We start from the raw sequence: 55643 nt of genomic DNA on the forward strand, positions 1-55643 counted from the left end.
GTCAGTTGAAGACGCCAGGCGCCGGTCGCGGTGGGCTGACGCCCGACGGCGCGCGCCGCCAACCGCGCCAGCAAGCCGCCGGACGCTGCCAGACTGACGTCGACGCGCGCCTCGAACATGCCCAGCGACACATTGCCGTAATAAGCCTCCAGACTCATGCGCCCGGCCGGGGTCACAAACAGCGCGACCTGGGGAATCTTGCGCAGGCGGGCGTTGAGCGCGCGCGCGGTGGTCTTGCCCAGGGTGATGCCGAACACGCGCGAGGCGCCGTCGGGCAGGACGTCCACCTGCCAGGGCAGATTCGTCGCCCGCTCGCCACCACCGCGCGCAAACCAGCTTGCAAGGCCGAGCGCGGCCACCAGCAGCAACGACACCAGCAGCAAACTGTTACGCAGCATGTCCCCCCCCAAAGCCTCTGCGGCATTGTAGCACCCGCCCGGCGACCGACCGGCTGATATACTGCGGCCCACCCGAGCCTGTGGAGATGCCCCGACATGCTGCCCGATTATCAGCCGGACACCACCTTGTGCGAGCGGTTCGCCGACTTTCGCGAACGCGACCACTGGGTCTTCTACGCGCCCAACACCAGCGAGGGCGAGGAGGCCAGAGCCTATGGCGTGCTCTTCGACATCCTGCGCAAGCAGACCGCGATCATGATGATTTCGCCCGCCGACCCCGCACGCTACGAGCCGGTTTATTACGACGCGCTCAAGTACAGCCTGCCCACGATCCGCCACAGCCGGCTGTTCACCTCCAAGGTGCCCCGCAACAGCCGCGTCTACTTCATCGAAGAGCCCGAGCCGGTCGCCGACTTCTACGCCTGCGCCGACGTGGTGCTGCTCGGCGGCACGCTCACCGATGAGGCGACCTCCATCCCCGACCTGACCACCCCGATCCTGGCCGGCAAGCCGGTGATCGCCGGCCCTGGACAAAGCCGCCCGGAAGTCGCCGCCGCGGTCGCCGCCGGCGCGATCCTCAGTGCCGGGGCGGTCGAGGACATGGCCGAGGCAATCCGCACGCTCAAGGCCGACGCCGAAGCGGCGAAGGCGCTGACCGAACGGGCGCGCGAGTGGCTGCAGATACGCGAGGGCGACGCATCGTGAACGGGCGCGCGGACGAGGCGCCGCGCGCGGCGCTGGACGCCTTGTATGCGGGCTGCCGCTCGCTGATTCTCGCCACGCTGGACGACGACGGCGTGCCGCACGCCAGCCCCGCGCCCTTCGTCCGCGACGACGCGCACGGCGATTATTACGTCTACGTCAGCGGCCTTTCCGCACATACCCGGCACCTCGCGACCGGACGCCCGGCCTCGGTCCTGCTGATCGAGGACGAGGCCGCCACGGCGCAGATTTTCGCCCGTGTCCGCCTCAGCCAGACATGCGCCGTGGACGAGATCGCCCAGGCGTCGCCGGCATGGGGGCATCGGCTCGAAGCCTTCTCGGAACGATTCGGCCAGGTGATCGAGGTGCTGCGCTCGCTGCCCGATTTTCGCCTGTTCCGCCTGCGGCCACGGGATGGCGGGCGCTTCGTGACCGGCTTCGGCCGCGCTTTCGATCTGCGCGGCGACGAGCTCGTTGCCGTCGGCCCGCCCGCCGCGCCGCCCGAGGGCTGACGGCGCCGCGCCGCTCAGCCCTTGCGCGCGCGGAAGTCCCGCAGCCAGGCCTGGGCGGCCTCGCCGGCGCGCAGCCGATCCGCGGCCGACAGCTCCCGCGCGACGCGTTCGCGATAGCGCGCCGCATTGGCCACACCCAGTTCGGCGGCGATGAAAAACCACTTGTAGGCGTCGACGTCGCTGCGCGGCACACCCTCGCCCATGGCGAAGCAGCGCCCGAGATTGCTGGCGGCATGCGCCTCGCCCGCCTCGGCCGCGCGGTAATACCACTGCGCCGCCTGTTCGGCATCCTGCGGCAGCCCTTCGCCCGTGTCGTATTTGAGGCCCAGCCGAAACTGCGCCTGCGGGTTGCCGGCCTCCGCGGCCACCCAGTACCAGCGCGCCGCCTCGTTGACATCGGCCGGGATGCCGTCGCCATCATCGAGCATCAGCGCCAGATTGAAGGCCGCCTCGGCATATCCCTGCTCGGCCGCGGCACGGTAGTAGGCGGCGGCGCGTGGCTTGTCTTCGGGCATGCCGTCGCCCTGGTCGTGAATCACGCCCAGATTGAACTGCGAACGCGCATCGCCCTGCTCGGCCAGCAGACGCCACAAATGCAGCGCGCCGACACGGTCGCCATGCAGGTAGAGGTCGAGTGCGGTGTTGAAATCCGTCATACTGTCGATTCGATTGCCGTGATTGATGGGTCGTGAGTGATTAGAAGCCAAACCCGGACGCCTGCCATGCATCTGTCCGACATCACCATGTTCTACGCGCCGGAAAGCGGAGGCGTGCGCCGTTATCTCGACGCCAAGCGGCAATGGCTCGCGCATAATACCGTGTGCCGCCACAGCCTGCTGGCGCCCGGCACGCGCGACACCCAGGACACGCCGGGCGTCTTCACCCTGCCCGCGCCGCCGCTGCCATTCTCCAACGGCTATCGCTTCCCGCTGCGCCGTCGCCCCTGGACGCGCAAGCTGATCGAACTCGCGCCCGACCTGATCGAGGCCGGCGACCCCTATCGGCTGGCGGGCGCCGCGCTGGCGGCCGGGCGGGCACTGGATGTGCCCGTGATCGGATTCTACCATTCCGACCTGCCCAGACTGATCGCCAAACGGCTGGGCGATCGCTCGCTACCCATCGTCCAGGCCTACGTCCGCCGCCTCTATCGCGCGTTTGATCAGGTGCTCACACCAAGCCGGACCATGTGCGAACACCTGCTGGAGCTGGGCGTGGAACGCGTGGCCGTGCAACCCCTCGGCGTCGACGCCGAAGGCTTCCACCCGCGCAACCGCGACCCGCACCTGCGCCGGCAATTGGGCATCGGCCCGCAGACCCATCTGCTGATCTTCGCGGGCCGCTATGCGCGCGAGAAGAATCTGGAGCAGTTGGTACAGGCCTTCACGCGCCTCGGCCCACGCTATCACCTGCTGCTCGTCGGCCCCGACATGCCCTTCGCGTCGACCGGCAACGTGAGCTGCTTTTCGCATTTCTTTTCCGCACCGGAACTGGCGCGCATGCTCGCCTCCGCCGACGCGCTCGCGCACGCCGGCGACAACGAAACCTTCGGCCTCATCGTGCTTGAGGCCATGGCCAGCGGCATCCCCGTGGTCGGCGTCGAGGCCGGCGCAATCCCCGAGCTGGTGAATCCGGCCGTCGGGGCTTTGGCGCGCAGCAGCGCCCCGCATCATCTGGCCGAGGCCGTCGAGGCCCTGTTCACGCGCGACGTGGCCGCCATGGGCCGCGAGGCTCGCCGGCAGGTCGAGGCGCACTGGACCTGGGACCGCGCCTTCAGCCAGCTTTTCCAAACCTATTGCCGGCTGATCGACCCGCATCAGCCCGGCCACGAGACCTCGCGACGTGTCAGTGCCTGAACCCGTCCACCCTCGCGCCGTCAGCGTCGTGCTTCACGACGTCGCCCCCGCCACCTGGCCCGCCTGCGAAGCCCTGCTGCGCATGATCGACGGCTGCGGCCAGGTGCCCGTCACCCTGTTGGTCGTGCCCGACTACCACCATCGCGGCGGCATCGAGGCGGATGCGCGGTTCCGCCGCGCGATCGAGGCCCGGCTGGCACGCGGCGACGAGCTCGCCCTGCACGGCTTCCACCACATCGATGATACGGCAGCCGCACCGCGCGGGCCGCTGCAGTGGCTGACACGTCGCGTGTACACCGCCTCCGAGGGCGAGTTCGCGGCGCTGGAAGAAAACGCTGCCGAAGCCCTGCTCGGCCGCGGGCTGGCGATTTTCGATGCGCTGGGCTGGCCGGTCGCGGGTTTCGTGGCGCCGGCCTGGCTGATGAGCGACGGCACCCGTGCCGCACTGACACGCTCGGGTCTGCAATACACCTCGACGCGGACCGCCCTCTACCGCCTGCCCGACTGGCGCCAGACCGGGCATCCGAGCCTGGTGTGGAGCGTGCGCTCGGCCTGGCGCCGCGCGGCCTCGCGCGTGGTCAACGACATCCAGCACCGGCGGCTGCGCCACGCCCCGCTGCTGCGTCTGGGCCTGCACCCGGCCGACGCGCCGCACCCGGCGGCCGTGGTCTACTGGCAGCGCACGCTGCAACAGGCCCTCGTGGACCGCCGGCCCATGACCAAATCCGCCTGGCTGGCGGCGGGCGCATGAAACGCGCCCTGCTGATCGGACTTGCCACCCTATTGTTGAGTCTCGCCATCCCGCTGAGCTACGGCGGTTTCGGCGTTCTGGCGCAACTGCCAGAGGTGGCCCACTGGCTGATCCCCACCACCCTCGGCATGGTGCTGCTCGGCTGGCTGTTCAACGCGGCGCGGCTGCGGCTGCTGGTCGGAGGCGTCGAGGGCCGCGTCGACCGCAGGCAGGCACTGGCCACCGTGGTATCGACGGAATTTGCCGGAGCCGCCTCCCCGGCCGGAGTGGGCGGCCCGCTCACCTACGTCTACCTGTTGCGTCAGCACGGCGTCAAAACCGGCCACGCCGCTGCCCTGTATGCGGTCGACCACATCATGGATCTGGCCTTTTTCGCCACGGCGCTACCGCTGGCGCTGGCCGTGTTTACCTTCGACCGCGAACTCGACCACCCGGTTTGGCTGCTCGGCCTGCTGCTCGGCCTGCTGGCCGCTGGCCTCGGCTTCATGTGGCTGATGCTGCACCGCTATCGCACGGTCCTGCGCCTGTTCGGACGCCTGCTCCGGCGCCTGCGCGTGAGCGCGCTGCGCAGACGCCGGCTGGCGCGCTGGGTCATCCAGTTCCGCCATGCCGTCAAGCTGCTGCTCGGCATGCCCCGACATCGGCTGGTGCTGCTGTACATCTATTGCATGAGTCATTGGCTGCTGCGCTACAGCATCCTGCCGGTCGTGCTCTACGGCCTGCACCATCCCGTCCCCTGGTCCTATCTTTTCATCGTCCAGGGCATGCTCCTGTTCGCCGGGCAGCTTAGCTTCCTGCCCGGCGGCACCGGCAGCGTGGAACTCGGGTTCTCCGCGCTGCTCGCGGCCTGGCTGTCTTCCGACACACTGGCGCTGGCACTGATCCTGTGGCGTTTCGCAACCTTCTACTGGTACCTGCTCGCCGGCGCGCCGGTATTCGCGGCCACCGCCGGAGCGGCGACCGGACGCTTGCTGACGGCACGACGGGAACGCGAGTCGGCGGGCTGAGGCGGGCGCCGAAGGACCGGACGTCGGCTACAGGCGATCAACCCAGGCCTCCAGCCGGGCCACCTCCCGTTCGAGAAAGTCCGGATCGGCGTAAACACTGCCAAGCAGCGTCACGCCCTGACTCACCGCGAGCAGATGCATGGCCATGCCGGCCGGATCGGACACGCCGAGCAGCCCCATCTGGGTTTCGATCCACTCGCGAAGCACCTCGAACAACGCAACGGCCTCCGCCTGCAGCCTGCGCTGGGTCTTGCTCAGTTCCTGGGTCAGCGAACCGACCGGGCAGCCATACCGCAACAGCTCGCCGCGATTGTCCTGCATCATGCCGACGAAGCGGCGCAGGCGCTCATGCGGATCGGGCGACGCCTGCGTCCAGGCTTCCAGCCGCGCACGCAGCTGATCGCGGCGGCGGGCGATCACGGCCGAGAGGATTTCGTCCTTGCTCTTGAAGTAGTAATAGAAGTTGCCGCGCGAGAGCTCGGCGGCCTGGGCGATGTCGCTGAACGAGGTCTGGTTATAGCCTCGTTGATAGAACAGCTGGTCGGCCGCCTCCACGATCCGCTGGCGATTGTGGTCGCCCTTGCTGCCCATTGCGCCTCCTCGTTTCTCAAGCACGGAAACCAGTATACGACCTTCCCGCTCGGACCCATCCGCCCTTGCCAGCACGGCCGCCCACCGGCAATACTGCCACCCCGGGCGGAGGCCCGGCAGCAACCGGACAGCGCACGCCTCATCCGAGGGCGCCAAGCCACCACAAGCCAGGAGAACCCTCATCGTGACCGAAGGCGTGCCTTGCAGCCCGCTGCTGACGGATTACTATCAGCTCACCATGATGGAGGCCTACCTCCGGCACGACATGACGCAGACAGCCGTCTTCGAGTTCTTCGTACGCAAACTGCCCGATCAACGCCGGTTTCTCATGGCAGCCGGGCTGGAGCAGGTACTCGAATTCCTCGAGCAGCTGCGCTTCTCGTCGGAAACCCTCGACTGGCTCGAACGCCATGGGCACGCCAGCCGGACGCTCATCGATTACCTCGCCGGCCTGCGTTTCACCGGCGACGTCGATGCGATGGCCGAGGGCACCGTGTTCTTTGCCGATGAGCCGGTACTGCGTATCACGGCGCCGCTGCCGGTGGCGCAGCTGGTCGAAAGCCGGGTCATGAATCTGCTCCATTTCCAGTGCATGATCGCATCCAAGGCGGCGCGCATGGTACTCGCCGCACCCGGCAAACGCCTGGTCGACTTCGGTCTGCGCCGCGCGCACGGCGCGGAGGCCGGGCTGCTCGCGGCGCGGGCGGCCTATGTGGCCGGTTTCGACGGCACGGCAACCGTGCTCGCCGGGCAAGCCTTCGGCATCCCGCTCTACGGCACCATGGCGCATTCCTTCATCCTCGCCCACGGCGACGAACTCGCCGCCTTCGAGGACTTCGTGCGCATCCATCCCGACAACACGATCCTGCTGATCGACACCTACGACACCCGCCGCGGTGCGCAGCGGGTGGTCGAACTCGCCGAGCGGCTGCGCGGCACCGATATCCGCATCCGCGGCGTGCGCATCGACAGCGGCGATCTCGATACCGCCTCACGCGAGGTGCGCGCGATCCTCGATGCCGCCGGGCTGCACGAGGTCACGATCTTCGCCAGCGGCAATCTCGACGAATCGCGTCTCGCCCGTCTGCAGCGCGACGGCGCGCCCATCGACGGCTTCGGCGTCGGCACGCGCATGGACGTCTCGGATGACGCGCCCTACCTCGAATGCGCCTACAAGCTGCAGGAATACGCCGGCCAGCCGCGCCGCAAACGCTCCGAAGGCAAGGCCACCTGGCCGGGCAGCAAACAGGTCTACCGCCGCCATGACGAACACGGGCAGCTACGCGGGGACCTCATCGCCCTGGCATCCGAACGCGCCGAGGGCGAACCGCTGCTGCAACCGGTCATGCGCGGCGGCCAACGCGTGGCCCCGGCACCGGGTCTTGCGGCGGCACGGGCACATGGCGAACGGCAACTGGCCGGCCTGCCGGCAATGCTACGCGACCTGGCCCCCGGCCCGGCGGACGGCCCGGCGGTCTCGGACGCGCTGCGCGCGCTCGCCCGGCAGCTCGACGCCACCGGGTAAGCGCGTCTCCGCTAGCTGGCCAGCGCCAGCATCAGCTGGTTGAGCCGGGCGACGAAACCCGCCGGATCCTCCAGCTGACCGCCCTCCGCCAGCACGGCCTGATCGAGCAGCAGCATCGACCACTCCTTGAAGCGCGTCTCATCGGATTCGGTATCCAACCGCGCGACCATCGGGTGACCGGGATTGATCTCCAGTACCGGCTTGCTGCCCTGCATCTCGTGCCCGGCCTGCTTGAGCAGCTGCTGCATGTACAGCGCCATGTCGTGCTCTCCTAGCACGATGCACGCCGGCGAACTGGTCAGCCGATGCGATACCCGAACCGACTCGACCTTGTCGCCCAAGGCCTCCTTGATGCGTTCCACCAGTGCCTTGGCTTCGTTCTCGACCGCCTCCTGCGCCTTGCGCTCCTCCTCTGACTCGACCGCGCCGAGATCGAGATCGCCCTTGGCGACCGACTGGAACTGCTTGCCGTCGAACTCATTCAGGTTGCCCATCAGCCACTCGTCGACGCGGTCGTACATGAGCAGCACCTCGATGCCCTTCTTGCGCAGCAGCTCGAGATGCGGGCTGTTTTTCGCCGCCATGAAGGAATCGGCGGTGATGTAGTAGATCTTGTCCTGCCCTTCGGGCATGCGCGCAATGTAGTCGTGCAGCGAAACCGTCTGTGTCTCGGTATCGGTGTGCGTGCTGGCAAAGCGCAGCAGTCCGGCAATGGTTTCACGGTTGGCGAAATCCTCCGCCGGACCTTCCTTGAGCACGCGGCCGAATTCGTTCCAGAATTTCTGGTAATCCTCGGGGCGCTTCTCCGCCATGTCCTCGAGCATGCCCAGCAGCTTCTTCACCGAGCCGGCGCGGATCTGTTCGATCACCCGGCTGTCCTGCAGAATCTCGCGCGACACGTTCAGCGGCAGATCGGCCGAATCCACCACGCCGCGCACGAAACGCAGATAGCGCGGCATCAGGTGTTCCGCGTCGTCCATGATGAACACGCGCTGCACGTAGAGCTTGAGGCCATGGGTGTGATCGCGGTCCCACAGGTCGAACGGCGCCTTGGCCGGCACATACAGCAGGCTGGTGTATTCGAGCCTGCCCTCGACGCGGTTGTGGGTCCAGGCCAGGGGTTCGCCAAAGTCGTGGGCCACATGTTTGTAGAAGGCCTTGTACTCGTCCTCGCTGATTTCCGACTTGGAACGCTGCCAAAGCGCGGAGGCCTTGTTCACGGTCTCCCATTCCTCGCCGGGCTTGCCGTCGTCGTCGCGCTTGCGCATGCGGATCGGCAGCGGGACGTGGTCGGAGTACTTGGTGACGATGCTGCGCAGGCGCCAGTCGTTGAGCAGATCCTCGCGCTCATCCTCGCGCAGATGCAACACGATCTCGGTGCCACGCGGCGCAACTTCAAGCGTTTCCAGCGTATAGCTGCCGCTGCCATCCGACTCCCAGCGCACGCCGTGCTCGGCCCCCATGCCGGCACGGCGCGTGGTCAGCACCACGTGCTCGGCCACGATGAAGGCGGAATAGAAGCCGACGCCGAACTGGCCGATCAGCCGTGCATCCTTGGCCTGATCGCCGGTCAAACGTTCGAAGAACTCCCGCGTACCGGACTTGGCGATGGTGCCGATGTTGCCGATCACCTCCTCTCGACTCATGCCGATGCCGTTGTCGCGCACCGTCAGCGTGCCGGCCTCACGATCGAATTCGACATCGACCACCAGGCAGTCATCGCCTTCATAAAGCGCGTCGTCGGTCAATGCCTCGAAACGCAGCTTGTCGCAGGCATCTGAGGCATTCGAAATCAGTTCGCGCAGGAATATTTCCTTATTCGAATACAACGAATGGATCATCAGCTTCAGTAGCTGGTTGACCTCGGTTTCGAATGTCAGCGTTTCCTTGGTTGAGCTGTTCATGCCTTCTCCCGTGTCAAAACGTTCCGCCACGCCGGCGCGCGCGGCAGGGCGATTATGCGATCAGTGCGTTTTATGGGGCTCCACCCCCGATTTTCAAGCACGGACGATGCACGGACGCCGAAAATGTGACATATTCCGGGCCAAGCGCGGAATAAATGCACAAGAACTGGAGATCCGCATGGCAGACGGGGGTGCCCCGCTTGCTGGTAGTCGACACCGGAGCGAAACGCCTACCGACGACTTCGAGCGCATCAAGCGCCGAATGGCGCTGTTGGGCCTTTCCAGCGGCGCCCTCGCCAGCCTGGTCGCGGCGGCGTTCGCTTCGCGGGTCGGCCTGCCCAACCCCGTCGACGCCCATGTCCTGCCCTTTCTCGGCGCGGGCCTGCTGGCATTGAGCATCGCCCTTTGGCGATCTCCAAGACTGCTACCCTGGATCGAGCGTACCGGCTGGAGCCTGCTCACGGCCTACCTGCTCGCGGCGCTCGCCTACAAAGTCATCCACTTCCCGTTCGAGCACGTGCCGCTCGGCGCCCGCAGCTACTGGTTTTTCTTCAGCTATCTGCTGGCCTTTCTGATCTGGTCGCCGCGAGGCGCGCTCACCGTCAGCCTGAGCGTGATCGCCTGCCTGACGGGACTGGCCGCATGGATATCGGTCGAAACGCACGCCGGGAATGCCACCCTGCTCGCCTCGCTCATACAGCTGGTCATTGCCAGCATCGCGTATGTCTTCGTGCACTACAGCTTCGCGCAGCTGCGGCCGCAGTACGCGCGCATGCGAACGCTGGCCTTTTCCGATCCGCTCACGGGCTGCGCCAACCGCCGCAGGGCCGAAGAGCTGCTCGCGCTGGAGGTTTCACGTGCCGGCCGTTACGCCCGCCCGCTTTCGCTGATCCTGTTCGACCTCGATCACTTCAAGCAGATCAACGACCAGCACGGACACGCCATCGGCGATGCGGTGCTGCGCACCGTCACCAACGCCGTGCGCAGCGATCTGCGCGGTCTCGATCACCTGGCGCGCTGGGGTGGCGAGGAATTCGTGATCATCGCACCGGAGCTGTCGCAGGCGCGCGCGATGCAGTTCGGGGAACGGCTGCGCAAACGCATTGCGGCCTTGCGCATCGGCAGCAGCATCCAGCCCACCGCCAGTTTCGGCATCGCCAGTTTTCGTCTGGGGGAAACCGTCGACTCGATGGTGTTGCGCGCCGACCGGGCGATGTATCGCGCCAAGGCCCAGGGACGCAACCGCGTGGAACTCGAACGCCCGCAAACCGCGGCGGCCGAGGCGCCGGAAACCGTGCCGCCGCTAGAAGAAACGGCGGCAACCGCGGCCGCCCCGTCGCAACCCGATTAGGCCAGGGAGGTCACGCCTTCGTGCGTCAGCAGCCCGCGCTTGATATCCATCAGGCGGCCGTCAACCGCCCCCGCATACCCACCCCAGCCATCGGCGGCCACTACCCGATGGCACGGCACTACGAGCGCCCATGGATTGGCGCGGCAGGCTTGCGCGACCGCCCGCGGCGCACTCTCCAGCGCCCGCGCGAGCGCGCCATACGTGCGCGTTTCGCCGGCCGGAATCTCGCATAGCGCGCGCCAGACGCGACGCTGGAATACCGTACCGCATTCAGGCAGCGGCAGCGCGAAACGATGATCGGGATCGCGCAGATAGGCGTCGATTTCCGTCCGGCATCGCTCAAACATTTCAGATGCGCCCAGGCCGGCCATCTCATTCCCCATGGCCAGCCAGTCGCTGCCGATCAGCAAGCCATCGTGGATGTAAATTCCCAATCGCCCCCAGGGCAGCAGCAAGCTGCCTGCCGGCACGGACACCGTTGATCCATTTGTTTTGCGGGTACTCATCGGCTTGGATAGAATACGCCCCCTTCGGGCTTACCATAAATCAAGGCAACACAATGAATAAGGCATCGTTATGCGCGGCTGGCTGAGGTTCGCGCGAATCATCGATGCGCTGAACGAGCGCGTCGGCCAACTGATGTACTGGCTGGCCTTCGCCATGATACTGCTCGGCGCCTACAATGCCACGGTTCGCTATCTCGGCCAGTACATCGGCGCGAACCTGTCGTCGAATGCCTATCTCGAAGCACAATGGTACCTGTTCGGCGCCATGTTCATGCTCGGTGCGGCCTACACCCTCAAACACAACGCCCATGTACGGGTCGATATCATGTACGGGCGCCTCTCTCCCAAGGGGCAGGCCTGGATCGAGCTCGTCGGCACATTGGTGTTCCTGCTCCCCTTCAGCCTGTTGGTGCTTTGGCTGTCGCTGTCCTGGGTCGAGTTTTCCTGGAAATTTCACGAGATGTCGCCGAATCCCGGCGGTCTTGCCCGCTACCCGATCAAGACGGTGGTGCCCATCGCCTTCGTGCTGCTGATCCTGCAGGGGCTGGCGCAGGCCATCAAGGCCGTTGCCGTGATCCGCGGCCACCGCGCCGCCGTTTATGAATCCACACAGGAAGACGCGGTGCTATGAGCATGGACTGGATGGGCGGGGTCATGCTGCTGACCCTGCTGTTTATGATTTTCTCCGGCTACCCCGTCGCCTTCGCGCTGGGCGGCACGGCCATGCTGTTCGTACCGCTCGGCATCGGCCTGGGCTTTTTCGATCTCAACCTGATGCAGGCGCTACCGCAGCGCGTGTTCGGGGTGATGGACAACTACACCCTGCTGGCGGTTCCCTTCTTCATCTTCATGGGCACCATGCTGGAAAAATCGGGACTCGCCGAAGATCTGCTCAAAACCATGGGGCAGTTGTTCGGACCGCTGCGCGGTGGCCTGGCGCTCTCCGTCGTAGTGGTCGGCACGCTTCTGGCTGCGGCCACCGGCGTAGTCGGGGCGACCGTGGTGTCCATGGGCATGATCGCGCTACCGGTGATGATGCGCTATGGCTACTCCGGTTCGTTGTCGACGGGCATCATCGCCGCCTCGGGCACCCTCGGGCAGATCATCCCGCCCAGCGTGGTGCTGATCGTGCTCGGCGACCAGCTCGGCGTGCCGGTCGGCAGCCTTTTCGTCGGTTCTCTGATCCCCGGATTGATGCTCGCCGGCATGTATGCGCTCTACGCGGCTGGCGTAGCCGTATTCAAGCCCGCCGCCGCGCCGGCACTGCCTCCCGAGGATCGCCCCAAGGACTTCACCCGCCTGATGCTGCGGGTGGCGCTGGTGATGATTCCGCCGCTGGCGCTGATCTTCGTGGTGCTGGGCTCGATCTTCGCGGGCGTGGCCACACCCACCGAGGCCGGCGCCTTCGGATCGATCGGCGCCATACTGCTGGCGGTGTTCAGTGGGCGATTCAAGTTCGGTCAGATCACCAGCAGCCTGCAGGTCACCGTCAAACTCAGCTCGATGGTGCTGTTCATCCTGGTCGGCTCGCGCTTCTTCAGCCTGGTCTTCCGGGGGTTCGACGGCGACGTCTGGGTGGACAGCTTCCTGACCAGCCTGCCCGGCGGCCAGCTCGGCTTCCTGCTGGCAGCCAACCTCGTGATCTTCATTCTCGGTTTCTTCATCGATTTCTTCGAGATCGCCTTCATCGTGCTGCCGCTGCTGGCGCCGGCCGCGATGCACCTGGGCATCGACATGGTCTGGTTCGGCATCATGATCGGCATGAACTTGCAGACCTCCTTCCTGACGCCGCCCTTCGGCTTCTCGCTGTTCTATCTGCGCGGCGTGGCGCCGGCTGGCATCACCACGACGCAGATTTACAAGGGGGTCATTCCGTTCATCCTGATCCAGCTGGTCGGGCTGACGATACTCATCAGCTACCCCAATATCGTGCATCTCCTGCCGGGCGGATGAGCGTTCGTCGGCAAGCTGGTCGACCGACGGTATCGGTACTACAGTCAAACGATCAATCAAACAACAAAGGGAGAAGACCATGAAACGTCGCGACTTCATCAAGGGTGGCACAGTGGGACTGGCGGCCGGGGCGGCCGCGCTCGCGGCCCCCGCCGCCTTCGCCGAAAAAACCTCGCCGCGTCTGCGCTGGCGGCTGGCGGCAAGCTGGCCAATCAGCCTGGACACCGTGTACGGCGGCGCCGAGTTCTTCGCCAAGCGCGTAGGCGAACTGACCGGCGGGCGCTTCAGCATCCGCGTCTATGCCGGTGGCGAGATCGTTGGCGGCCTGCAGGTGCTCGACGCCGTGCAGCAGGGCACCGTGGAAATGGGGCATACGGCTTCTTACTACTACATCGGCAAAATGCCGTCCCTGGCGTTCGACACCACGCTCCCCTTCGGCATGAACTATCGCCAGCAGAACTCCTGGCAAAGCTTCGGCGGCGGCAACGACCTGCTCAACAAGGAGGTCTTCTCCCAGTTCAACATCGTCTCCCTACCCGCCGGCAACACCGGCACGCAGATGGGCGGGTGGTTCCGCAAACCGCTGGAAGGCCTCGGCTCCCTGAAGGGCCTCAAGATGCGCATCCCAGGTTTCGGCGGCAAGGTCATGGCCCGTCTGGGTGTCAATGTGCAGACCCTGGCTGGCGCCGAAATCTACCCCGCGCTCGAGCGCGGCGTAATCGACGCCACCGAGTGGGTCGGCCCGTATGACGACCAGAAGCTCGGCTTCTACCGAGTCGCCAAGAACTACTACTACCCGAGCTGGTGGGAGCCCTCCACCCAGTTCTCGCTGTACGTCAACAAGACGGCCTGGGACAAGCTACCCAAGGAATACCAGGCCGCCGTGCGCGCGGCGGCGGCCGAGGCCAATGTTCGCGTCATGGCACATTACGACGCGGTCAACCCGCCGGCACTCAAGCAGCTCATCGACAAGGGCGTTACCCTGCGGCCGTTCAGCAAGGACATCATGGCGGCGGCGCAGAAGAACGCCTTCGAGCTCTACGAAGAGCTGGCGAGCAAGGATCCGACCTGGCGCAAGATCTACGCGGAATGGAAGAAATACCGCGACATGGAATACGCCTGGTTCAACGTGGCCGAACAGGGTTTTGCGGACTTCGCGTTCCCGCAGGTGCAGCGCACCGAACTCTGATCGCCGCAAGCGATGGCAAAACCCAAAAGGGGCGCCCCGATGGGCGCCCCTTTTTCATGTCCATTCGGCGCGCGGTTGCACGCTAGCGGGGGCGTGCGCCGGTGACAGCCGCGTCTCCGATCGACACGTGGCTGTGGGCCAGCTCGGCCAGTTTCTGCTTGAGGAAGGTCACGCGTTCCGGCGACTGCGTCCGAGCCAGGAGATCGCCCAGTATTCGGCGGGCATCGCCATCCATACCGGCCTTGGCCAAGGCTTGCGCGGCATTGTAACGGGCGGTTTGTCCCCATTGATCGTAGCCCTGCGCCGCACCAGCCAGCATCGCGGAATCGAGGTAACGCCTGGCTGCCTCTCGGTCCTTGCCCATCGCCTTGTAGGAGTCGCCTTCCCAGTACAGGACCTCGCGTTTGAGCTGGACATCGCTCAGATGCGGCAGCATGGCCTGGAACAAGACAACGGCCTGCTGATCGAGCTTGAGTGACTGCAAGTTGAACAATACCTGCATCAAGCGATCCGCCTGCGTCTTGTCCAGGGTTTTGCTGTCGTCGATCAGTGTCTGCAGTTGCGCGACACCTTGCTTCGGTTTGCCGCCGAGGATCAGCACGCGCGCGACGCGCAACGTCCAGTCGAAAGGGTTTTCGCCTGACGGCACGTGATCCACGCCGACCATGAGACGCGCCGCCAGTGGAAGATCATGTCGATCGACGGCATCGTTCGCGAGCACGAGGCGGACCGGTACCGGCAAGGCCGACAGATGCGGAAACGTCTTCGGCGCGGTCAGAAACAGACGGTCGACCAGCGTCGTGCCCCCAGGTTCGGCCAATAATGCAGTCAACAGCCAGCGGTACCCCGTCATGCGTCCCGCTGGCGCCTGCCCGGTAAGCGCCAGCATGGCGTTGTAGGCCCGTGCCTGCACGGCATGATGGGCCGCACCAGCGCGCTTGGCTGCGGTTTCCCAGGCCGAATCGTCGCCCAGCAGCAGTTGGTGGCGGTTGCCGAGCTGCTCGCCGAGGCGGCGGTAGGTCTGCCACAGGGTATCGCCGTCGTAAGGCAGCAAGGGATTCAGCGGCAACTCCGGCGCCAACGCCAGGAAACGCTCCAGCGCGCTCACTGCCACCGGCCAGTTGCGGCGTTGCAGCGCCGCGGTCGTCACTACGCCCCACAGCCGCGCGGCATCCGCTGGGGCAGCGCCTTTCGCGCCAGCAGCATGCGCCGCATCCCGCTCCACCGCAGCTGCGGGGCGATCTCCCGCACGCAGGCTCGCCAGCAAATAAAGCCAGTTGCCTTTATGGGCATCGGCCTTGAGCAGTCTGAGGGCGTAGCGGGGTTCTCCGACGCGCAACCAGACGCGTGCGAAAACGTCGCGTTCGCGCGCATCTTCGATAGGGTAGTCGCTTTGGTATTCCAACAACGCAAGCCGGGCGTCGTCGGTGAGATTGTCTTCCAGGTAGGCTTCGATCAACAGACGGCGCCAGATGCGCACCGACGCGGCGGGCGGCGACGCGGCCCCGGACCATAGCAGCCCCAGCAGCAACTTGCGGGCCTCGCTCCCGCGATGCAGCCGCAACCATGCCCTCGCCCCATCGGTTTCGAATATTCGGCGGTCGTTCGCGGGCAGTGTGGCCGGCAGACTCGATGCCGCGTCGGCCACATCCTGCCAGCGTGACGCGCGCTGCAACAACCGAAACTTCAGGCGCTCCCATCCCAGCCAGGCCTGTGGGTGCTGGGCGTAGTCCGGCTGGCCGTGCGCGATCGAGGCCAAGGCCAGATCGAGTGCGCCGGCTTCGGCAAAGGCGCGAATCCGGGACAACGACAACGCCCCGTCTGCCCCGGAAGCTGCGGAGGGGGCGGACGAGGCGTGCGCTGTGTTCTGGGCGGCGCAGGCCACCGCCGGCGCCAGCGATACCAGCATCAAGGCGCCAACCAACGCCGGATGGCCTCCAGGCCGCCGGCGCACTCGACGAAACATCACATCCCAGCCAGCGGGACGTGCGCGCATCGGGTCAGAGCTTTTCCTTGATGCGGGCGGCCTTGCCGGTGCGACCGCGCAGGTAGTACAGCTTCGCACGACGGATATCGCCGCGTCGCTTCACGCTGATCTCGGCCACGCTGGGGCTGTGCGTCTGGAACACACGCTCGACGCCTTCGCCGTGCGAAATCTTGCGCACCGTAAAGGCCGAATTGAGCCCCCGGTTACGCTTGGCGATAACCACGCCCTCGAAGGCCTGCAGACGCTCGCGATTGCCTTCCTTGACCTTGACCTGCACGACAACGGTGTCGCCTGGGCCAAAGCTCGGGATGGCCGTCTTCAACTGCTCGGCTTCCAGCGCCCTGATAATCTCGTTCATGCTCTCGATCCTCTACGATAGACCTAACGCTTCGACCGACCGGCCTCGCGCTCGGCCAAATATTCATCCAGTAAGGCCCGATCTTCAGCTGCAAGCGTCACGCTCGACAGCAGATCGGGCCGGCGCTCCCAGGTACGCCCCAGCGACTGCTTGCGCCGCCATTTTGCGATCTGCGCATGATTCCCTTCCAGCAGCACCGCAGGCACGGAAAGGTCGCCCATGCGCTCCGGCCGCGTGTAATGGGGGCAATCCAACAGGCCGTCCTGGAACGAGTCCTGCTCGGCCGACTCCGCGGCACCCAATACACCCGGCAAAACCCGGGTAATCGCATCGATCATGACCATTGCCGGCAACTCGCCACCACTCAGGACGTAATCGCCGATCGACCATTCCTCGTCCACTTCCAACTCGACCAAGCGCTCGTCGATGCCTTCGTAGCGCCCCGCCAGCAGCGTCAGGTTGCCATCGGCGAAACGCCTGACGGCTGCCTGGTCCAGGCGACGACCTTGCGGGCTGAGATAAACCACCCGCCCGGCGCCGTCATGCCGCGCCGCCTCGAGGGCCCGCCTGAGCGGCGCCACCTTCAACAACATGCCCGGCCCGCCGCCATAGGGGCGGTCGTCAACGGTGCGATGCCGGTCCGTGGTGTAGTCGCGCGGGTTCCAGGTGCGCAAACTCAGCAAGCCGCGTTCGACCGCGCGCCCCACGACGCCATAACGGGCCACCTCGGCCACGAAGTCCGGAAACAGGGTGACGACGTCGATGCGCATGCGCTGCCTCAGAAATCCGCATCCCAATCCACCTGCAGCTCACCGGCTTCCAGGTCGATGGCCCGCACCACGTGGGGACGAATGAACGGAATCAGACGCTCTCGGTCACCCCGCACCACCAGCACATCGTTCGCGCCGGTTTCCATCAAACGCTCGACCGCGCCAAGGCGGGAGCCATCCGCATTCACCACCGTCAGTCCGATCAGATCGGCCCAGTAGTACTCGCCTTCCGGCAGATCGGCCAGAGCCTCGCGCGCTATCGCCACCTCCAAACCACGCAAAAGCGCCGCCTGATCTCGATCTTCAACATCTTCGAAGCGCACTGCCAGCACCGGGCCGGACTGGGCACGCCCTTCGATCACGCGCCGCTCATGCCACTCACCTGCACGCCCCAACTGCCAAACCGGGAAGTCCAGCAGCGCCTCGGGCGGCTCGGCGTAGGAATGGACCTTGACCCACCCCTTGACGCCAAATGGCGCGGACACGCGCGCCATGCTCACCCGCCGCGTCATGCCAGACGGCGCCTCAGGCTGCCGACTTGCGCGCTTCCTTGATCAGTTGCGCAACACGCTCGCTGGGCGCGGCGCCCTGTGTCAGCCAGTGCTCGATACGCGCGGCATCCATGTGCAGGCGCTGCTCCTGACCACGCGCGACCGGGTTGAAGAAACCCAGACGCTCAATGTAGCCGGAGTCGCGACGACCGCGTGAGTCGGTCACAACGATGTGATAAAAGGGACGCTTCTTGGCGCCGCCTCTGGCCAGTCGAATCGTTACCATTTAGTCCTAGTCCTGATGCAAATGCATGAGGTATGCGCAAACGGCCGGAGCCGCTCTGCTACCGGGCCGGCAATTTTACGCGATTTGACACAAAAGTGAAGCGTCGGGCGCACGATACATCAAAAAGGCATCCCACCGCCGGGAATACGCCCCTTCATCGCACGCATCATCTTCGCCATGCCGCCTCCCTTCGAGAACTTTTTCATCGCCTTGCGCATCTGCAGATGCTGTTTGAGCAAACGATTCACGTCCTGCACCTCGGTGCCCGAACCGCCTGCAATACGGCGCTTGCGCGAACCCTTGATGATGTCGGGGAAACGGCGCTCCTCCAGGGTCATCGAATCGATGATGGCCATCATCCGCTTGACCTGGATGTCATTGGCCTGGCTCTTCACCGCCGCCGGCAACTGGCCCGCGCCGGGCAGCTTGTCCAACAGGCCTGCGACCCCGCCCATCTTGAGCATCTGTTCGAGCTGGTCGCGCAAATCGCCAAGATCGAAACCCTGCCCCTTCTGCACCTTGCGCGCCAGCTTGGCCGCCTTATCCTGATCGAAGCTGCGCTGCGCCTCCTCGACCAGCGTCACCACGTCGCCCATGCCGAGGATGCGCGAGGCGATGCGATCGGGATGGAAGGGCTCCAGTGCCTTGGTCTTTTCACCGACCCCAAGGAACTTGATGGGCTTGCCGGTAATCGCGCGCACCGACAACGCCGCGCCGCCCCGCGCATCGCCGTCGGCCTTGGTCAGCACCACGCCGGTCAACGGCAGGGCCTCGCCGAAGGCCCGGGCGGTATTGGCGGCATCCTGGCCGGTCATCGCGTCGACCACAAACAGGGTCTCGACCGGATCAAGGGCTTCGTGCAGGCGGCGGATCTCCGCCATCATCTCGGCATCGATGTGCAGACGACCGGCGGTATCGACCAGCAGGACGTCCTTGTGCTGGCGGCGCGCATGATCGACCGCATCCCGCGCGATGGCCACCGGATCCTGATCCGACCGACTGGGGAAGAAATCGACCTCGACCTCACGCGCAAGTGTTTCCAACTGCTGGATCGCGGCCGGGCGGTAGACGTCGCAGCTGACCACCATCACCGACTTGCCGCGCTCCTGCCTCAGCCAGCGTGCCAGCTTGCCCACGGTGGTGGTTTTGCCTGCACCCTGCAGACCGGCCATGAGCACGATCGCCGGCGGTTGCGCATTAAGATCGAGACGCTCGTTGGCGGTGCCCATCGCGGCCACCAGTTCGTCATTCACGATTTTGATGAACGCCTGGCCGGGCGTCAGGCTGCGAATGACTTCCTGGCCGATCGCGCGCGCCCGCACCGCCTCGATAAACGACTTGACGACAGGCAACGCGACGTCGGCCTCCAGCAACGCCATGCGCACCTCGCGCAGGGCATCCTGTATATTGTCCTCGGTCAATCGCGCCTGGCCCTTGAGTCGCTTGATCGTACCTGACAGGCGTTCGCTCAGACTTTCAAACATGTCGCGTTCCCGGATTCGTTGGACTGCGCATTATACGGGCTGTAGGCACACAGGGCACGGACGGCGGCCTCAGCTTCACCTCGTGACCGAAGATATGTAACTATGCTGACTATTTCAGCATCGACTGACGTTCATCTATGCAACTCGCACTCGCACTGCCGGCCATTCTGCTCTATCTGATCTGCACGCAGCAGATATGGAGGCGCCTGCGGCGGCGCGCGGCCGGCGCGGACATTCCCTGCGGGCGCGACATTGCCCTGTTGTGGATCGGCGCCCTGGTGCTGCACGGCCTTGCCATCTATACCGGTATCGCCAGCCCGGACGGGCTGACCCTGGGCATCACCCATGCGCTTTCACTGGTGGGCTGGCTTGTGGCGCTGCTGGTGCTAATTGCACTGCATTCCCGTCCGGTCGAGAATCTCGGCTTGATACTCCTGCCCTTCGCCGCGCTGACCCTGGCCGCCGAAACGATCTTCCCCGGCTCGCACGTGCTCGATCGCGCGGGCGATCTGTTGCTCGCGGTCCACATCTTCATCTCGCTGCTTGCCTACAGCCTGTTCGTCATCGCCGCGCTGCAATCGGGCGTCCTGTGGCTGCAGGACCGGCAGCTGCGCAACCATCGCCCCGGCGCCCTGCTGCGCGCCCTGCCTCCGCTAGAACACACCGAAACCGTACTGTTCCAGATCATCGGCCTGGGCTTTCTGCTTTTGACCGTGGCCATCGTCAGCGGGTTCGTGTACATCAGCGAATTTCCAGACGCCATCCAGCCTCAACAGATCATCCTGTTCACCATCTTTCTGTGTTCCTGGGTCATCTTCGCCACGTTGCTGCTGGGTCGCTGGCGCTTCGGCTGGCGCGGGCGCATCGCTATACGCTGGACCCTCAGCGGCTTCCTCATCCTGCTGCTCGCCTATTTCGGCACCGAAGTCGCGGTGACCCTGCTGACCTGAAGCCGCGCCGCGCAGGTGCTTGACAGTCCCGCGCGACGCCCCGTGTAATGGCGACATATCAACACTCTTAATCGATCCGCTTGGACCACTCCGATCTAGGCCTGCTGGGCCTCCTGCTGCTCGCGTTGGTGATGCTCTCCGCCTTTTTCTCCGGCTCGGAGACCGCACTGATGTCGCTCAACCGCTACCGGCTGAGGCACCTCGCCGAAAGCGGGCACCCCGGCGCCATGCGCGCACAAAAGCTGCTTGCCAAGCCGGACCGGCTGATCGGCCTGATCCTGCTCGGCAACAACTTCACCAACATCGTCATCACGCAGCTGGCCACCTATATCGGCTACGCCCTCTTCAACGAGGCTGGCGTGGCCATCGCCACCGGCGTCCTGACGCTGGCATTGCTGATCTTCGCCGAGGTTGCACCGAAAACGCTGGCGGTCCTGCACTCGGAACGCATCGCCTTCCCGGCTGCGTTTCTCTACGTGCCGCTGCTCACCCTGAGCTACCCGCTGGTCTGGCTGGTCAACCTGATGGCCAATTCGATCCTGCGCCTGATCGGCGTTTCGGCCGACGATGCGGATGCCCAGCCGATGAGCCGCGAGGAACTGCGCAGTGTGGTGAATCAGGCCAGCGGCCTGATTCCACGGCGACACCAGAAAATGCTGCTCAGCCTGCTCGATCTCGACAAGGCCACGGTCGAGGACATCATGGTCCCACGTAACGAAGTCATCGGGCTGGACCTGGACGATGACTGGGACAAGATCGTCGACCAGCTCGCGCACACACCGTATACCCGACTACCGGTATTCCGCGGCGACATCGACCGTGTCGCCGGCATCATCCACATCCGCCGCGTGTTTCAGCTCGAACAGCAAGGCTGCCTCGACCGCGACCATCTGCTCGCCAACCTGCGCGAACCCTACTTCATTCCCGAAGGCACCACGCTCAACCAGCAGCTGCTGCGTTTCCAGACCGAGCAGCGCCGCATCGGGCTGGTGGTCGACGAGTACGGCGATATCCAGGGCCTGGTGACGCTCGAAGATCTCCTCGAGGAGGTCGTGGGCGAATTCACCACCGACCCGACCGCCCACAGCCGCGATATCCTGCCCCAAGCCGACGGCAGCTTCATCATCGACGGCGCAACCCACATCCGCGAGATCAACCGCACGCTGGGCTGGCGACTGCCGACGAGAGGGCCGCGCACCCTCAATGGACTGATCCTCGAACATCTGGAAATGATCCCCGAACCTGGCACGACCGTCCTGATCGAAGGCCACCCCATCGAGGTCGTCCAACTCAAGAACAACGCCATACGAACCGCGCGCGCGCGCCCGAAACTGGCGCGCTTCCGCCCCCGCCAGGAACACTGAGACCATGGCCAAGCCCCGCATCGTGTATCAATGCAGCGCCTGCGGCGGGCAGTCGCCCAAATGGGGCGGGCAATGCCCCGACTGCGGCGCATGGAACACCCTGGTGGAGACTCGACAGACGGCTTCGCCCAGCCCATCCGGCCCGCCGCGCCATGTCGGCTATGCCGGCGCGCCCACGGTGCAATCGATGGACGATGTCGAACTGCGCGAAGAGCCGCGCACCTCGACCGGACTCGATGAGCTCGACCGCGTGCTCGGTGGCGGTCTCGTACACGGCTCCGTGGTGCTCATCGGCGGCGACCCCGGCATCGGCAAGTCGACCCTGCTGCTGCAGACCCTCGCCTTGCTGCCCGATCTCCCGTCGCTGTACGTCACCGGCGAGGAGTCCCTGCAGCAGGTAAGTCTGCGCGCACACCGGCTCGGGCTGCCGACCGTCGGCCTGCGCCTGCTCACCGAAACCTGCGTCGAGCGTCTGCTGGACACCGCATCCACCGAACGCCCGCGCGTGCTGGTGGTGGATTCGATCCAGACGCTCTATTCGGAATCGCTGCAGTCGGTGCCGGGCTCGGTCGGACAGATCAGGGAAAGCGCCGCGCAGCTGGTGCGCTACGCCAAACAAACGGACACCGCGGTCTTCATCATCGGACACGTCACCAAGGAAGGCGCGCTGGCCGGCCCCCGGGTGCTCGAACACATGGTCGATACCGTACTGTACTTCGAAGGCGATCCTGGCAGCCGTTACCGCGTCATGAGGGCGGTCAAGAATCGTTTCGGCGCCGTCAACGAACTCGGCGTGTTCGCCATGACCGAAGCCGGGCTCAAACCGGTTGCCAACCCCTCGGCCATCTTCCTCTCAAGACACCCCGAACCGGTCCCCGGCAGCGTGGTGATGGTGACGCGCGAGGGGACTCGACCCTTGCTGGTCGAGGTGCAGGCGCTGGTCGACGAAAGTCGCCAAGCCAGTCCTCGACGGGTAGCCGTGGGGCTCGAACAAAACCGGCTGGCCATGTTGCTGGCGGTCATGCACCGCCACGGCGGCCTCGCACTGTTCGATCAGGATGTCTTCATCAACGTGGTCGGCGGCGTGCGCGTCAGCGAAACCGCCGCCGACTTGGCCGTGCTGAGTGCGGCGCTGTCGAGTTTCCGCGACCGCCCCCTGGCCAGCGACCTGGTGATCTTCGGCGAGGTCGGACTGGCCGGCGAGATCCGCCCGGTACCCAATGGCGAGGAGCGGCTGCGCGAAGCCGCCAAACACGGCTACGCGCGCGCCATCGTGCCCAAGGCCAACGCACCCCGCCACGAGGTGGCGGGGATGCATGTCCAGGCCGTGCATCGCCTGGCGCAAGCCATCGAACTACTCTGAACAGCAGAGCCGGCCTTCAGGCCAGGTCCGCCGCCAGCGAACGCGCCGTGTCCTCCGGCAGCGGATCGCACACGAACTCGAAGCCGGCATAATCGATCCCCGCAGCGAGGGCCGCCCCGCTCTTGGCGGCGACGACCATCTCCGGAGCGAGCTCGAAACGCATGAAGTGCACGGAAGAGGTCTTTTCCTCGGTCTCGCGCTCCAAATCCTCGTCTGCGACGGCATAAACCTTGGCGTGCCCCTGAACACGAACCCACACCTTGTCCTCGACGTTGATCAGGCGCTTGAGCGCCTCGTCGCGCTCGAACTCGTCGGCATATTCGATCATGAAGGTGGCCTTCCAGTTACTGCCGTCGGGGATCAGCGGATTGTACGCCTCCAGTTCCTCCTCGATACCGGCGGCCTCGAAGATACGCTCCGCGCGCAGTATTTCCTGGATCTGGTACTGCATGGTCAGGCGATCCTCGAAATACAACGCGGCATGCTCGCCCAGCGCGACGCGACGGGGGCGCTTGTGCTGCATTACCCGGGCGCGAAACTCGGGGCGCACTTCGGCATAGCGCTCGAGCGTGTAAAGGTCGGAACGGTTCAATTTTTCCATGGCAGGGTCTCCTTGCAAACGGTGAACAGCGCCTTACGGCCCGCAAGACGCCAGGCAATACCATGCCGTCGCCCGTGTTGCACACGGGCCGGGTCGTGACGTGAACGGCCGGCCCGGCTGTCGCGGACCGGCGGGAAACTAGCGGCTACAAACCATAGGCCAGCCGCAGCAGCGTCAACGGATGCTCCGGCGGACGCTCGTCGTCGAGGCCGTTTTCGATCTGGTGGCCCGCCATCGGGCAATCGCTCGAATAGTGGGCGGCTTCGGCTTTCTGTACCCGGCTGACAACCGGGCGGCAGATCTTCATCGAAATCTCGTGAAACTCGCTCTTGACCGCATACGTGCCGTCATGACCCGAGCAGCGCTCGATCAGATCGATCTGCGTGTCCGGTACCATTTCAAGCAGCTCGCGCGTCTTCATGCCGATGTTCTGCACGCGCAGATGGCAGGCGGCATGGTAGGCAATCTTGCCCAGCGAGGTCTTGAAGTCGGTATTCAGCTTGCCGTCGCGATGACGCAGCATGAGGTACTCGAACGGATCGAAGATATGATCGCGCACCTTGGCGACCTCGGGATCGTTCGGGAACATCAGCGGCAGCTCCTGTTTGAACATGAGCACGCAGGACGGAATCGGCGCGACGATATCCCAGCCGGCGTCGATCATCCGCGCCAGCACCGGAATATTGGCTTCCTTGGCACGTTCAACGGCCTCGAGATCGCCCAGCTCGAGCTTGGGCATGCCGCAGCACTGCTCCTTTTCGGCCAGCGTCAACTCGATGCCGTTATGCGCGAAGACCTTGTAAAGGTCCTCGGCCAGATGGGGTTCGTTGTAGTTGCCGTAGCAGGTGGCGAACAGGGCAACGCGTCCCGTGGTGCGGCCAGCGGGTTCTGCCCGTACAACCTGATTGGTGAAGGACTCGACACGCTTGCGCCCAGTCTTGCTGTGATATTCGGGCAGCGCGGCGTGAGGGTGGATGCCCATCGACTTGTCCAGCATCTGCCGGAACGCCGGATTGCGGTTGGCGCTGTTGACCATGTCGGCGACCACCGGGATGCCGGCCAGTTTGCCGACCGCATCGGTCGAGCTGATCAGCTTGTCGCGCGGCTTGACCTTGCCTTCACGGTACTTCACGGCCTTTGCGCGCAACATGAGGTGAGGGAAATCCACGTTCCACTCGTGCGGCGGCACGTAGGGGCACTTGGTCATGTAGCAGAGGTCGCACAGGTAGCAATGGTCGACGACCTGCCAATAGTCGGCCTTGTCGACACCGTCGACCTCCATGGTCGACGATTCGTCCACCAGATCGAACAGGGTGGGGAAGGAGTGGCAGAGGCTGACGCAGCGCCGGCAGCCATGGCAGATATCAAAGACACGCTCCAGCTCGCCGAAAAGCGCCTCCTGATCGTAGAAGGACGGCGACTGCCAATCCACAGGATGACGGGTCGGCGCCTCCAGACTGCCTTCCTTACGCCCTTCCGCTGGTGTCGACATCGATGATCTCCTCAAAAAGCTTTGGTTCCGCCACGCGACCTCGAGCGTGGCCCCGACAGAATCGGGGTCGCCGCAGCCGGCGACCCCGCAGGTATCACGCCATTTCGTCCAGCGCCTTCTGGAAACGGTTGGCGTGCGAACGCTCGGCCTTGGCCAGCGTCTCGAACCAGTCGGCGATTTCGTCGAAGCCTTCTTCGCGCGCCGTCTTGCCCATGCCCGGGTACATGTCGGTGTACTCGTGGGTCTCACCGGCGATCGCGGTCTTCAGGTTCAGGTCCGTGGAGCCGAACGGGAGGCCGGTGGCGGGATCGCCGCACTGCTCGAGGTATTCAAGGTGACCGTGCGCATGGCCGGTTTCGCCCTCGGCGGTCGAACGGAAAACGGCGGCCACGTCGTTCTGACCCTCCACATCCGCCTTGGCGGCGAAGTACAGGTAACGGCGATTGGCCATCGATTCGCCCGCGAAGGCGTCCTTGAGGCTCTGCTCGGTCTTGCTGCCTTTCAGTTCCATATGCATCAACCTCCAGTTAGGATTGACTAAGGGCTCACGTACCGGAGGGACCCTCCGGTGGACGCACGAGAAACTTAGACTAAGTCTAAAATAGAGTCAAGCCCACCGTCTTCGATTATGAACCCGATTGCCCTCTTCCGCGCACTGGAGTAGTTTAGCCCGTTTGATTTGGCGCACGTAAAACCACCCGTCACGATGAGCCCCAAGACCAAGAAGATCGATTTCGAAAAAACCCTTGCCGAATTGGAGGCGGTGGTTTCGCGGATGGAGCACGGCGAACTGTCGCTGGAAGAGTCGCTCAAGGAATTTGAACGCGGCATCACGCTGACGCGCGCCTGTCAGCAGGCACTCGCTGACGCTGAACAGCGCGTCGCACAGCTGACCGCGGACGGCCAGGAAACCGCGCTGGCCCCGTTGAGCGAGGACGCGAACGATGCCGGTCGATGAGGGACTACTGATCGAGCAGTGGCGCGCGCGCGCCGAAACGGCGCTGGCACGCTGGCTACCCTCCGCAGCCACCCTGCCGGACCGGTTGCACGAGGCCATGCGCTACTCGACGTTGGGTGGCGGCAAGCGAATACGTCCGCTCCTGGTATATGCGGCAGGACATGCCCTGGATGTTGCCGCCGAGCAGCTGGACGGGGCTGCCGCCGCGGTCGAACTCATCCATGTCTACTCACTGATCCACGACGATCTGCCCGCCATGGACGATGACGAACTGCGGCGCGGCAAGCCGACCTGCCATCGAGCATTCGACGAAGCTACAGCAATTCTCGCGGGCGACGCGATGCAGGCCCTGGCCTTCCATATCATTGCCGCCGACCCCACTCTGGCCGGTAGCGCGGATGCGCGCCTGCGCATGATCGATACGCTCGCACAGGCCGCAGGCTCGCGCGGCATGGCCGGCGGCCAGGCCATCGATCTCGATGCCGTCGGCCGCGAGCTCAGCCTCGCCGAGCTTGAGAACATGCACATCCACAAGACCGGCGCACTGATCCGGGCCAGCGTACGCATGGGTGCCTTGGGTGCAGGCGACGCGGCCGCGCCGGAAGCGATCGAGCGACTCGACCACTACGCGAAGTGCATCGGACTGGCTTTCCAGATTCGCGACGACATCCTGGATGTGGAAGGCGAAACCGAGACGCTAGGCAAGACCCGCGGCGCCGACCTCGCACGCGGCAAACCGACCTTTCCCAGTCTGCTGGGCCTGTCAGAAGCGAAGGAACGCGCACATGGACTGTACCAGGATGCGCTCGATGCCCTTGCACCATTGCCCGCCTCCGCCGAGCCGTTGCGCTGGATCGCCGGATTCATCGTCAATCGTATCCACTAGCCCCGTCTTGGGTGCAAACTAGGCCCTACGGACCCGCCCGAACGCTCACATGCCCCACACCCTACTCGATCGCATCGCCTCTCCCGCCGACCTCCGGGCACTCGATCCCGGGCAACTCGATCGGCTGGCCGCGGAACTACGCGATTTCCTTCTGCACAGCATTTCGAGCACCGGCGGGCACCTGGCGGCCAACCTCGGTACGGTAGAACTGACCATCGCCTTGCACCGGGTATTCAACACACCCGATGATCGCCTGGTATGGGACGTCGGACATCAGGCCTATGCGCACAAGATACTTACCGGGCGTCGCGAAGCAATGCCGAGCCTGCGCCGGCGCGGCGGACTCGCCGGCTTTCCGCGCCGCAGCGAAAGCGCATACGACACCTTCGGCACCGGCCATTCCAGCACATCGATCAGCGCCGCGCTCGGCATGGCGCTCGCCGCGCAGCGTCAGCAGTCCGAACGCAAAGCGGTCGCCATCATCGGCGACGGCGCCCTCACGGCCGGCATGGCCTACGAGGCGCTCAATCATGCCGGAGGTCTCGGCGCGGATATCCTGGTCGTCCTCAACGACAATGAGATGTCGATCTCGCCCAATGTCGGCGCCATGTCCAACTATCTCACGCGGCTGCTGTCATCGCCGCTGTATTCGACGCTACGGCAGGGCGGCAAGGAAATCCTCAAGCACCTGCCGCCGGTCTGGGAGATGGCGCAGCGCACGCGCGAGCACCTGCGCGGCATGATCATGCCAGGCACGCTGTTCGAAGAAATGGGCTTCCGCTATTTCGGGCCGGTCGACGGGCACGACCTCGGCGCCATGGTCAAGACGCTGGAGAATCTGCGTCAGATCAGGGGACCGCGGCTGCTGCACGTGGTCACCCGCAAGGGCCAGGGTTATCGGCCTGCCGAGGAAGACCCAGTGAGCTACCATGGCGTTGGCCGGTTCAACCCCGACGAAGGCCTGCGCAAACCCGTTGCCGCCAAAACCACGCCCAGCTACACACAGGTCTTCGGTCAATGGCTGTGCGACATGGCCGCGCAGGACGAGCGCCTCGTGGCGATCACACCAGCCATGCGCGAGGGCTCCGGCCTGGTCGCCTTTTCGGAACGCTATCCCGAGCGCTATTACGACGTCGCCATCGCCGAGCAGCACGCCCTTACCCTTGCCGCCGGCATGGCCTGCGACGGCCTCAAGCCGGTGGTCGCGATCTATTCGACCTTCCTGCAGCGCGGCTACGACCAGTTCATCCACGACATCGCGCTGCAGAACCTGCCGGTACTGTTCGCCATCGACCGCGCCGGCTTCGTCGGCCCTGACGGCCCGACTCATGCGGGCAGCTTCGACCTCAGCTATCTGCGCTGCATCCCCAATCTGCTGATCATGGCGCCGAGCGACGAGAACGAATGTCGGCAGATGCTCTACACCGGTTTCTGCCACGATGGCCCGGCTGCCGTGCGCTATCCGCGCGGACAAGGCCCCGGCGCCGTGATCGAGCCCACACTGACCGCGTTGCCCGTCGGGCGCGGCGAGATCGTGCGCGAGGGTCGCGACGTGGCACTGCTATGCTTCGGCAGCCCGCTGACTGCCGCCAGGGAAGCCGCCGAACGCCTCGACGCGGGCGTCGTCAACATGCGCTTCGTCAAGCCGCTGGATACCCGACTGCTGGACGATCTGGCTCAGCGCTACTCACTGCTGGTCACCGTCGAGGACAACGCGATTGCCGGTGGCGCCGGCAGCGCCGTCAACGAATATCTCGCCACGCAGGACTTGCGCGTTCCCTGCCTCAATCTCGGGCACCAGGACCGCTTTCTGGAGCATGCATCGCGCGAGGAACTGCTCGTCGAAAGCGGATTGGACGCCACCGGCATCGAAGCCCAGGTCAAGACTCGCCTTGGCCGGATGCGGCCCGGCAAGGTTGCCCGTCACGGGGTCATCCGGTAATATCCTAGTGATTTGATCAGGTAAAAGCATGCCCGCCAAATACACGCTTACCGTGTTGACCGATTTCGCCTCCGCGCACACCCTGCGCGACTACCCTGGCGACTGCAGCCGGCTGCATGGGCACAACTGGAAGCTTGAGGCCGAGGTGCAGGCCACCGCGCTCGACAAGGTCGGCATGGCGGTCGACTTCAAGGTCATCAAGCGCGCCGCCCGCGAGATCGCCGGCGAACTCGACCACCGCTATCTGAACGAACTCGAACCCTTCACCCGGCTCAACCCGACGGCGGAACACATCGCGGCCTACCTGTTCGCGCGCCTGGCGGAACGCCTCAATACCGAGTCCGTACGCGTCAGCGCCGTCACCCTGTGGGAGACCGAGCGCGCCTGCGTGCGCTACAGCGAGGAAGCATGAACCACATGAGCCAGCCTCCGGCACGTGACGCCCGGCCCATGCCGGATGTACAGGGCGCTCCCGACGATCGCCGCCTCCGCATCGATCAGGTTGGCATCCGCGGCCTGCGGCATCCCGTACTGATCGACCATGGCGCCAGCGAACCGCCCCAGGCAACGGTCGCCAGCGTGGACATGCTGGTCGACTTGCCAGCCGAGCGCAAGGGCACGCATATGTCACGCTTCGTGGCGTTGCTGAACGAATACACCGGTGCGCTCGACACGGCCGCGTTCGAAGCGCTGCTGCATGAAATGAGCCGACGCCTGGATGCCGACAGCGGCCGGATCGAGATGCGTTTTCCCTACTTCGTGCGCAAGTCGGCGCCGATCTCGGGCGTAGCCAGCCTGATGGATTACGACGTCAGCCTGATCGGCGAGTTGGAGGCCGGCAAAACCACCGTGACCCTGCGGGTCGTGGTGCCGGTCACCAGCCTGTGCCCGTGTTCGCGCGACATCTCGGAATACGGCGCGCACAACCAGCGCTCGCACATCACCCTGACCGCGCGCCTGGCCGGCTCGCTTTCGATACGCACATTGATCACCATCGCGGAAGAAGAGGCCTCCTGCGAACTGTTCGGACTGCTCAAGCGTCCGGACGAGAAATTCGTCACCGAACGCGCCTACGACAACCCGAAGTTCGTCGAGGACGCCGTGCGCGACGTGGCAGCCCGCCTTGACGCCGAACCCGCCATCGCCGCCTATACCGCTGAATGCGAGAATTTCGAGTCGATCCACAATCACTCGGCCTATGCGCGCATCAGCCGCGACAAGACAACGCGCTGAGCCACACCACGGGCGCACTAACCAGGTCGCCCTCCGCCGCGGTCGCGCTGCCGACGCGTGGCCGCTCTCAGCCGAGCTTGGGTTCGATCGCCTTGAGTACGCCGCGCGCGCCGTGCGCGGGCATTGGCAGACCCATGGGATTCTGCGCGTGCACCCAGATATCGTGCTTGTCGACCTGCTGCACATAGATTCGGAAGCGCACACCCTTGATCAGCACCGGCCCGCCATCGAACAGATTACTCACGAAATTGCCGCCGCCACCCTGGCTCTTGCCGTTGTAGACGACCTCGTAGGTACCTTTGGCAGAATCCTTCGATTCGATCACGAAATCGCTGTGCAGCAGCGCCAGCCCGACCTGGGGCCAGACCAGGCCATAGGGCGCATGGGTTTCGAGTACCGGCTCGCCGCTCTCGCTGGCGAGCCGGTAGGTGGCGCGCTTGCCGCCTGCGCTGGCCTCCGCCTGCTGCAGTGCCTGCTGCGCCTCGGCCGTTTCGGCCCGCTGTTTGGCGCTTACCGCCTCCGCAGCGGCCGCGCGCCGATGCGGACCCACCATACCGCCGCGGATGAGCTCGAGAATACCCTGCGCCCCATCGGTTTCGACCGGCAGCATCATCGGATTGTCCACCTCGACCTGAACGCCCTTGTCGTGGTGACGCACCGCGATGATGAATTTGTTACCCATGCTCATGACCGCATCGGCGCCCAGCAGATTGCCTAGCGCACTGCCATGATCCTGGCCCTGATAGGTGACATGGTATAGCCCTTTGGCCTCGTCGGCCTGGGTGATCTTGAAGTCGGCACGGCCAAGCGCGGTGCCAATCTGCGGCCAGGCGGTCGCGTAAGGCAAGGCGCTGCGCATCACTGGTTGCTGGTTGACGTTCATGATGCGGTAATCGAACGGCTGCGTATGCGACACCGTGGTGGCGCCAGCCGTCTTCGCCATGGGGGCCGCCGTAACAGCGGGCATGATGGGCGCCACCGTGGATTCGGGTGCAACCTCGTCCGGCCGCGCGGCCGAGAGCTGCCCGGCCGGAATATGCGCAGCAAGATAGTTCTTCAGGGCCTGCAGAGCGGTGGCCTCCTTGCCCGGATCGGGCTTGGCCCACTGCCAGTGCATCGCGCCCGAGCCGATATTCTCTTCGATGGCCCCCTGATAGCTCAGATACACCAGTGTACCCGCACCGTCCTGGTGGCTGACCAGACGCGCCACGAAACGCTCGCGCTTGCCAGAGTCATACAGGCTGTTGAACAGCCGCGCGGTCAAGCCCTTGGGCAGTCCGGCCCTGTCGCCCTTCCAGTCCGTGCGGATCACGCCGGTCTTGGCATCGGCCTCCTCCAGCTTGAAACCCTGCGCCTTGAAATAGGCCACGACATGTGGCCAGACCACCCCAGGAGCTGCCTGCACGCTCAGCCACTGATGGCCGCCCTGACTGACAAGGCGAATCCCCGGTGTGGCGGGCAGCACGCCGGCCTGCGGCACGGCAGCCACGGACGGCGCCGACGCAGTGGGCGAAGTGGCTGGAGCGGCGGCCGTCGGCGCCGCCGTGGATTGTTCGGGGCCGAGACCCTGACCGGACGGCACCGAATAGGTCGATGACGTCTTCGGCGCGGACAGGTCCGGGGGCACCGCAAGGTCGCGAGTCGCCTGATTTTCCGGATAGGAGGGTCCCGGATGCGCGCCCAGCCACGAACAACCGCCCAGAGACAGGGCGAGCAGAGGGATCGAGGCCGTATGCAGAACCTTAGACATGGGCAATTTCTCCCGCCAGCGGGATGCCGGCCTGTTTGAGTGCGGCGCGAACGGCCTCATGGTACTGCTCGGACAACGCGGTCAACGGCAGGCGAATACCCTCCTGAATCAGCCCCATTGCGAACAAGGCCCATTTGACCGGAATCGGGTTGGACTCGAGGAACAGCGCCCGGTGCAGCGCCTCCAGCGGTGCGTTCACGGCTGCCGCCGTAACCTCGTCGCCACGGCAGGCGGCCATGCTCATCTCGTGCATCGCGCGCGGCGCGACATTGGCGGTAACCGAGATAACGCCTCGCCCGCCGGCCAGCATCAAACCCATGGCGGTGGCGTCGTCGCCTCCATAGACGCTCATGCGGTCACCGCAGCGATGGATGATTTCACGCGCGCGATCGAGGCTGCCGGTGGCTTCCTTGATGCCCACGATATTGGAAATGTCCGCCAGCCTCACCACCGTGTCTGGCAGCATGTCGACCGCGGTACGGCCCGGCACGTTGTACAGGATCTGCGGCATCGGCACGGCCTCTGCAACCGCCCGATAATGGCGGTACAGGCCTTCCTGCGTGGGCTTGTTGTAGTACGGCGTCACCAGCAGGCTGGCGTCTGCGCCGCCATTCAGTGCGCAACGCGTCAGCTCGATGGCTTCGGACGTGGAATTCGCGCCGGTGCCGGCGATCACCGGGATCCGACCGGCAACGAGCTTGACGACCCGGGCGATCACCTCGCAGTGCTCGTCCATGTCCAAGGTAGCCGACTCGCCCGTGGTCCCGACCGCGACGATCGCGTCGGTACCTTCGGAGATATGGAATTCGATCAGACGCGCAAGGGCTTCGTCATCGATGGATCCATCCATCGTCATGGGCGTGACGAGCGCCACCATGCTGCCGTGAAACATGCCTCACCCCTGCCAGGGAACAAACGGCCATAGTACTTTCGCCTGCGTGGGGTGACAAGCGCGCGACCCGGCGCGCCGGCGCGTTTCGTGCGCCGATCGGAACTGTTAATCTTGACGGCTCGAAAGGCGCCGAGGGTGCCGATTTCGACCGCCCACTTCATACGAGGCCAGCATGAGGCCCCAGCGCGCTGAGGAAACATTGAACACACACTTGGTAATCTCGGCCATCGGCGAAGATCGCCCTGGCATCGTCGAGGCGGTGGCAGGCGCGATCCACGATGCGGGCTGCAATCTGGAAGACAGCCGCATGACCGTGCTCGGCGGGACGTTCGCCATGGTGCTGCTGGCCAGCGGCAACTGGAATACCACCACCAAGCTTGAAAAAGCACTCGACCGCCTGGGTCAGGCCGCCGGCCTGACCATCACGACCCAGCGCACCGAACGCAAGCCGCCGCGCAGCGACTGCCTGCCGTATGCCATAGACGTCATCGCCCTGGACCAGCCCGGCATCGTTCACGAACTTGCAAGCTTCTTCGCCGAACGCGGCGTCAACATACAAAACATGACGACGGCCACCTATGCCGCGCCGCACACCGGTTCGCCGATGTTCTCGCTGCACATGACCATCGAGATCCCGGGGCAAGCCCATCTTGCCGGCCTGCGCGACGAGTTCCTCGACCTGTGCGACAGCTTCAACCTCGACGGCATCATGGAACCGGTCAAGCATTGACCCCCATCCGCTACCCGCCACAGGAAAACCGCCCATGAGCGCAGCCCCCGTCATTGGCCACCCCGTGCCGACCTTCGACGCGCCCTCCACCGCCGGCGACCGTTTCCATGCCGAGACGCTGCACGGCCAACGCGCGCTGGTACTCTACTTCTACCCGCGCGACAGCACGCCGGGCTGCACGCGTGAGGCCGAGGACTTCCGCGACCGCCACCCGGCCTTCCTCGCCGCCGGCGCGGAGATACTCGGCGTCTCGCGCGACAGCCTGGCGTCGCACGAGCGCTTTCGGGCGAAACTGGAACTGCCCTTCCACCTGCTCTCCGACGGCGACAGCACGCTCTGCACCCTGTTCGACGTGATCAAGACCAAAAACATGTATGGTCGCCAGGTACTCGGTATCGAGCGCAGCACCTTCCTGATCGACCGTGAGGGCGTGCTGAGAGCGGAATGGCGCAAGGTCAAGGTGCCCGGCCATGCGGATGCGGTATTCGAGGCACTCAAACAACTCTAGGCTCAGCACGGAGGACACATGGCCCCGGCCCGCCCCAAAAAACGACTCTTCGTACTCGACACCAACGTGCTGATGCACGACCCAAGCGCGCTGTTCCGGTTTCAGGAACACGACATCTATCTGCCCATGGTGGTACTCGAGGAGCTCGACCGGGCCAAAAAGGGCGTGTCTGAGGTCGCACGCAACGTGCGGCAGGTCAGCCGCTTTCTGGATGACATCATGGCCCAGGGCGGCGCCATCGACGAAGGCCTGCGCCTCAATATCGCCCTGACCGAGCACAGCAGCGAATTGGCCGCCAGCGGACGCCTGTTTTTCCAGACGCATACGCTGCCCGCGTCACTGCCGGAAACCCTGCCCGGCAGCAGTCCGGACAACACCATCCTCGCCACCGCGCTGGCGCTGCAGAATGGCGACAGCCATCACAGGGTCACGCTGGTGTCCAAGGACATCAACCTACGCATCAAGGCTAGCGTGGTCGGCGTCCACGCCGAGGACTACCACAACGACCAGGTGCTCGACGACGTCAATCTGCTTTACAGCGGCGTTACCGAACTGCCCGCCGATTTCTGGGAGCACCACAGCAAGGACATGGAGTCGTGGCAGGAGAACGGACGCACCTTCTACCGCGTGCGCGGCCCGCTCACGCAAGGCTGGCAGCCCAACGAATGCCTGAGCCAGCCGGGCGATGCCGGCTTTTCCGCCCTGGTGCGCGAAGTGACGGACGGGCATGCGCTGATCGAGACGGTCACGGACTACGGCTCGCCCCGCCATGGCGTCTGGGGTATCCACGCGCGCAATCCGGAACAGAATTTCGCGCTCAACCTGCTGCTCGACCCCGAGGTCGATTTCGTCACCCTGGTGGGCGCCGCCGGCACCGGCAAGACGCTGCTCACGCTCGCCGCCGGCCTTGTCCAGACCCTCGAGGAGAACCGCTACAAGGAAATCATCATGACCCGCGTCACCGTGCCCGTGGGTGAGGATATCGGTTTTTTGCCAGGCACCGAAGAAGAGAAGATGACGCCCTGGATGGGCGCGCTGATGGACAACCTGGAGGTGCTCAACAAAACCGAGGCCGGCGGCGACTGGGGCCGCGAGGCCACCAACGACCTGCTGCGCAACCGCATCAAGATCCGCTCACTGAACTTCATGCGCGGCCGCACCTTCCTCAACCGCTACATCATCATCGACGAGGCGCAGAATCTTACCTCGAAACAGATGAAGACCCTGATCACCCGCGCCGGGCCGGGCACCAAGGTGATCTGTCTCGGCAACGTCGCGCAGATCGACACGCCCTATCTGACCGAAACGACCTCGGGCCTGACCTATGTGGTCGATCGCTTCAAGGGCTGGCCCCACAGCGGCCACATCATCCTCAGGCGCGGCGAACGTTCGCGCCTCGCCGATTACGCCTCGGACGTGCTCTGAATCCTCAGGCCGGCGGCAACTCGCCGTCGGCCCGCCGGATCGCACCCACCCAAGCGTGCAGCACCGCCTGCACCAGAGTCGCCAGCGGAATCGCGAAAAACACGCCCCAGACACCCCACAAACCGCCGAACAGCAGCACCGCGGCAATGATCGCCACCGGGTGCAGGTTCACCATTTCGGAGAACAGCAGCGGCACTAGCAGGTTGCCGTCGATGAACTGGATCACCGCATAGGCGCCGACCGCGTAGAAGAAATCGCCGCTCAGGCCCCACTGGGCATAGGCCACGAACACCACCGGCAAGGTCACAACGGCCGCGCCCACGTAAGGGATGATGACCGACAGCCCCACCAGCACCGCCAGCAGCAGCGCGTAATGCATCTCCAGCAGCGCGAAGGCGATGTAGGTCGACAGCCAGACCACCACGATCTCGACCAGCTTGCCGCGCACGTAGCCCACGATCTTGAGATTGACCTCCTGCCAGACCTCAGCGGCCAGTGCCTGCTGTCGGGGCAGCACGCCGCGCGCCCATTCGAGCAGCAGCACCTTGTCCTTGAGCATGAAGAACACCAGCAGCGGCACCAGGATGAGGTAGACGCTGAGCGTGATCAGGCCGATCACGGAAGCCAGCGACAGGCTCAGCGCGCGCTGGGCCAGGCTGCCGATGGCATGCTGCAGTTCGCCCATGATCGCCTGGATTTGGGCATCGGATATGAAATGCGGGTAACGCTGCGGCAACGCCTGCAAGGCTTCCTTGCCCTGCGCCACCATGTGCGGCAGCTCGCGCAGGAATTCGGCCACCTGGCGCGAGAGCAGCGGCACGAGCCCCACCATGACCAGCGCCACCACGGCCATGAACGCCAGAAACACCAGCCATACCGCCGGCGATCGCGGCATGCCCATGCGCACCAGACGCAGCACGCCGCCCTCGAGCACGAAGGCGATGACCAAGGCCGCAATGAGCGGTGCCATCAGCCGCCCCGTGAACAACACCACTGCGGCACCCGACACGATCAGCAGGATCAGGCTGATCACCTGCGGATCGGAGAAATAGCGCTGGAACCATGCGCGCAACAGGGCGATCATTCAGGCGCGTCTTCGCTCGAGACCTGCCGATACTGTAGATAGTGAGTCTCGAACAGCACTTCGAGCTCGTCGATCACCTCCACGGCATCGCGCCCTTGCATGACGTGCTGCGCCATCAGCGCCGAGGTCTGATTGAGCATCTTGGCCTTGTCGAGCATCGGGTAGGTGGCCGCCAACCGGCGTACCGCCTTGACCACCGACTCCTTCTCCGGACGCGGGTGCGGCACGGGTGCCGCCGCGACAGGCTCAGGTTTGGGCGCGCGCTCGGCAAGAAATTCGGCAAAGGCGATCAGGGTACGCCGATCCGCCTCCGGCAGGGCGTCGAACAACGCCTGCAGACGCTTGCCCGCGCCGCCACGCTTAGCGCTGGTTTTGATCGGCAACACGCTATTCGACCTTAAGGCTGAACACCGGCGTCTTGTGGCGGGCCTGCATCAGTCCCAGTGCCTTGACCAGGGCTACGACCACGGCATCCGTGGTTTCCTGCATGCCATGCCATTCCATACGCGCCTCGCCCAGCAGCTCGGGCAGGTTGGGCGGAGGGTTGTGACCATCCTCCATCAGGATGTCCTCGATCATGCCTGGCTTCATTTCAGGGCGGAAAAGCAGCCCGTAGGTCAGAGGATCGGGCCGAATGGCCAGCCAGCGCCCCTCGTCGTCGACCAACAGGGGCTCGATGCCGTCGGGCAGGTCGACGCCGCCGTGATGGAGTACCAGCAGCCGGCGGCCGTGCATCGCTTCGGCAAGCACATCGCCTTCCCCGGCTGCGGTCTTGTGCGCGGTTACGAAACCTGCGGTATAGGGCGGATCTTCGCGACCGAACCCGCCCGCAGCTTCGGCCACCAGCAGGCCGCCCAGCCCGAATCCGGTGACGGGTCGGCGCGCCTTCTGGAACAGGTGGATCAGATTGATCACATCGTTGCGATAGGGCAATGCCTCATCATCCAAGGTGGACGAGGCGCCACCCAGCACGAAAAGACCATCGAACTGACCGACGCTGGGCGGCAGCCCCTGCCCCAGGAAAGGGCGATAGTAGTCGAAACCGATGTCGCGCTTTTCCAACTGCTTTTCGATCAGCCCGAGAAATTCGGAATAGGTGTTCTGCACGACCACGTAGTTCTGCATGTGGCGACTCCTGCGTGGGGCAATGTTGGATTACGGCTGCGAGTGCCCGTCGTGCGCATGCGTCTCGCAGTAATCGCGGGCGAAGTTGAGCAACTCCTCCATGGCGCGCAGACGGAATTTCTGGCGCTGGCGTACGAACGAAAATGGCCGACGCAACGGCGGGTCCAGCGGCAACGCGACCAGGCGGCCGAGAGCGATCTCCTTGTCCAGGCTGGTGCGCGACAGGATACTCACGCCCATGCCGGCCTCCACCGCCCCCTTGATGGATTCCGAACTGCCCAACTCCAGACACTCGTTGAGACTATTGCGGTCGAGTCCCTGTTCGTCAAGGTATTCCATGATGACCTCGCGCGTCCCCGACCCCTCCTCTCGACAGATAAAGGGGTGGCTGAAGAAGGCCTTGGCGGTGAGGGCCTTCTCGCCGGCCAGCGGGTGGCTCGGCGGCAGCACGGCGACCAGCTCGTCCTCGCGGCACATCTCCACGACCAGATTCTTGTTCGCAACCGGCGCCTCGACCACGCCCAGATCGATGATGTTGTTCTCGACCATGGACACAATGCCTTCGGTATTGGAGACGCGCAGGCGAAGATTGACGTCCGGGTGCTCGGCCTTGAAGGTCCCGAGCAGTGCGGGCAACATGTATTCGGCGATGGTCGTTGAAGCCCCCACCGTCAACGCACCGCTGATGTCGCCGGTCAGTTCCTTGATCGCATTGTCGAGCTCTGCGTAGAGTTCGAAAATGCGCTCGCTGAATTGGTAGGCGATCTGCCCGGCCTCGGTTAGGCTCACCCGGTTGTGGGTGCGATCGAAAAGCCGCGTGTTGAAATGGTCCTCAAGCTGGCGGATCTGAAAAGTCACCGCCGGTTGGGTCATGTGTAACGTATCTGCCGCCTTGGTAAAACTCAGCAATTTGGCAACGGTATAGAAAACCTGAAGTCTGCGGTCGGCCACGGTATCGGTTTAAATCCTCGTAGGGATCGGCGTGTAGGTTGCTGCATACTAGCAGCCCGCTTGATGCTAGAAAACCGAAAACCCGTCGTATTATCCCCGCTCAGCCCGTAACGCGACAAAAGGTCGCGGAGAGCCGATCTATGCACCCTAGCTGGAAAAAACTCGACCTTGAGGGAGAGGGCCTGCAGACCCTGAACCTGCGCTACAACCAGGCCATGCGACGACCGTCGCGTGCCTACCTGCTGATGGTTCTGTTCCCGCTCGGCTTGCATCGCTGGTACCTGCGGGAACCCGTCGGCGCCGTTGCCTATCCCCTGCTCTGCACACTCGCGGCGTGGCTGGGCATTGTCTTCGGCGCCATCCCGGCTGCGGGCGGCGCCATCGCGATACTCGGCCTGCTCGCCTTCGATGCCTTCTGGATCGGCAGGCGCAGCATTTCCCTTAACAAGGCGCTGCGCATGCGCCAGTTCATGCGTCCCGGCGCCGCACCGCCGCCTGGCTATCGAGGACGCTACGTCGACGAGTCGCTGGAGGATTACCTCAAAATCAAGGAGCGCGAACGGGCCGGTCACCAGCCGGCTGGCTCCGACACGACGGCGCCGGGAACAGTCGCTTCGGCGCCGCCCTCGTTCAACGAACAGGAGGCCATGCTGCAGGAACTCGCCCGCACCAACAAGGGCCGACGGCGTACTCATTGATCGCCGCCTGCCCAATCATGCGGCGCCGGCACGCGCATCCTCACGGCGCTGCCAAAGATAATAGAGCAGCGGGATCACGACCAGGGTCAGCAGCGTGGATGCCAGCGTGCCGAAGATCAGCGATACGGCCAGGCCACCGAACACCGGGTCGCTGACCATCACAGCGGAACCGAAAATGATGGCCAGCGCGGTCAACAGGATCGGCCGGAAGCGGATGGCGCCCGCCTCGATCACCGATTCGGCCAACCCGTAACCGCGGCGGCGGTAGTCGAGTATGAAATCGATCAACAGCAGCGAGTTGCGCACCACGATGCCGGCCAAGGCAATGAAACCGATCATCGAGGTCGCATTGAACGGCATGTGGAACAACCAATGCCCGGGGAAGATGCCTACCAGGGTCAACGGGATCGCGCCCATCACGATCACCGGCAACGCGAAGGACTGGTAGTAGGCCACCAGCAGCAGATAGATGAACACCAGCGCGACGATGAAGGCGGCGCCGAGATCGCGGAACACGTCTAGCGTCAACCGCATATCGCCACCCCAGAGCAGCTGATAGTGGGTCACGTCGTTCGGCTGCGCGTCAACGAAGCCGAGATTCCCCGTGGTTAGATGCACGCCATTGGGCAGCGTTTTGCCGTCGAGCATGCTGTTGAGCGTCAACGTCGCGTACACCGGGCTGGCATTGAGCATGTCGCCCATCACGTAGACCACCGGATGCTGGTCGCGGTCGAGAATCGGCTTGGCGACGCTGGACGGCTCGATACGCACCAGGCTGCCGATCGGCACCGAACGCCCCTGTGCATTGGTGACCTGCAGGTCGCGCACCTGCTGAATCCAGGAACGGTCGGCACGCTTGAGCCGCACGATCAGTGCCACGGGTTCGGGGGCATGCACCTCGCGCAGGGTGCCGACATCGATGCCCGCCACATAGTCGTGGACGAGCTTGGCGACCTGCGCCGGCGCCACGCCCGCCAGCATGGCCTTGCGCGCATCGACATGAATCCGGTATTCAGGCGCCGTGGCCGTGACCGAATCGTCGATATTGATCATGCCATAAACCTTCTCGAAATCCTGCTTCACGAGCGCCGCCGTTTGACGCAGGGTTTCGTAGTTCGGCCCGTACAGTTCCGCCAGCACCTGGGAGCGCACCGGTGGCCCCGGCGGCGTCATGAACAGCTTGATGCGGGTGAGCGGGAAGGCCGCGCGCACCGGCGCCAACGCCTTCCACACCTCCGTGGCCACCACGCTGGTATGCGGACGGTCGTGGCGGCCGACGAGATTGACCACGATCTGCGCGAGATTGCTGCCCTTGCGCAGGGCATCGCCGCGCACCATGCCGGCGAAGCTCAGGGGGCCGGTACGGCCCAGATAGGTCTGGTAATGGGTCACGTAGCGCTCGCGCGCCAGCACTTCGCCCACGGCCTGCGCGACGCGTCCGGTCTCTGCCAGCGCGGTACCGGCGGGCGTGTCGATTTCGACGGTGAAGGTACTGACGTTGCCGTCGGGCAGCATCTGCAGGCTCACGCCAAGCGCACTGATCGGGCCGTTCATGCCCGTGGGGCGGATAAATTGCCAGGCCGGCATCAACAGGGATAACAACAGCAGGCCGATGACGATGGAGAAAAACACCGTGCGCTTGCGTCCGCTCGCGATCAGCGGCCGGATGACGGCGACGTAGCTGCGGTGCAGCCAGTCCTGCTTCGATTCGCCGGCATCCTCGAGATCGGCCTGGCGCGCCAGGGTGGCCATCGCCTTGCCGCGCAGCCAGCGATAGGCCACCCACGGCACCACGATATACGCCAGGATCAGCGAAGCCACCATCGCCACCGGCACGTTGATCGGTATCGGCCGCATGAACGGCCCCATCATGCCACTGACGAAGGCCATCGGCACGAAGGCCAGGATGACCGCAATCGTGGCGATGTTGGTCGGATTACCGATCTCGTTGGTCGCGCGCACCAGCATTCCGCCATAGTCTCGGCAATCGCCGTGATGCAGGTGGCGGTGGATGTTCTCGATCACCACGATGGCCGCATCCACCAGCAGGCCAAGCGACAGGATCAGCGCGAATAGCGATATCCGGTTGATGGTCTGGCCAATCATCCAGCCCACGCCCAGCACCACGAACAGCGTCAGGGGCACCGTCAGGGTGACGATGATCGCCTCCCGCCAGCCGAGGAAGAACAGCAGGATGAAGGACACCACGATGATCGCGATGGCCAGATGCTCCATCAGCGTGTTGACCGCATCGTTGGCGCGGCGCCCGTAGTCGCGGGTCACGCTGACATGCACGCCCTGCGGCAGCATCTCGCGTTCGAGACGATGCAGCTTGGAAAGCACCGCATCGGATACGGTCACCGCATTGGCGCCGGCGCGCTTGCCGATCGCCAGGGTCACCGCCGGCACGGCATCGGCGGCGCCGGCGGCCTCGCTGACGTATTCATCGTGGCTGCGCGCGCCGCGCACGACTCGCGCCACATCCTTGAGATAGACTGGCTTGCCGTGCACCACGCCGACCACGATGTCCCCCAGCTCGTGCACATCGGCGAAGGCCGCATTGACGCGCAGGTCGATCTGCCGGTTGCTGTTGACTAGATGCCCCGCCGGCACCACCGCATTCGAGGCCTTGAGCAGCTTGATCACCTGATCCAGGCTGAGGCCTGCGGCTGCCAGACGACCGGGCTCGATTTCGACATTCACGGCGGGTCGCTCGCCGCCGATCACATGGCTGTCGCCCACGTTCGGCACGCTGCGCAGCTGTTGCAGCACGCGCTCGCCCAACTCGCGCAACGCTACTCCGCCCAAATTTCTGGCGCTGAGCGTGACCGCCAGCACCGGCACGTCATTGATGCCGATGCTCTTGACCAGCGGCTGCATCGTGCCGGGCGGCAAACGGTCCATGTTGCGCATCAGCTGGTTGTAGAGCAGCAGCAGACTGCGCTCCTCGTTCGCCCCCACCTGGAACTGCACGGTCACCACGCCCAGATCGTTGACCGCATTGCCGTAGGTATGCTCCACGCCCTTGAGGCCGGCCATCAGCGCTTCCAGGGGCCGCACCACCTGATTCTGGATCTCTTCCGGGCTGCTGCCGGGACGCATGACCAGAATCGAGGCCGCCGGCACCACGATCTCCGGGTTGTACAGGCGCGGCGTCACCATCACGGCAAGCGTGCCGAACAGCGTGAGCGCCAACATGATCAACGCCGTGATCTTGGAGGCCAGAAAGGCCTGCGCCAGCCGCCCCGCCAGGTTCAGCCGTTCGTCCGGGTGCTGCGCACTCATGATTTGTCTTCCGTCTGCACGCGCACGCCATTATCCAGGCGGCCCTTGGCCGACACCACGATGCGGTCCCCGCTCACCAGTCCCGCCAGCACTTCGACCTTGCCATCAATCGGCGGCCCCAGGCGGACCATGCGAAAATACGCGACGCCTTGCCCGTCAACCACGAATACGCCGTCGATATCGCCACGCCGGTGCACCGCCGACGCCGGCACGACGATGCCGCGATGCACTCCAACCGCAACCCGCACGCGCGCATAGTCGCCGCTCTGGGCGGGACTGCCGGCCGGCAGGGCGATCTTGACCGTATGGGTGTGCGTCATCGGGTCGGAAGCGTCCACCAGGCGTTCCACCGTGCCGCTCACCGACTGCGGCCGCGCGCCCAGTCCGTCCACTTCGACCGTAACGGACTGACCGAGGCGCAGGGCACGGAATGCCTGGTCGCTCATCTGCGCCACGACCTGCAGGTGCGCCGCGCCATCGAGCGTCAGCAGAGGCTGCCCCGGCGTCGCCAGCTGCCCGTTGCTGACCGACTTGGCCACCACCACGCCGGCAAAGGGCGCACGCACCTCGGCATAGTGCAACTGCGCGCGCGCGGACTTGAGTGCGGCGCGCGCCTGCGCGACGTTGCCCTGGGCAACCTGGTAGGCCATGTGAACCTGCTGATAGCGTTGCGCCGGGACCGCCTGCTGCTCAAACAGCGCCTTGTAACGGCGTTCATTCGCGGCAGCGTCCGCCAATGCGGCTTGGGCCTTGTCGAGGCTTGCGCGCGCCTGCGCGATGCCACCCTTGACATCGCTGGGATCGATCGTGAGCAACAGCGCTCCGGCACGAACGGACTGCCCCTCGTGGACGCGCAACCCTTGCACATATCCCATCAATCGGGAAGCCACCTGCACACGATCCGCAGCCGCGACGCTGCCGGGAAAATCGGCATACGCGGGCAGATTGCGCACCGCCACCTTGAGGGTAACCGCCGATACCGCATTCGTTGCGGATGCGCCAGATGAGGTATCCGATGTCGCGGTATTCCGATCGCCGCAACCGGCCAGAGCACCCATCGCGGCGCTGAGCAGGACGGGCAATATCCATTTGCGTGCTTGAATCGCCATGGTCGTCGCTTCCAAGATAGTCTTCGTGAGTCTGCAGAATCAGGGTTGGGCAGGTGAAGTCCGCAGTGCGCTCAGGCTCAACCGCCCGGTCGCCAGCAGCAGGCCCGCACGCGCCATCACCGCCTGATAGCGCGCCGCCACCAGCTGGCTGCGCGTTTTGTCGAGTTCCGCCTGCGATGCAAGCAGCTCGGCGATCGTGGACACGCCTTTTTCGTAACGCAGTCGCGCCAGACGCTCAGCCTCGGCAGCCTCGCCGATGGCCTGTTCGCGGGTCGACTCGCGGATCGCCGCCAGCCTCACCTCGCGCCACGCCTTGTCCACGGCCAGCACCGTCTGCTCGCGCGCCTTGCGTGCCTCGGCCTGGCGCTGCATCACCCTTGCCTCGGCGCCGTCGAGCGCTCCACGGCGGGCGCCGAAATCGAACACGTTCCAGGTCAACACGCCGGCCACGGTATACGAGGGACGACCGCCGTCGAGCGAAGGGCTGTTCCACTCGCGGCTGATCTGGATATTGAAATGGGGAAGATAGCTTGCACGGGCCTTGTCGACGCCTGCCCGTGCGGCCTCCACCTGCAGCAGCCGCGCGCGCACGCCCGGATTGTCCGTCACGCCCTGCCGGCGCAATGCCGTCAGATCCGCCGCCGGCAGTACGACGCTGACCCGCTGCGCGAGCCGCACCGGCACGTCTGCCGGCAAACCCACCATCATCCGCAGACGCGCGAGCTGATTCTCGAGCGCGTTGCGGGCTTCCTGCGATTGCAGTCGCGCATTGGCGAGATGCAGTTTGGCGCGCAGCACGTCGCTCTTGGAAACGACTCCCTGAGCAAACAGCTGCTCGCTCAGCTTCACGTAGGCATCGGCGGCGGCGATCGCCTTGCCGGCCACCCCGACGAAGGCCTGTGCGGCCCCGACGCCCGCATAGGCACCCAGCACCTCGAACAACAAATGCTGCCGGGCGGCCACGTCACCCTGCCGCGCAGCGGCAAGGTAGGCCCGCGCCTGCGCCAGGCCGCCCCAGATCTGACCGCCGTTGTAGACCGGGATCTGCAGGGTCAGCTTCGTCTGATAGTTGCGATACCAGCCAGGATCGTTCAGGTTGTCCGGCGCCGTCGAGAGGCTCTGCGGCCCCAGAAACTGGTTCGCGCCGAAATCGTTGAAGGTCGCCTTGCCCTGCGAGAGCTTCATCCCGAAAACATTGAGCGGGTTGTCGCTGCCGGACCCCATCAACGAAGCGCTCAGACTCGGCAGCAAGTGGCCTCGCGCCTCGCGCACGCCGCCTTTCGCCTCGTCGAGACGCGCGCGCGCCTCAAGCATCTCCGGCGTCTGCGCGAGTGCGCGGTGCACCGCCTGATCCAGACTCAGCATCCCAGCCGAAGACGCCGTGTCGGCCGGGTTCGCCGCCTCTGCCGGCGAGACCGTCAAGGCGAGCAGCAGGGATGACAAAACCAGCAGTCTCAGCCACGCCTGGGACCCCGATGGATAACCTCTCATCCGCACGCTGCAAACTCCTTATTGATCCGACATCTGACCTGATAGGGCTGCGCCGCATCTGGGTGCGGGCCAATGAATGTATATTAGTAAATTATAATATTCGGATAGTCAATACGCAGAGCCTGCGATGCACGTATCCGATGGGGTACTGCGGGCGTATTTGCTACACTGCTCGCATGGCAATAATCGAGAACCAACATGGCCAATAAGGGGTTTCGCACCAGTATAGCCAGCTTGGGAGCAGCACTGTTGTTCCTCTCTCCCCTGCTCGCGCATGGCGCCATCTACAAGTGGATAGACGCACAGGGCGTCACCCACTACAGTCAGATGCCGCCAAGCGGACATCGCTATACCGTCATCGACTCGCCGGTCGATGCCGGGAACGGCACGGCCGAAAGCGCCGGGACCAACCCGGCTCCGATGGCGCCTGAATCGGCGGCGCCGAAGGACGCCGCGCCGAAGCCTGCGCAGATACCCGACCTCAAGCAACGCTGCCAAATCGCCAGCAGCGACGTCAAGACGCTCGAACAGCCGCGGCGCGTACGCATCGTCAAACCGGACGGCAGCGTCGAATGGATGAGCGATAGCCAGCGCGCCCAACGCCTCAAACAGGCTCAAGCCTTCGTCGAGCGCTACTGCAAGGGCGACTGACCATGCCCCTGCTCAGCATCGAAATCAGCCTGGCGCTGGAAGCCCCGGCCATCGACGCCCTGCTCGGCGAAGCTTCCGGGCTCGTCGCCGGGCTGCTGGGCAAGCCCGAGTCCTACATGATGGTTCGCCACCAGTACAACCCGGCCATGCGCCTCGGCGGACATGACGCCCCGCTGGCATTGATCGAGCTTCGCAGCATCGGCCTTCCGGAAACGGCGCCAGCTGAACTCAGCAAGGCGCTGTGCGCTCTGCTCGAGCGCCATGCGGGCATCCCCGGTACACGGGTTTATCTGCTTTTCGCCGACGTCCCTCGCGCTCGCTGGGGACACAACGGCACTACCCTCTGAAGGCCCTCGCCCGGCACAATAGACATCAACCGCGCAGTTCAGATGCGCGTTCCATCCAACCGACAGCGAAAGAACTCCATGCGCGTTTCACAATTCCCGCTTGCGACCCTCAAGGAGGTCCCCTCCGAGGCCGAAATCGTCAGTCACCAGCTCATGCTGCGCGCCGGCCTCATACGTCGGCTGGCCTCCGGGCTTTACACCTGGTTGCCCTTGGGCCTGCGCGTCTTGCGCAAGGTCGAGCGCATCGTGCGCGAGGAAATGGACGCGGCCGGCGCCCTCGAACTGCTGATGCCGTGCATACAACCGGCGGAACTGTGGCAGGAATCGGGCCGCTGGGAAAAATACGGCCCAGAACTGCTGCGCCTGAATGACCGCCATCAGCGCGAGTTCTGCTTCGGCCCGACACACGAAGAGGTCATCACCGACATCGCCCGCCGCGAACTGCGCAGCTATAAGCAGCTGCCCTTGAACTACTACCAGATCCAGACCAAGTTCCGCGACGAAATACGCCCGCGCTTCGGCGTGATGCGCGCGCGCGAATTCGTAATGAAGGACGCCTACTCCTTTCATATCGACGAAGCCTCGCTGGACGAAACCTACCAGCGCATGTACGCCGCCTACACCAAAATATTCACCCGCCTGGGCCTGGATTTTCGCGCGGTCGCCGCAGACACCGGCTCCATCGGCGGCAACGCCTCGCACGAGTTCCACGTGCTTGCCGAAGCCGGCGAGGACGCCATCGCCTTCGCCGACGGCGGCGACTTTGCCGCCAATGTCGAGCTCGCCGAAGCCGTACCGGATCGCGACGAACGTCCGCAGCCGGGCGAACCGCTGCGGCTGGTCGATACGCCGGAGGCCAAGACCATACAGGCGCTGGTCGAGCAGTTCGATCAGCCGATCGAGCGTACGGTCAAAACCTTGATCGTGCGCGCCAGCGAGCAGGTCGGCGGCGGACTGCTCGCGCTGATTCTGCGCGGCGACCACCAGCTCAATCCGATCAAGGCCGAAAAACTTCCGCAGGTGGCAAGCCCGCTGCAGTTTGCCGAGGAATCCGAGATTCGCGCCGTCATCGGCGCTGGGCCCGGCTCCCTTGGCCCCGTCGAGCTGCCGATCCCGATCATCGTCGACCGCTGTGCCGCGATGATCGCAGATTTCGGTGCCGGGGCGAACGTGGATGGCAAGCACCATTTCGGCATCAACTGGGTACGAGACGTCCCGCTCGGCCCCGTGGCCGACCTGCGCAACGTGATCGAAGGCGACCCCAGTCCAGACGGCAAGGGGCGGCTACGCATCGTCCGCGGCATCGAGGTCGGCCATATCTTCAAGCTCGGACGCACCTACAGCGAGCGCCTGAACGCCACCGTACTCGACGAACAGGGCCAGCCGGCCGTCCTCTCCATGGGTTGCTACGGTATCGGCGTATCGCGCATCGTGGGCGCCGCAATCGAGCAGAATCACGATGCGCGCGGGATCGTCTGGCCGACGCCGCTCGCGCCGTTCCAAATCGCCATCGCGCCGATCAATCTGCACAAGTCGCAACGCCTGCGCGAAGCCGTGGAGGATTTGTACCGCAATCTGACCGAGGCAGGCTTCGAGGTGCTGCTGGACGATCGCGAAGTCCGCCCGGGCGTTATGTTCGCCGACCTGGAACTGATCGGCATTCCCCACCGCGTGGTCCTCAGCGAACGAGGGCTCGACGCCGGCGAAGCCGAATACAAGGGACGCCGGGATGCCGACCCCAGACAGGTGCCGCTGGCCGAGCTGACGACCTTCCTGCGGCAGCAGACCTGATCCGCTAACGCCGGATTTCGAAGCCCGATACGCCCTCGTCCACCGCCGCCGCCTGCATCGCCCGCTCGACGCGGGCTGCGGGCGGCCCTCGCTGTAGCCAGATCCCCAAATCCCGCAACGCAGGACCGCTGCCGCAGGCATAAACCTCCACACGACCGTCTGCGAGATTGCGGGCATATCCGTTCAAGCCCAGCGCAAGCGCCTTATCCCGCGTCGCCGCGCGAAACGACACGCCCTGGACGCGCCCGGACACCCACCAGCGCAGGGCGCTGCTCATTCGCCCAATCCCTCGCGCACTTCCTCTTCGCCCACCTCCATCCGCGGCAGGAATTCCGCCAGCGTCTGGTTCAAGCGCGCCGCCATATCCCCTTCCGCATCATTGAGCAAGGCATCCAGGCGCGTATCGAGAGCCTCGCTGTCGCGCCCGCGCGACCCCGTGGGCTGGAGCCCGAAGCCACCCTGCCGGTAGAGTTCGTACAGACGGACACCTCTCAAGTCGCGGATCAAATACCATTCGCCGCCCGTCTGCCGCGTCATCTTGAGCCGAGCAAGCCGTCTCAACATGGTTTCCACCTGCGCCTGCGTAAAGGCCGGTTCGGCACGAGCCAGTTCATAAAGACGTACGCCACGACCATGCCACTGCCCGCTTCCCAGGCGGGCCACCAGGCGTACCGCCAGACGCAAGGAACGTCTAGCAGACTCGTCGTCCATGCGGCCGCGGTGACAATCCAGGCTCAGACAGGCGGTCACTTCCGCGCCGAGCAGCACGATCAGCCAGGACAGATAAATCCAGATCAGAAAAATCGGCACTGCCGAAAAGGCACCGTAGATCAGCTCGTAGTTCTTGAAGTGGGAAACATAAAACGAGAAACCGCGTTTGGCGAGCTCGAACATCAGCGCCGTGAACACGCCACCCACCAGGGCGTGCTTAAGACTCACGCGCGTTCTCGGCACGAGCACGAACAATAGCGTGAAGGTCAGCGTTTCGAGGAACACGGACAGCATGTGCAGGGCGAGCCAGTCGCCGCCCTCGCCGCTCCAGCCCTCCAGCCAGGCACGGTACTGCGCAAAAACGTACGAGGTCACCGCAAAGCCGGTGCCGAACAGCAGCGGGCCGAGGGTCAGCAGCGCCCAGTAGACGATGAACACGACGACGGTATCGCGATGTCGGCTGGTACGCCAGATCCGATTGAGCGCGGTATCGACCGTCGACAGTGTCAACACCGCCGTCACCAACAGCCACAGCGAACCGACCAGCGTCAGCCGCGAGGCCTTCTCGCTGAATTGCGTCAGATAGTGCTGGACCAGTTCGCCCGATGTCGGCACCAACTGATTGACCAGCAGCTGACGCAGATCCGACGTCATGTCGCGGAAGGCCGGAAACAGGCTCAGCACGCCGAACAGCACCGTGACCAGCGGCACCAGCGACAACAAGGTCGTAAAGGTGAGGCTGCCGGCAGTCTGGAAGCAGCCGTCGTCGGCGAAGCGACGCACGGTCGCCAGCATGAAATCACCGAACCTACGCAGCCGGGGACCGGACAGCTGTAAAGAAAAGGGGCCTGCAAAGGCCCCTTTTCCCGGTCCAGAGCGACCGGTCGTCATGCTCGATGCGCGCGTAAGGCGCCGATCGGGTTACATGCCGCCCTTGAGGTACTTGAGGTCGCTGGCGGTCGGCTGGCCCAGCTTCCATGCTCCGCGATGCTTGGCATGGTAGATCGCCGCATCGATCGCCGCCTGGCTGGCGCCCTGGTCGATGGTGAGATCCTGGCCGGGATAGATCAGGTCGGGATCGTGAATCTTGCCGGCATTCGCCTTGTAGATCAGCGGCCATTCGTAAGGGTTGCCGTAGATCAGCGGCATGCCGGCGATTCCCCACAGCGTATCACCCTTGCTGACCGTGAAGCTGGTCCGCTTGGCATTCTTCATCTCGGTGAGCATCTGTTCGGTCAGATCGTACAGCGCCTTGCCCTTGGAATCGTGATACAGCGTCTCGGCCTGCTTGAGCTGCGCCAGCTGGGCAGGCGACATCGCGCTCTTCATGCCCTGCAGCTTCTCAAGGTTACGCGTGCCCATAGCAAGATAGTACTGGTTGATGCTGCTATCGGCCTCGGCCTTCGCCTTGTCGGCCAGAGCGCTGGCCTTGGCGTAGTCGCCTGCCTTGTAGGCCGCCTCGGCCTTCTCGATCAGCGGCTTGGTGGTCGTCCAGGCGTACCCCTTCGCCTCAGCCTCCGCGTAGGCCGACTTGGCAGTCGCGATGGCCTGGGCGGCATTCTGTTCCGCCATATTCTGGGTTGGAGCGGGCGCGGCCGGCTGTTCGGCCGTCGTGGCGCAACCTCCCAGCAGCCCGAGCGACAGGACAGCACTCGACAGGAGAACCGAACGGGTCATACCGATTTTCATAAGTTGCACTCCAGAGTCGTTATGATTTTGAGGGATACTGCCCAGATCGCCCGATAAACGCAGGTTTGAAACCGCTATCGCCATCCAAGAATGACGCTGAAAAACCTAGCACCCACCCCTGGGGGTGTCAAGGAAACGCCCACGTCGACCGATACCGGGAAAACGCCCGGCACGCTACTGGGTCAAGGCCTTGTCGCGGGCCTCCTGTGCGGCCTTCTTCGCCTCCTCGGCGAGCTTCCTGGCCGAGGCATAACCGCCCACGCTGAGTTGGTCCTCGGCGCGCTGCATCAGCGCCTCGGCTCTGGAATAGACCTGTGGCGCACGCGATGCGGCGCCTGCCTGGCGCGCAGCCAGCAACGCCTGGCGCGCATCGCTCATCTCCTGCACCGGCGCCGTCGCACAACCGGCCAGCAGGCCGCCCAACAACAGGCTGGCGACAATCAGGCGTTTTCCCATGGACTCCGCAACCGTATATGATTCGGCCGGCGTGCCACCGGCGCGTGTACCGTAGCGACGCTAGCACCCACCCGCGAAACGGTCAAGCGCTGCGCGGCGGCGCCGCGCCAACTCAAGCAATGATCAGGTTATCGAGCCTTAGGAAACCCCATCATGCAGACATCCGATGTCGTGATCTATCACAACCCGCGCTGCAGCAAGTCGCGCGCGACCCTGGAACTGCTGCGCGCGCGCGGCCTCGAACCGCGGATCGTCGAATACCTCGAGCAGCCGCCGTCGCAGGACGAACTCGGACGCATTCTCGACCTGCTGGGAATGGAGCCGCGCGAGCTGATGCGCCGGCAGGAAGACGAGTATGCCGAAGCCCAGCTCGACGACCCCGGCCTGACCCGCGAGACCCTGATTCTGGCGATGATTCAGCGCCCGCGCCTGATCGAGCGTCCGATCGTGATCGCAGACGGGCGCGCCGCCATCGGGCGTCCGCCCGAAAGCGTTCTGGAAATACTGGACGCATGAGCGACATCCTCGTGCTCTACTACAGCCGCCGCGGCGGCACGGCCGAGATGGCGCGCCGCATCGTGCGCGGCATCGAGGAAGTGGACGGGATGCAGGCCCGCCTGCGCACGGTGCCAGCCGTTTCGGCGACCTGCGAGGCGGTCGAGGACGAAATTCCGGCCTCGGGGCCGCCCTACGCGACCCTTAACGACCTGAGGGACTGCGCCGGTCTGGTGCTGGGCAGCCCCACCCGTTTCGGCAACATGGCCGCCCCGCTGAAATACTTTCTCGACCAAAGCAGCGGTCTGTGGCTGTCCGGCGCGCTGGCGGGCAAGCCGGGCGCCGTGTTCACCTCGACAGGCACCCTGCACGGCGGCCAGGAGAGCACCCTGCTCAGCATGATGCTGCCGCTGCTGCACCATGGCATGCTGATCGTCGGCATCCCGTTCACCGAATCCGCGCTGCTCGCCACCGAAACCGGCGGCACGCCCTATGGCGCCAGCCATGTTGGCGGCGGCGAAGGCGATCGCCCGGTCAGCGCCCACGAAGCCGAGCTGTGCCGGGTGCTGGGTCGGCGTGTGGCGCAGGCTGCGGCGCGCCTGGGTCAGGGCTGATCGAGCACCGCGCGGATCAGCGGCACCGTGACGCGGCGACGTGCCTTGAGGCTTGCCGCATCGAGACGGTCGAGCAGCCGCATCAGCGAGCCGGGATCGCGGGCAGCGTGCCTCAACAGGTATTCGGTTTCCGGCTCGCCCAACGGGAACCCGCGCGAACGGGCACCGAGCTGCAGCATGCGACGGAGGCGCCCCTCGTCGAGCGGGCGCAGATGAAAGACTGCTCCCCACAGCAGCCGCGAGCGCAGATCCGGCATCGAGACCCGTTCCTCGTCCGGGCGGACCCCGGCGGCAAGCAGCAGGCGGCCGTCATGTTCGCGCACCTCGTTGATCAGCCCGAACAACGCACGCTGCCATTTGGGCTCCCGCCATACCCGGTCGAGATCGTCCACCGCCAGCAGCCGCACCGACGACAGACCCTCCAGCACCGCGGGGCCCATGGAGACCAGTTCTCCCAGCGGCAGATAGGCGGCGGAAAGACCTCGCGCACCGGCTTCATGGCAGGCGGCCTGGGCCAGATGAGTCTTGCCGGTACCCGGCCCGCCCCAGAGATAGAGCTGGGGAACGCCGGCTTCCCCCGCCACCAGTGCGCGCACGGTGCTCGGTATCTCCAACTGGTCCGGTGCCGGCAGGTAGGCCGCCAGCGTGGTTTCCGCGCGCAGGCGCAGATTCAGCGCGAGCTGGTCAACCATCGAACTTGCCCGCATCCGTGCGCGGCCTGCGGAAAAACCGGCTGTTGCGATAGCGGCGATGCGCATGCCGCAGCAGGACGGCCAGCACTGCCGCCACCGGCAACGCCAGCAGCACGCCGACGAAACCGAAGAGCTGTCCTCCCGCCAGGACCGCGAAAATCACCGCAACTGGATGCAGACCGATGCGATCGCCCACCAGTAACGGCGTGAACACGGCGCTTTCGAGAATCTGACCGACGCCGAAAACCAGTACGATCGGCCACAAGGCGAGCAGTTCATGAGTCTGAAAGAACATCGCGATCGCGGCCGACACGATGCCGAAGGCAAACCCGAGATAAGGCACGAAACTGACCAACCCGGCCACGATGCCGATCAGGATGCCAACCTTGAGACCGGCCAGCCACAGCCCCACGGCATAGACGGTGCCCAGCGCCAGCATGACCGCAAACTGGCCGCGCAGGAATGCGCCGAGGCGTTCGTCCGCCTCACGGGTCAACGTGACCGTGGTGTCGCGAAAACGCAGCGGCAGCAATTCGTGCAGATACGCCACCAGGCGATCCCAGTCCCGCAGCAGATAGAATCCCACGACCGGGATCAGCAAAAGGTTGGCCAGCCAACCGAGCAGCGCCAGGCCCGACCGACTGAGCGTATCGACCACGCGAGCCGCGATGCCGCCCGCCTGCCGCCAGTGTGCGGTGATCAGATCCGGCAGCGCCTGCAGATTGAGGGCGCTCATGTCCACGCCGAGATGCTGCTGCACCCAGGGCAACAGATGCGCGTTCAGCCAAGCCACATAGCCGGGCAAGGCGTGCACCAGCACGTTGAGCTGGTTTTCCAGCACCGGGACCAGCAACAGCAGCGCCAGCAGCAGCGCGCCCCCCATCAGCACGAAGACCACGACCACGGCCAGCGTACGCGGCAAGCGCCAGCGCTCGAGGCGGTCGGCCAATGGGTCGCCGAGATAGGCAAACAACGCAGCCACCAGGAATGGGGTCAGAATCGGGGCCAACAGATAGACCAGCCAACTGGCCAGCAGCACGACCGCCAGCCCCAGCCATACCTCGCCCCGCATACCCGCGCTGTCGTTCAAGGCTGATACCGGAAATACAGGGTTTTCACGGGCATGGGGACCGGCACCGGCGATGCCACACTGGCCTCAGCCGGCATCGCCACACTGCTCGCGGCCGGCAGACCGCCGCTCACGGGCATCCCGCCCGGGACGGCGGATGATACGGAAGGCGACGGCGCCGACATGGGCATCAGCCAGCTGACCAGCGCCAGATTGCGCGCCACGTCGTCGACGCTGCCTCGCGGGGTCACGCTGAAGGTCACGCGGTCGCCGCTGGCGGCGACCATCTGCGCCGAGGCGATGGGCGCGAGACGCGTGAGCAAATGATCGATGCGCGCATAGGCGGATACCTGCGTCACGCCGGCGATTTCGACCCGCATCGCGCCATCGGCCATCTGGCTGGCCTGCATGCCGCCGCCGACCGCCAACAGCGCGGCCAGACGATCGGCCACGCCGTCCACGCCCGCAGCGAGCGCCGCGTCGCGGCCGGCCCCCTGGGTGACCCAGTGATCCGTTTGATGACGGAAAACCAGCCACCACTGCCCGCGCCATTGGCCGCCGACCGAGGGGCGCACGACCCCTGCCACCACGGCATTGCCCTCGTAGCGAGCCGACGCCGCGACCACGGTGTCCATAAAGCCGCCATCCAAATCGGAGAAGCGCACCGCACCCTGATCCTGCAGGTCAAGCAGCGGGAACAGAACCGGCAGACCACGCGCGTCCGCCGCCTGCTGCAGGGCGCCGCGCGCGTCTGCATGCGCCGGGTCGCCGTCGCCGGCAACGATGTAACGGCCGGCACCTGCCGGGTCGACGCCGACCCACATCACGACCAGCGGGCGTTCGCGCCCCCAAAGCGGCAGCTGTGCCGCGCTCAGCAACTGGTCGATGGCCGGCGGATCGAAGCGAACCTGAAGCTGCAGGGCAACCGGTGTGCCGGGCGAGGACGTGCTCTGCCGATAGCCGTATTGCTGAATGTACTGGGAAGGCTGTTGCAAGGCCGTGGCGAGCGCCGGACTGGATGCTGCAGCGGCGTCGCCGGTGACCTTGACCAACACCTGCGACAGCGCCTGCTGGAACGCTGTCGCACGGACGGCTTCGCTACGATCCGTTACCGGCACCGTTGCGCGGTAAAGCCCATCGACCTGTACGGCCGCAGCCGGCGGCATGACCGCGAGCCACGCGAGCAGACATACCCCGAGCGCCAGAGCCCGCGCACGGACCCGATTGAAATTCATCACGTTGCAGCGTCCCCGTTGCGTCCGGCCCTGGAAATTCATGCAGTGGATAAAGATACCACAGGCCATCGCCGGCCGGTTTACATGGCACGGCCCGGACAATACCATTAGCGCCCTTCCCCGCGGATACGCCCATGACCGACAAAAAAACCGCCTCACAAGGCCTGAACTACCGCGACGCGGGCGTGGATATTGACGCCGGCGCAGCGCTGGTGGAACGGATCAAACCGCTGGCCGCCGCCACGCGACGTCCCGAAGTGCTCGCAGGTCTCGGCGGGTTCGGCGCCCTGTTCGCCCTGCCCTGGGAGCGTTACCGCGAGCCGGTGCTGGTCTCCGGTACCGACGGCGTGGGCACCAAGCTCAAGCTGGCCCAGGCTCTGAATCGCCACCGGCATATCGGCATCGACCTCGTCGCCATGTGCGTCAACGACATCGTGG

General features: G+C 65.0%; 57 protein-coding genes and 2 pseudogenes (2 of these 59 only partly in view). 29 read left to right on the plus strand and 30 right to left on the minus strand.

Annotated elements, in window-relative coordinates:
• Positions 1-398 carry the 5' portion of a hypothetical protein gene (locus THPRO_RS04750; RefSeq protein WP_038089608.1) on the minus strand. The gene continues 271 nt to the left of window position 1, outside the view, so only the first 398 of its 669 coding nucleotides appear in the window; the start codon lies at positions 396-398; its stop codon lies off the left edge, out of view.
• A gap of 96 nt (positions 399-494) precedes the next feature.
• On the opposite strand from THPRO_RS04750, the gene THPRO_RS04755 reads away from it, so the two are divergent.
• Together THPRO_RS04755 and THPRO_RS04760 are read left to right on the plus strand one after the other, a co-directional pair.
• The gene (locus THPRO_RS04755; RefSeq protein ID WP_052064307.1) at positions 495-1103 is read left to right on the plus strand and encodes a glycosyltransferase; all 609 of its coding nucleotides are present in this window, start codon (positions 495-497) and stop codon (positions 1101-1103) included.
• Positions 1100-1612 carry a HugZ family pyridoxamine 5'-phosphate oxidase gene (locus tag THPRO_RS04760; RefSeq protein WP_201786937.1) on the plus strand — a complete coding sequence of 171 codons (513 nt, stop codon included), beginning with the start codon at positions 1100-1102 and terminating at the stop codon, positions 1610-1612. Before THPRO_RS04755 ends, THPRO_RS04760 begins: the two co-directional genes overlap by 4 nt.
• 14 nt (positions 1613-1626) lie before the next feature.
• On the opposite strand, the gene THPRO_RS04765 is transcribed toward THPRO_RS04760, so the two are convergent.
• The gene (locus tag THPRO_RS04765) at positions 1627-2268 is read right to left on the minus strand and encodes a tetratricopeptide repeat protein (RefSeq protein WP_052064306.1); all 642 of its coding nucleotides are present in this window, start codon (positions 2266-2268) and stop codon (positions 1627-1629) included.
• Positions 2269-2334: 66 nt separating this feature from the next.
• Between THPRO_RS04765 and THPRO_RS04770 the strand changes: the two genes are divergently transcribed.
• The 3 genes from THPRO_RS04770 to THPRO_RS04780 are packed head-to-tail and all read left to right on the plus strand — an operon-like array spanning position 2335 to position 5223.
• Positions 2335-3465: a glycosyltransferase family 4 protein gene (locus tag THPRO_RS04770; RefSeq protein ID WP_038089605.1), complete on the plus strand. Its 1131-nt coding sequence runs from the start codon at positions 2335-2337 to the stop codon at positions 3463-3465.
• Positions 3452-4216, plus strand: a complete 765-nt coding sequence (locus THPRO_RS04775; protein WP_201786938.1) for a DUF2334 domain-containing protein — start codon at positions 3452-3454, stop codon at positions 4214-4216. Before THPRO_RS04770 ends, THPRO_RS04775 begins: the two co-directional genes overlap by 14 nt.
• A complete protein-coding gene (locus THPRO_RS04780; RefSeq protein ID WP_038089599.1) occupies positions 4213-5223 on the plus strand; it encodes a lysylphosphatidylglycerol synthase transmembrane domain-containing protein in 1011 nt (336 codons plus the stop codon). Before THPRO_RS04775 ends, THPRO_RS04780 begins: the two co-directional genes overlap by 4 nt.
• A 27-nt stretch (positions 5224-5250) precedes the next feature.
• Here the strand turns inward: THPRO_RS04780 and THPRO_RS04785 are convergent, their stop codons facing one another.
• Positions 5251-5814: a TetR/AcrR family transcriptional regulator gene (locus THPRO_RS04785; RefSeq protein ID WP_038089822.1), complete on the minus strand. Its 564-nt coding sequence runs from the start codon at positions 5812-5814 to the stop codon at positions 5251-5253.
• 184 nt (positions 5815-5998) lie between these two features.
• Between THPRO_RS04785 and THPRO_RS04790 the strand changes: the two genes are divergently transcribed.
• Positions 5999-7339 (plus strand): nicotinate phosphoribosyltransferase, encoded by a 1341-nt coding sequence (locus tag THPRO_RS04790; protein ID WP_082954447.1) that lies wholly within the window; start codon positions 5999-6001, stop codon positions 7337-7339.
• An 11-nt stretch (positions 7340-7350) separates the two neighbouring features.
• Here THPRO_RS04790 and htpG read toward each other — a convergent pair whose 3' ends face one another.
• Positions 7351-9243 carry a molecular chaperone HtpG gene (gene htpG, locus THPRO_RS04795; RefSeq protein WP_065089293.1) on the minus strand — a complete coding sequence of 631 codons (1893 nt, stop codon included), beginning with the start codon at positions 9241-9243 and terminating at the stop codon, positions 7351-7353.
• A gap of 178 nt (positions 9244-9421) precedes the next feature.
• Between htpG and THPRO_RS04800 the strand changes: the two genes are divergently transcribed.
• Complete coding sequence (locus tag THPRO_RS04800; protein WP_161489931.1) at positions 9422-10594, plus strand: GGDEF domain-containing protein; 1173 nt, start codon at positions 9422-9424, stop codon at positions 10592-10594.
• Here THPRO_RS04800 and THPRO_RS04805 read toward each other — a convergent pair.
• The gene (locus THPRO_RS04805) at positions 10591-11070 is read right to left on the minus strand and encodes a methylated-DNA--[protein]-cysteine S-methyltransferase (RefSeq protein ID WP_038089815.1); all 480 of its coding nucleotides are present in this window, start codon (positions 11068-11070) and stop codon (positions 10591-10593) included. The genes THPRO_RS04800 and THPRO_RS04805 overlap by 4 nt on opposite strands.
• A 100-nt stretch (positions 11071-11170) precedes the next feature.
• Here THPRO_RS04805 and THPRO_RS04810 point away from each other — a divergent pair, with 100 nt between their 5' ends.
• The 3 genes from THPRO_RS04810 (at position 11171) to THPRO_RS04820 (ending at position 14242) form a co-directional block, all read left to right on the plus strand.
• Positions 11171-11731, plus strand: coding sequence for a TRAP transporter small permease subunit (locus tag THPRO_RS04810; RefSeq protein ID WP_038089596.1), 561 nt, complete (start codon positions 11171-11173; stop codon positions 11729-11731).
• On the plus strand, positions 11728-13053 hold the full coding sequence (locus THPRO_RS04815; protein WP_065089294.1) for a TRAP transporter large permease: 1326 nt from the start codon (positions 11728-11730) through the stop codon (positions 13051-13053). Before THPRO_RS04810 ends, THPRO_RS04815 begins: the two co-directional genes overlap by 4 nt.
• Before the next feature lie 79 nt (positions 13054-13132).
• Positions 13133-14242 (plus strand): TRAP transporter substrate-binding protein, encoded by a 1110-nt coding sequence (locus tag THPRO_RS04820; RefSeq protein WP_065089295.1) that lies wholly within the window; start codon positions 13133-13135, stop codon positions 14240-14242.
• A gap of 82 nt (positions 14243-14324) precedes the next feature.
• Here the strand turns inward: THPRO_RS04820 and THPRO_RS04825 are convergent, their stop codons facing one another.
• The 6 genes from THPRO_RS04825 to ffh form a co-directional block, all read right to left on the minus strand.
• Positions 14325-16238, minus strand: a complete 1914-nt coding sequence (locus THPRO_RS04825; protein WP_145930696.1) for a hypothetical protein — start codon at positions 16236-16238, stop codon at positions 14325-14327.
• Between the two features lie 4 nt (positions 16239-16242).
• Positions 16243-16587 carry a 50S ribosomal protein L19 gene (rplS, locus tag THPRO_RS04830; protein WP_038089590.1) on the minus strand — a complete coding sequence of 115 codons (345 nt, stop codon included), beginning with the start codon at positions 16585-16587 and terminating at the stop codon, positions 16243-16245.
• Between the two features lie 23 nt (positions 16588-16610).
• Positions 16611-17357, minus strand: coding sequence for a tRNA (guanosine(37)-N1)-methyltransferase TrmD (trmD, locus tag THPRO_RS04835; RefSeq protein WP_038089587.1), 747 nt, complete (start codon positions 17355-17357; stop codon positions 16611-16613).
• A gap of 8 nt (positions 17358-17365) precedes the next feature.
• Complete coding sequence (rimM, locus tag THPRO_RS04840) at positions 17366-17851, minus strand: ribosome maturation factor RimM (protein ID WP_407922441.1); 486 nt, start codon at positions 17849-17851, stop codon at positions 17366-17368.
• Between the two features lie 31 nt (positions 17852-17882).
• Complete coding sequence (gene rpsP / locus THPRO_RS04845) at positions 17883-18134, minus strand: 30S ribosomal protein S16 (RefSeq protein ID WP_038089578.1); 252 nt, start codon at positions 18132-18134, stop codon at positions 17883-17885.
• Between the two features lie 119 nt (positions 18135-18253).
• A complete protein-coding gene (ffh, locus tag THPRO_RS04850; protein WP_038089574.1) occupies positions 18254-19618 on the minus strand; it encodes a signal recognition particle protein in 1365 nt (454 codons plus the stop codon).
• Between the two features lie 137 nt (positions 19619-19755).
• Here ffh and THPRO_RS04855 point away from each other — a divergent pair, with 137 nt between their 5' ends.
• From THPRO_RS04855 to radA, 3 genes are all read left to right on the plus strand, one after another.
• Positions 19756-20568, plus strand: a complete 813-nt coding sequence (locus THPRO_RS04855; RefSeq protein ID WP_065089297.1) for a cytochrome C assembly family protein — start codon at positions 19756-19758, stop codon at positions 20566-20568.
• Positions 20569-20648: 80 nt separating this feature from the next.
• Positions 20649-21932, plus strand: a complete 1284-nt coding sequence (locus THPRO_RS04860) for an HlyC/CorC family transporter (RefSeq protein WP_145930697.1) — start codon at positions 20649-20651, stop codon at positions 21930-21932.
• A gap of 4 nt (positions 21933-21936) precedes the next feature.
• Positions 21937-23295 (plus strand): DNA repair protein RadA, encoded by a 1359-nt coding sequence (radA, locus tag THPRO_RS04865; protein WP_038089571.1) that lies wholly within the window; start codon positions 21937-21939, stop codon positions 23293-23295.
• Between the two features lie 16 nt (positions 23296-23311).
• Here radA and THPRO_RS04870 read toward each other — a convergent pair whose 3' ends face one another.
• The 3 genes from THPRO_RS04870 to THPRO_RS04880 form a co-directional block, all read right to left on the minus strand.
• On the minus strand, positions 23312-23896 hold the full coding sequence (locus tag THPRO_RS04870) for a DUF3501 family protein (protein WP_201786939.1): 585 nt from the start codon (positions 23894-23896) through the stop codon (positions 23312-23314).
• 145 nt (positions 23897-24041) lie between these two features.
• Positions 24042-25388: a heterodisulfide reductase-related iron-sulfur binding cluster gene (locus THPRO_RS04875; RefSeq protein WP_038089565.1), complete on the minus strand. Its 1347-nt coding sequence runs from the start codon at positions 25386-25388 to the stop codon at positions 24042-24044.
• A gap of 94 nt (positions 25389-25482) precedes the next feature.
• On the minus strand, positions 25483-25899 hold the full coding sequence (locus THPRO_RS04880; RefSeq protein WP_038089562.1) for a rubrerythrin family protein: 417 nt from the start codon (positions 25897-25899) through the stop codon (positions 25483-25485).
• A gap of 195 nt (positions 25900-26094) precedes the next feature.
• Here THPRO_RS04880 and THPRO_RS04885 point away from each other — a divergent pair, with 195 nt between their 5' ends.
• Genes THPRO_RS04885 through folE2 form a run of 5 tightly spaced genes read left to right on the plus strand, consistent with a single transcriptional unit; the run spans position 26095 to position 30407 of the window.
• Positions 26095-26346: an exodeoxyribonuclease VII small subunit gene (locus THPRO_RS04885; protein ID WP_038089558.1), complete on the plus strand. Its 252-nt coding sequence runs from the start codon at positions 26095-26097 to the stop codon at positions 26344-26346.
• Positions 26333-27232, plus strand: coding sequence for a (2E,6E)-farnesyl diphosphate synthase (gene ispA, locus THPRO_RS04890; RefSeq protein WP_038089552.1), 900 nt, complete (start codon positions 26333-26335; stop codon positions 27230-27232). The genes THPRO_RS04885 and ispA overlap by 14 nt, the downstream gene beginning before the upstream one ends.
• Positions 27233-27281: 49 nt before the next feature.
• Positions 27282-29174: a 1-deoxy-D-xylulose-5-phosphate synthase gene (dxs, locus tag THPRO_RS04895; RefSeq protein ID WP_038089547.1), complete on the plus strand. Its 1893-nt coding sequence runs from the start codon at positions 27282-27284 to the stop codon at positions 29172-29174.
• A 28-nt stretch (positions 29175-29202) separates the two neighbouring features.
• Positions 29203-29586, plus strand: coding sequence for a 6-carboxytetrahydropterin synthase QueD (gene queD, locus THPRO_RS04900; RefSeq protein WP_038089543.1), 384 nt, complete (start codon positions 29203-29205; stop codon positions 29584-29586).
• A gap of 5 nt (positions 29587-29591) precedes the next feature.
• On the plus strand, positions 29592-30407 hold the full coding sequence (gene folE2, locus THPRO_RS04905; RefSeq protein ID WP_407922442.1) for a GTP cyclohydrolase FolE2: 816 nt from the start codon (positions 29592-29594) through the stop codon (positions 30405-30407).
• Between the two features lie 67 nt (positions 30408-30474).
• Here the strand turns inward: folE2 and bamC are convergent, their stop codons facing one another.
• Together bamC and dapA are read right to left on the minus strand one after the other, a co-directional pair.
• On the minus strand, positions 30475-32157 hold the full coding sequence (bamC, locus tag THPRO_RS04910; RefSeq protein ID WP_065089298.1) for an outer membrane protein assembly factor BamC: 1683 nt from the start codon (positions 32155-32157) through the stop codon (positions 30475-30477).
• Positions 32150-33049, minus strand: a complete 900-nt coding sequence (dapA, locus tag THPRO_RS04915; RefSeq protein ID WP_038089531.1) for a 4-hydroxy-tetrahydrodipicolinate synthase — start codon at positions 33047-33049, stop codon at positions 32150-32152. The genes bamC and dapA overlap by 8 nt, the downstream gene beginning before the upstream one ends.
• Before the next feature lie 172 nt (positions 33050-33221).
• Here dapA and THPRO_RS04920 point away from each other — a divergent pair, with 172 nt between their 5' ends.
• The 4 genes and pseudogenes from THPRO_RS04920 to THPRO_RS17480 all read left to right on the plus strand — a co-directional run.
• Positions 33222-33779, plus strand: a complete 558-nt coding sequence (locus tag THPRO_RS04920; protein ID WP_038089529.1) for a glycine cleavage system protein R — start codon at positions 33222-33224, stop codon at positions 33777-33779.
• Positions 33780-33813: 34 nt separating this feature from the next.
• Positions 33814-34287 (plus strand): peroxiredoxin, encoded by a 474-nt coding sequence (locus THPRO_RS04925; RefSeq protein ID WP_038089526.1) that lies wholly within the window; start codon positions 33814-33816, stop codon positions 34285-34287.
• Positions 34288-34305: 18 nt separating this feature from the next.
• A pseudogene (locus THPRO_RS17475) lies at positions 34306-34954 on the plus strand (PIN domain-containing protein); the annotation flags it as partial.
• Positions 34955-35130: 176 nt separating this feature from the next.
• Positions 35131-35712 (plus strand): annotated as a pseudogene (locus THPRO_RS17480) (PhoH family protein); the annotation flags it as partial.
• A 4-nt stretch (positions 35713-35716) separates the two neighbouring features.
• On the opposite strand, the gene THPRO_RS04935 reads toward THPRO_RS17480, so the two are convergent.
• The 4 genes from THPRO_RS04935 to THPRO_RS04950 are packed head-to-tail and all read right to left on the minus strand — an operon-like array spanning position 35717 to position 38872.
• The gene (locus tag THPRO_RS04935; RefSeq protein WP_065089300.1) at positions 35717-36796 is read right to left on the minus strand and encodes an AI-2E family transporter; all 1080 of its coding nucleotides are present in this window, start codon (positions 36794-36796) and stop codon (positions 35717-35719) included.
• Positions 36793-37182 (minus strand): Crp/Fnr family transcriptional regulator, encoded by a 390-nt coding sequence (locus THPRO_RS04940; RefSeq protein WP_407922443.1) that lies wholly within the window; start codon positions 37180-37182, stop codon positions 36793-36795. The genes THPRO_RS04935 and THPRO_RS04940 overlap by 4 nt, the downstream gene beginning before the upstream one ends.
• Position 37183: 1 nt before the next feature.
• Positions 37184-37921, minus strand: a complete 738-nt coding sequence (locus tag THPRO_RS04945) for a type 1 glutamine amidotransferase (protein ID WP_038089523.1) — start codon at positions 37919-37921, stop codon at positions 37184-37186.
• A 30-nt stretch (positions 37922-37951) separates the two neighbouring features.
• Complete coding sequence (locus THPRO_RS04950) at positions 37952-38872, minus strand: LysR family transcriptional regulator (protein ID WP_038089520.1); 921 nt, start codon at positions 38870-38872, stop codon at positions 37952-37954.
• Positions 38873-39012: 140 nt separating this feature from the next.
• Here THPRO_RS04950 and THPRO_RS04955 point away from each other — a divergent pair, with 140 nt between their 5' ends.
• Complete coding sequence (locus THPRO_RS04955; RefSeq protein ID WP_038089515.1) at positions 39013-39570, plus strand: hypothetical protein; 558 nt, start codon at positions 39013-39015, stop codon at positions 39568-39570.
• 15 nt (positions 39571-39585) lie between these two features.
• On the opposite strand, the gene THPRO_RS04960 is transcribed toward THPRO_RS04955, so the two are convergent.
• The 3 genes from THPRO_RS04960 to THPRO_RS04970 are packed head-to-tail and all read right to left on the minus strand — an operon-like array spanning position 39586 to position 45455.
• Positions 39586-42855 carry an efflux RND transporter permease subunit gene (locus THPRO_RS04960; RefSeq protein ID WP_038089510.1) on the minus strand — a complete coding sequence of 1090 codons (3270 nt, stop codon included), beginning with the start codon at positions 42853-42855 and terminating at the stop codon, positions 39586-39588.
• Positions 42852-43964, minus strand: a complete 1113-nt coding sequence (locus THPRO_RS04965) for an efflux RND transporter periplasmic adaptor subunit (RefSeq protein WP_038089810.1) — start codon at positions 43962-43964, stop codon at positions 42852-42854. The genes THPRO_RS04960 and THPRO_RS04965 overlap by 4 nt, the downstream gene beginning before the upstream one ends.
• 39 nt (positions 43965-44003) lie before the next feature.
• On the minus strand, positions 44004-45455 hold the full coding sequence (locus tag THPRO_RS04970; protein WP_038089506.1) for a TolC family protein: 1452 nt from the start codon (positions 45453-45455) through the stop codon (positions 44004-44006).
• Between the two features lie 249 nt (positions 45456-45704).
• Here THPRO_RS04970 and THPRO_RS04975 point away from each other — a divergent pair, with 249 nt between their 5' ends.
• From THPRO_RS04975 to THPRO_RS04985, 3 genes are all read left to right on the plus strand, one after another.
• Positions 45705-46106 (plus strand): DUF4124 domain-containing protein, encoded by a 402-nt coding sequence (locus tag THPRO_RS04975; protein WP_052064297.1) that lies wholly within the window; start codon positions 45705-45707, stop codon positions 46104-46106.
• 2 nt (positions 46107-46108) lie between these two features.
• Complete coding sequence (locus THPRO_RS04980; protein ID WP_038089501.1) at positions 46109-46453, plus strand: phenylpyruvate tautomerase MIF-related protein; 345 nt, start codon at positions 46109-46111, stop codon at positions 46451-46453.
• Positions 46454-46531: 78 nt separating this feature from the next.
• A complete protein-coding gene (locus THPRO_RS04985) occupies positions 46532-48244 on the plus strand; it encodes a proline--tRNA ligase (protein ID WP_038089497.1) in 1713 nt (570 codons plus the stop codon).
• A 4-nt stretch (positions 48245-48248) separates the two neighbouring features.
• On the opposite strand, the gene THPRO_RS04990 is transcribed toward THPRO_RS04985, so the two are convergent.
• The 4 genes from THPRO_RS04990 to THPRO_RS05005 form a co-directional block, all read right to left on the minus strand.
• On the minus strand, positions 48249-48521 hold the full coding sequence (locus tag THPRO_RS04990; protein ID WP_038089494.1) for an acylphosphatase: 273 nt from the start codon (positions 48519-48521) through the stop codon (positions 48249-48251).
• A complete protein-coding gene (locus THPRO_RS04995) occupies positions 48518-49750 on the minus strand; it encodes a YihY family inner membrane protein (RefSeq protein WP_052064296.1) in 1233 nt (410 codons plus the stop codon). The genes THPRO_RS04990 and THPRO_RS04995 overlap by 4 nt, the downstream gene beginning before the upstream one ends.
• 126 nt (positions 49751-49876) lie before the next feature.
• Entirely contained in the window at positions 49877-50644 is a 768-nt protein-coding gene (locus tag THPRO_RS17220) for a LysM peptidoglycan-binding domain-containing protein (RefSeq protein WP_236717251.1), read from the minus strand.
• Between the two features lie 174 nt (positions 50645-50818).
• Entirely contained in the window at positions 50819-51100 is a 282-nt protein-coding gene (locus THPRO_RS05005) for a DUF4398 domain-containing protein (RefSeq protein WP_038089490.1), read from the minus strand.
• Between the two features lie 153 nt (positions 51101-51253).
• Between THPRO_RS05005 and arsC the strand changes: the two genes are divergently transcribed.
• The gene (gene arsC / locus THPRO_RS05010; RefSeq protein WP_038089487.1) at positions 51254-51616 is read left to right on the plus strand and encodes an arsenate reductase (glutaredoxin); all 363 of its coding nucleotides are present in this window, start codon (positions 51254-51256) and stop codon (positions 51614-51616) included.
• Complete coding sequence (gene wrbA / locus THPRO_RS05015; protein ID WP_065089301.1) at positions 51613-52209, plus strand: NAD(P)H:quinone oxidoreductase; 597 nt, start codon at positions 51613-51615, stop codon at positions 52207-52209. The genes arsC and wrbA overlap by 4 nt, the downstream gene beginning before the upstream one ends.
• Here the strand turns inward: wrbA and hda are convergent.
• The 3 genes from hda to THPRO_RS05030 are packed head-to-tail and all read right to left on the minus strand — an operon-like array spanning position 52200 to position 55205.
• On the minus strand, positions 52200-52901 hold the full coding sequence (gene hda, locus THPRO_RS05020; RefSeq protein WP_052064295.1) for a DnaA regulatory inactivator Hda: 702 nt from the start codon (positions 52899-52901) through the stop codon (positions 52200-52202). The two genes, wrbA and hda, sit on opposite strands and share 10 nt — an antisense overlap.
• On the minus strand, positions 52894-53991 hold the full coding sequence (locus THPRO_RS05025; protein ID WP_236717252.1) for an AI-2E family transporter: 1098 nt from the start codon (positions 53989-53991) through the stop codon (positions 52894-52896). The genes hda and THPRO_RS05025 overlap by 8 nt, the downstream gene beginning before the upstream one ends.
• Complete coding sequence (locus tag THPRO_RS05030; RefSeq protein WP_161489932.1) at positions 53988-55205, minus strand: DUF2066 domain-containing protein; 1218 nt, start codon at positions 55203-55205, stop codon at positions 53988-53990. The genes THPRO_RS05025 and THPRO_RS05030 overlap by 4 nt, the downstream gene beginning before the upstream one ends.
• Before the next feature lie 134 nt (positions 55206-55339).
• Between THPRO_RS05030 and purM the strand changes: the two genes are divergently transcribed.
• On the plus strand, positions 55340-55643 hold the start of the coding sequence (purM, locus tag THPRO_RS05035; RefSeq protein WP_065089302.1) for a phosphoribosylformylglycinamidine cyclo-ligase. The gene runs 755 nt beyond the window's last position; the window shows 304 of its 1059 coding nt (coding positions 1-304); the start codon lies at positions 55340-55342; its stop codon lies beyond the right edge, outside the window.

Origin of the sequence: Acidihalobacter prosperus (assembly GCF_000754095.2) — a bacterium.
Classification (GTDB): Bacteria; Pseudomonadota; Gammaproteobacteria; order DSM-5130; family Acidihalobacteraceae; genus Acidihalobacter; species Acidihalobacter prosperus.

What these genes read in the sequence shown, in the direction of transcription:
- bamC (WP_065089298.1), bottom strand. Translation starts at nt 32,157, where the DNA reads ATGTCTAAGGTTCTGCATACGGCCTCGATCCCTCTGCTCGCCCTGTCT.
- dxs (WP_038089547.1), top strand. Translation starts at nt 27,282, where the DNA reads ATGCCCCACACCCTACTCGATCGCATCGCCTCTCCCGCCGACCTCCGG.
- arsC (WP_038089487.1), top strand. Translation starts at nt 51,254, where the DNA reads ATGCAGACATCCGATGTCGTGATCTATCACAACCCGCGCTGCAGCAAG.
- THPRO_RS04770 (WP_038089605.1), top strand. Translation starts at nt 2,335, where the DNA reads ATGCATCTGTCCGACATCACCATGTTCTACGCGCCGGAAAGCGGAGGC.
- THPRO_RS04995 (WP_052064296.1), bottom strand. Translation starts at nt 49,750, where the DNA reads ATGCTGGCGACCGTGCGTCGCTTCGCCGACGACGGCTGCTTCCAGACT.
- dapA (WP_038089531.1), bottom strand. Translation starts at nt 33,049, where the DNA reads ATGTTTCACGGCAGCATGGTGGCGCTCGTCACGCCCATGACGATGGAT.
- rplS (WP_038089590.1), bottom strand. Translation starts at nt 16,587, where the DNA reads ATGAACGAGATTATCAGGGCGCTGGAAGCCGAGCAGTTGAAGACGGCC.
- queD (WP_038089543.1), top strand. Translation starts at nt 29,203, where the DNA reads ATGCCCGCCAAATACACGCTTACCGTGTTGACCGATTTCGCCTCCGCG.
- THPRO_RS04785 (WP_038089822.1), bottom strand. Translation starts at nt 5,814, where the DNA reads ATGGGCAGCAAGGGCGACCACAATCGCCAGCGGATCGTGGAGGCGGCC.
- THPRO_RS04935 (WP_065089300.1), bottom strand. Translation starts at nt 36,796, where the DNA reads ATGATCGCCCTGTTGCGCGCATGGTTCCAGCGCTATTTCTCCGATCCG.
- THPRO_RS04765 (WP_052064306.1), bottom strand. Translation starts at nt 2,268, where the DNA reads ATGACGGATTTCAACACCGCACTCGACCTCTACCTGCATGGCGACCGT.
- rpsP (WP_038089578.1), bottom strand. Translation starts at nt 18,134, where the DNA reads ATGGTAACGATTCGACTGGCCAGAGGCGGCGCCAAGAAGCGTCCCTTT.
- THPRO_RS17220 (WP_236717251.1), bottom strand. Translation starts at nt 50,644, where the DNA reads ATGAAAATCGGTATGACCCGTTCGGTTCTCCTGTCGAGTGCTGTCCTG.
- THPRO_RS04985 (WP_038089497.1), top strand. Translation starts at nt 46,532, where the DNA reads ATGCGCGTTTCACAATTCCCGCTTGCGACCCTCAAGGAGGTCCCCTCC.
- THPRO_RS04990 (WP_038089494.1), bottom strand. Translation starts at nt 48,521, where the DNA reads ATGAGCAGCGCCCTGCGCTGGTGGGTGTCCGGGCGCGTCCAGGGCGTG.
- THPRO_RS04955 (WP_038089515.1), top strand. Translation starts at nt 39,013, where the DNA reads ATGCACCCTAGCTGGAAAAAACTCGACCTTGAGGGAGAGGGCCTGCAG.
- THPRO_RS04780 (WP_038089599.1), top strand. Translation starts at nt 4,213, where the DNA reads ATGAAACGCGCCCTGCTGATCGGACTTGCCACCCTATTGTTGAGTCTC.
- wrbA (WP_065089301.1), top strand. Translation starts at nt 51,613, where the DNA reads ATGAGCGACATCCTCGTGCTCTACTACAGCCGCCGCGGCGGCACGGCC.
- THPRO_RS04880 (WP_038089562.1), bottom strand. Translation starts at nt 25,899, where the DNA reads ATGGAACTGAAAGGCAGCAAGACCGAGCAGAGCCTCAAGGACGCCTTC.
- ffh (WP_038089574.1), bottom strand. Translation starts at nt 19,618, where the DNA reads ATGTTTGAAAGTCTGAGCGAACGCCTGTCAGGTACGATCAAGCGACTC.
- THPRO_RS05030 (WP_161489932.1), bottom strand. Translation starts at nt 55,205, where the DNA reads ATGAATTTCAATCGGGTCCGTGCGCGGGCTCTGGCGCTCGGGGTATGT.
- THPRO_RS04810 (WP_038089596.1), top strand. Translation starts at nt 11,171, where the DNA reads ATGCGCGGCTGGCTGAGGTTCGCGCGAATCATCGATGCGCTGAACGAG.
- rimM (WP_407922441.1), bottom strand. Translation starts at nt 17,851, where the DNA reads ATGGCGCGCGTGTCCGCGCCATTTGGCGTCAAGGGGTGGGTCAAGGTC.
- THPRO_RS04815 (WP_065089294.1), top strand. Translation starts at nt 11,728, where the DNA reads ATGAGCATGGACTGGATGGGCGGGGTCATGCTGCTGACCCTGCTGTTT.
- THPRO_RS04755 (WP_052064307.1), top strand. Translation starts at nt 495, where the DNA reads ATGCTGCCCGATTATCAGCCGGACACCACCTTGTGCGAGCGGTTCGCC.
- THPRO_RS04965 (WP_038089810.1), bottom strand. Translation starts at nt 43,964, where the DNA reads ATGGCGATTCAAGCACGCAAATGGATATTGCCCGTCCTGCTCAGCGCC.
- hda (WP_052064295.1), bottom strand. Translation starts at nt 52,901, where the DNA reads ATGGTTGACCAGCTCGCGCTGAATCTGCGCCTGCGCGCGGAAACCACG.
- THPRO_RS04920 (WP_038089529.1), top strand. Translation starts at nt 33,222, where the DNA reads ATGAGGCCCCAGCGCGCTGAGGAAACATTGAACACACACTTGGTAATC.
- THPRO_RS04885 (WP_038089558.1), top strand. Translation starts at nt 26,095, where the DNA reads ATGAGCCCCAAGACCAAGAAGATCGATTTCGAAAAAACCCTTGCCGAA.
- THPRO_RS04825 (WP_145930696.1), bottom strand. Translation starts at nt 16,238, where the DNA reads ATGCGCGCACGTCCCGCTGGCTGGGATGTGATGTTTCGTCGAGTGCGC.
- THPRO_RS04800 (WP_161489931.1), top strand. Translation starts at nt 9,422, where the DNA reads ATGGCAGACGGGGGTGCCCCGCTTGCTGGTAGTCGACACCGGAGCGAA.
- THPRO_RS04980 (WP_038089501.1), top strand. Translation starts at nt 46,109, where the DNA reads ATGCCCCTGCTCAGCATCGAAATCAGCCTGGCGCTGGAAGCCCCGGCC.
- THPRO_RS04945 (WP_038089523.1), bottom strand. Translation starts at nt 37,921, where the DNA reads ATGCAGAACTACGTGGTCGTGCAGAACACCTATTCCGAATTTCTCGGG.
- THPRO_RS04970 (WP_038089506.1), bottom strand. Translation starts at nt 45,455, where the DNA reads ATGAGAGGTTATCCATCGGGGTCCCAGGCGTGGCTGAGACTGCTGGTT.
- THPRO_RS04875 (WP_038089565.1), bottom strand. Translation starts at nt 25,388, where the DNA reads ATGTCGACACCAGCGGAAGGGCGTAAGGAAGGCAGTCTGGAGGCGCCG.
- THPRO_RS04855 (WP_065089297.1), top strand. Translation starts at nt 19,756, where the DNA reads ATGCAACTCGCACTCGCACTGCCGGCCATTCTGCTCTATCTGATCTGC.
- radA (WP_038089571.1), top strand. Translation starts at nt 21,937, where the DNA reads ATGGCCAAGCCCCGCATCGTGTATCAATGCAGCGCCTGCGGCGGGCAG.
- THPRO_RS04960 (WP_038089510.1), bottom strand. Translation starts at nt 42,855, where the DNA reads ATGAGTGCGCAGCACCCGGACGAACGGCTGAACCTGGCGGGGCGGCTG.
- htpG (WP_065089293.1), bottom strand. Translation starts at nt 9,243, where the DNA reads ATGAACAGCTCAACCAAGGAAACGCTGACATTCGAAACCGAGGTCAAC.
- THPRO_RS04820 (WP_065089295.1), top strand. Translation starts at nt 13,133, where the DNA reads ATGAAACGTCGCGACTTCATCAAGGGTGGCACAGTGGGACTGGCGGCC.
- ispA (WP_038089552.1), top strand. Translation starts at nt 26,333, where the DNA reads ATGCCGGTCGATGAGGGACTACTGATCGAGCAGTGGCGCGCGCGCGCC.
- folE2 (WP_407922442.1), top strand. Translation starts at nt 29,592, where the DNA reads ATGAGCCAGCCTCCGGCACGTGACGCCCGGCCCATGCCGGATGTACAG.
- THPRO_RS04870 (WP_201786939.1), bottom strand. Translation starts at nt 23,896, where the DNA reads ATGGAAAAATTGAACCGTTCCGACCTTTACACGCTCGAGCGCTATGCC.
- THPRO_RS05005 (WP_038089490.1), bottom strand. Translation starts at nt 51,100, where the DNA reads ATGGGAAAACGCCTGATTGTCGCCAGCCTGTTGTTGGGCGGCCTGCTG.
- THPRO_RS04925 (WP_038089526.1), top strand. Translation starts at nt 33,814, where the DNA reads ATGAGCGCAGCCCCCGTCATTGGCCACCCCGTGCCGACCTTCGACGCG.
- trmD (WP_038089587.1), bottom strand. Translation starts at nt 17,357, where the DNA reads ATGCGCATCGACGTCGTCACCCTGTTTCCGGACTTCGTGGCCGAGGTG.